This is a genomic window from Treponema pallidum subsp. pallidum str. Nichols, assembly GCF_000410535.2.
GTDB classification, from domain to species: Bacteria; Spirochaetota; Spirochaetia; order Treponematales; family Treponemataceae; genus Treponema; species Treponema pallidum.
In genome coordinates this window covers 397,843-455,513 of sequence record NC_021490.2, presented here as the reverse complement: position 1 = coordinate 455,513, position 57,671 = coordinate 397,843, and the positions used below count along the sequence as shown (strand labels likewise).

Sequence of the window (57,671 nt, the reverse complement as noted above, 5' to 3'; positions counted from 1 at the left end):
CGCGTCAAGCACACTTGGATACTTAGACCATGAATCAAGCGGATGCACCGCAGGATACCTGCGCGCGTCAGAGCGCTCTCGAGAAAGTCCGTGAAACGCCCCAACCACTTTCAATGTAGCCTGCGTTACCGGTTCTTCGAAATTACCACCTGCCGGAGAAACCGTCCCTCCAATAGTTACCGATCCTTTCTCTCCACTCCTCAGCCGGACCACACCAGCCCGCTCATAAAAGGCTGCGATACAAGACTCCAGGTACGCAGGAAAGGCCTCCTCCCCCGGAATCTCTTCCAAACGCCCAGACATTTCACGCAGGGCCTGTGCCCAACGGCTCGTAGAGTCCGCCAGCAAAAGAACATCCAACCCCATCTGACGGTAATATTCTGCAAGCGTCACTCCCGTGTACACTGAAGCCTCACGAGAGGCAACGGGCATAGAAGAAGTGTTGCACACTATAACCGTCCGCTCCATAAGCGACCGACCAGTGCGAGGATCCGTAAGATCAGGAAACTCCCGCAGGGTCTCAACCACCTCCCCTGCACGCTCCCCACACGCAGCAATCACTACCACGTCCACATCCGCATTGCGACTGGTAGAATGCTGCAGCACCGTCTTTCCCGCACCAAAGGGACCGGGAATACAGTACGTCCCCCCCTTGGCCACCGGGAAAAAGGTATCTATCGTCCTAATGCTCGTTACCAATGGCTCAGTCGGTTTCAAACGCTCTGCGTAACAATGGACGGGTCGCTTCACTGGCCAACGAAATGCCATGGTCAGTTCGTGCTCATGTCCCTGCGCGTCACGGACCCGCGCAATCACATCGTGCACGCGGTACGTCCCTGCAGTCTGAATGAAGACAACCTCATAGGAATCCCCCATATGAAAGGGAACCATAATGCGGTGTTTGAGCGCACCCTCTGGGGTATACCCGAGCACGTCCCCACGCACCACGCGCTCACCCACTGAAACATGCGGGGTAAACATCCATTCACTTGTCCGAGAGAGGGCGGGCAAATACACCCCGCGCTCCAAGAAATACCCAACCTTTTCTGCAAGCAGCGGCAACGGATTCTGTAAACCGTCGTACACCTGACCGAGCAAACCAGGACCTAGCTCAACAGACAGCAAATCGCCTGTAAACTCAACACGGTCCCCAACGGAAACCCCTCTTGTGATCTCAAACACTTGCAACTGTGCCTCACGACCACGAACACGAATAATCTCCGCTTTCAAACGCGCATTTCCAACATGCACGTATCCGACCTCGTTGAGCGAAACGACACCCTCGAACGTAACGCTCACCATATTGCCGTTGACCGCAGACACGATACCCTTCGTTTGCGTCATGTATATGCTCCAAGAATTGTATAATAAAGAGCTGCGTATGCTTTGGACCCCGCCTGCATTGTGAAACGCGACCGATGCGTAAGCAACATCAGCTGCAGCCCGTACAAAAACACTGCCTCTGAGGAAAACGGGTCAAGCGGCCTACACCCCTCGACAAAGGAAAAGCGCGCGTCGTTCAAAAAATACTCCGCTTCGAGCGGATCGTCCAAAGAGACCGCAACACGAGCCGCACGAGCCACCGACTCCTGCGCCACAGGACACTGCCTTACTTCAACAGGAGTATCCCACCGCAGACGGTCCGCGCGCTCACGCGCAAGCGCACAGCGTAACGCGTACTCAAACTCGCCCCATCTATCTAAAACACGCGATCCCGTGGAGTCACGCGCCGGCACGGGACACAACGAGATATTTCCAAGCACCGCAGCATCCTGCCGACCCAAGAAACGTAGCGCACAATCCAAAAAATCCTGATAACGCAAAGGAGGCACCGCGCCGCATAGAAGAGATGGTAGCTGCGTTATAAGGTAGCAATAGGAAGACATCACAGCTCCTGCGCAGCAGACCTGAGCACCTCGGCAACACGCGCAGAAACATACGAAGAGAACAACTGAGCAACCGCGGCGGCGGAAAAATCATAGTACGACCCGCCCTCGGCAGGGACTATCCTAAACCCTGCCGTAAGGCAATCGTCAGACCTCAACTCTACCCCTGCCGAAAGCTGCTCCTGCAACGCAGCACAAAACACCCCCTCAAGCGTCCGAAGATCAGCAGGAGAGAGGATGAGCTCTAGCTTATCACCCTCCGCTTGAACCCAGGCAGAAACGACACGAGGAATAAGCTCACGCAAAACACCCGCATCGTAGGCTTGCGCCGTCTCCATCGAAATAATAGCCCGAAGAGAGCGAGTCACCGAATCTTGAAAGGATAATAAAACGTTGCGACTCGCCTGCGACAGCGCCGCAAGAGACGACGACTCGATCCGCTCTGCCTCCTCACGCGCAGCGCGGACAATCCGCTCTGCCTCCTCACGCGCAGCGCGGACAATCCGCTCTGCCTCCTCACGCGACTCACCAAGCAAACGAGACGCCTGCTCCTCGGAAGAGGCAACCGCTTCGCGCTTAATTCGGTCAATCAGATCTTGCAGTTGAATCTCCACTATACGTTCTCCTCGCAGCCCTCCGAGTATACTAAAAAGTCCCCACCGGGACAAGCATAACACACTTCGACCATCCGGCTCCACACGCTACGGGACAAACTACTGCCTCTCCTGTCATCGCTCTCCTACTGCTGGAGAGCGAGCTCCTCGTGAGGCGGCACCACAACAGGCGACGCATCCTGTGTGCCCTCTGTCGCCGCCACCACGCGCAGATTGCATGAGAAAGGTGGACGCACTATTGATTTTTCAAATACATGCGCGTGCGCGCCGCTGCACGCACGCTTGAGCCCCTCATGCCATATGGCGTGCGCCCACCGTCCTATTCGTTCCGCACCTGCCTCTCTACGCAGCAAGAGTTTTATCCTTTCATAAAAGATCTTAGGATAGCTCTTGCGTACCTCCCCAGAGGGAACTGGAATGACGTGCGTGCCCTCCACGTGCCGTGTGCGCAGCGCGCAGGCAATTTCTTCGCTCGAGGCAATATCCTCAATGCGGATGATATGCCCAGGTTCAGGAAGCCCCACACGAAGGGCTATTCTGCGCACCATCCTCTCTGAAGTCCCCAGAATGAGCACCTTTTTGTTCTGTGACCCACACAGAAAATACGTCAACACACGGGCAACTACGCGACGGTGCATCGTGTTCTCGAAGAGCGCAACCCGTATGGCCGCAAGCAGCGTCCTTTCCTGCTTTGCCGAGCGACCTGCAATAATCTTATCCTCACGAATAAGCAATCCATCGTCTATAACGAACGCTATATCAAAACGCCGCATCACTATCTGCGCACGAAAACTCTTTCCGCTGCCACTTCTTCCTACCAGCGCAAAAACCTGGCGGTGCTCAGGCGTACCTATGCACGCTCCCTGCAGCGCACCTGCGCGTTCGCGCTCCCCCTTATCCTTTTGCTTATGCCAAGACACGAATACGCGCATATAAATTCGCTTTCCCCATGACAGCTAAAAGTCCGGAACCAACAGCGGGGCACGCGGCGCCCTTTTGCGCGCATTGTGCGCATCAATGAACGCTGTCACATCGTGCACCGCACTCTTGCGTAAAAAAGGCTCGCCAATCGCCAGAAACTGTCCATCAACACGCAATGCCAGCGCAGACTCATCCAAAAAACCCTGTCGGGGATACACCGCACCCACCGCGTACGAGCCCGGTCCTGCACCGCGCCGCCTGAGCATGAGCCTTTTGCTGCCGTCAGAGGACGTGCGAACTTCATAGGTGCCCGTTTGGAAATTACGTACCACACGTGAACGACCGGTGGTGCAGCTGTAAACTGCAGCACCACGCTGTACGTACTGAGGGATTTCGTACGTCACACCGTCATCAGCGGTAAAATACGCACGCTGCGCTGCAAATGCCAGCGCGTCATCACGCCAGTACCGAAAGCGGTAAAAATTCGCCTCGGTGAAGAAAAAGGCATTCAGTTCTCCAGGCGCCTGGCTAGAATACGCACGCAACGCCTCAGCAGACCCTTCCTCAATCCAAAAACCAAAAAGAGGATCGTCTGTTCTCACGGGAATCTGCTCGGACGAGACGGACCCGGAACGGGTACCATACGATACCCGCTGAAAAAAAGAGCAGAACAGCGCGTCCCCCCAGCGACACAGAACGAGCGGCTGCACACGCACACGCCCCTCAAACGACAAGACAAGATCCACCCGTTCTGCCTTTTGCGCCGCAGGGGGCGGCAGCACATCAGCACGAGCATCAGACAAAGATGAAAGGGAAAAGACAGCCACGCGTTCATACACGTACGCATAATACGGCTTGTGCACAAGCATGAGCGAAAAACGCATCGCATCAGCAGTAGGAGCGATAGCAACGATACGCGTGGCGTTCTCCCACACCCCTGCCAAACGCGCCAGAGCAGGCTCAGCTGCCAACCCCACCTGAGTACTGAGCACGCACAGACGCACCCACGCGCTCCACCCTTTTCCTGTCATACCGCGTAACCGGTCACTCAAGCGGCGCAAAATACCCTGTCTCGTCCCGCCCCGAACGGCTCAAGACGCGCACTTCTGCCTCCACCGGCATATATGCACGACCAAAATCCGTCGGCAACCGCGATCGATACGACAATGCATAGGTGCCCGCTGCGCCTGAGCGCACGTGCGCCACAAGAGCCCCTAACCCTTCTTGCGCATACACTGAATACACCGCACCCCTTGTCTTTTGAACCAGATATCCAAGCTCCACGGGCAATACCGTACGCTGAAGCTGTATTACGTAAAAGCTCGTTTCATTATTCGTCAAATATGCAGCCAAGTCCGTCACCCCATATTGTGCAAAATCCTGTGTCTGCAATTCACCAAGAGACAAGAATACCACTGCGCGCTTGTAATCTGCGTTCACCAGCGTGCCTGCCGCAAGACGCAGACCCAGATCAAAACGCCACTGCGAAGAACTCTTTGCTCTTAGGCGAAGCGGTTGCGCCTGCAGCTGCGCCGCAGTGAAGGTGCCTTCCAGCACTGGTGACTGTGCCGCAGAAACTACCGACAGCGTCCCCTGTTCCCCCACCGCTTGTGCAAGCTCACCAATCACCCGTGTAACCAAGCGCATCTCCTGCTCCGTCGCAGGAGAGCGGTCCACCAGTATACTGAGCGAACACGTATCGTTCAAATACGCTGCCCCCTGCAGACGCATCTCACTTACCGGCCGGTGTTCTTCGGTAAGAAAAAAGTTGGAAACGTCCAATCCCACTACCGGCGTCCCCTCACGCGTGTGTACCGACACATTCACAGTAACGGAGGGAAACCGGTCGGCGTGCACCCGCTCAAAATGCACAAACAGACCGCCGGCAAGCTCAGAGATACGCGAAACAATCTCAATCCTTTCGTTTTTATAATCGGCAAGGAGCACATTGCCATTTGCATCCGGAACTGCCGCCGTTAAGCGAATAGGCGCATTTCCCAAACGGGCAATCGTGTGCAAGGACGCGAGTCCTACATCCACCACCATGACCTCATTCGGGAGAGACACCAACAAGCGTCCATTCCACGCCCGCACAGATTCAACGTGCTTGAGCGTCCCTTCCGCAACGAGGGTACGCACATAATTTCCTGCCGTATCAAACACGTAAATGGCGCCCTTCAGAGCATCTGCCACGTACACTAGCTCATCGAGAATGGCAATGCCGCCCGGAGCAGAAAACCCAAAGAAGCGCGCAGACTTCTGCCCAAAATGGAAGAGAGGAGCACCATCAGGTGCAAACACCGCCACACGCGCATTCCCAAAATCTGTCACGTAAATGTTATCGTAGCGATCAGTGGCCAAAAACTGGGGGCCGATGAGTTGTCCGACGCCTCTCCCCTTTCCCCCAAATGACTTGAGGAACCTGCCTTCCTTCGTAAGACGACAAATGCGATCAGAGGCAAATTCAGAAACGAGCAGATCGCCTGAGCGCGTCTGAATAACATCAAAAGGACGGTCAAAACCCTCAACGGGCCCACGCGTACGCGCAATAACACGTCCGTTCACGTCAAAGCGAAGCAGCTCGTTAGAACCGTATGCGCTCATCCAAAACGTACCGTCAGCTAACGCACACAAAGATAGTGGTCTGCGGAAAAGAACCGTTCCCCGGCGTACAGCATGAAACGATTCACTTTCGCTAAAGTGCAGCGCGTCTGCTGAATCAGGCGCAAAGTCACGCCGCTGCTGAACCACTTCTATCTTGTTCCGAAGCAACGCGCCGCCGTAGCCTAGATCCCGCGCCGCGCCCCACTGGTGCAGCGCTGCGCCTTCAATCCCACTGCGGTAGTACGCATTCCCCAACCACTCAAGAATGAGCGGATTACGGGGAGCAGCAGAAAGCGCACGCTCAAACAGCTGGATAGCATCATTGAACGCACCCCGGTAATAGGCCAAAACTCCGCGGCGAAACTCCCCTGCTGCAAGTGCTGTATCACGCACAACCGGTGGCGCATGCTCCTGCGCCCCCACTGCAAAAAGCAACAGCAGCGCGCCTGCGCACCCCACAGATCGTCTACTCAAACACCAACCCCCTCTCACTGCCTTTCAGCGCAGTCTCTTCTTTCTCCAGAAAGCTCACAAAAGGTGCACAAACAAAAAGCAGAGAGAAAAAAGGAGCACGCAGGCCAAGACAAAGAGACTACCTCGAACAGACGCACACCACGCCCTATCCTCAGTACGAGCAACAAGCCTGGAACGCAAAATCCGGCAACGGCAACACAGGAGGCATTGAAACCGGCTGCGCATACACAAGCGTAATCGCAATGTCACCACGCATTACAACCGCCCAATCGCTGTCCTGCACCGCGCCTGTATGCGCCGCTCCACCCTGGTACTCAAACACGTGAGCAAGGCCCGCCTGGCGCACCGCCCCACGTTCCTCATATATCCGACGCGCAACGCGCGCGTAACAAGCACGCGCATACGCCTGTGCCGATCGCGCGTTTATGTTCACCAACACGTCCTCGGAGGAAAGTGCAGCCAACGCCCGCACGTGACGCGCCACAAAGCGGGCAAGCGCCTGGAAACGGCAGCCTGTTCCAAAATCAGAAACGGGCAACAGGCTCGCTGCAATCCCCGCAATCCCATACATCACCGCCTGCCGTGCTGCGGCAACCGTTCCCGAGAACACAATATCAGTCCCCAGATTCTCCCCTTCGTTAATTCCTGACACCACCACATCCGGCGGTGTACCCACGCACACCTGGCGTAACGCGCGATTCACACAATCCACCGGCGTCCCTGAGCACGACCAAATACCTGGCTCCACTTCCTTTACGGTCACCGGCTCGAGCGTAGTAATCCCATGCGAAACTGCAGAACGATCTCTGTCCGGCGCAACTACCGTCACCTCATACCCCTCAGGCGCTGCTTTCAGCGCCGCATGCAGCGCGCGAATGCCTGCTGCCTGATACCCATCATCGTTTGTCAGTAGTATCCTCATAACACCCGGGCCCCTTCAGAGCACTGTACCTCATACGCCGCTGCTTTGAAACCGAAGATGCGCTCGTACTCGTCGAGCCTTTCTAGGTACGGCTCAAAGTCTTGATCGCGCAAAATCGCATAGGTGCACCCACCAAAGCCCCGACCCGTGAGGCGCGAGCAGACCACATCCGGCGCATCAGGATCTACAAACTCAAGCGCACGCTTCACCAACCAATCGAGTTCTGGACAAGAAATTTCAAAGCGGTCCCGCAGGCGCTCATGAGAGCGGTTCACTACTCTTGAGAACGCAGCAAAATCCCGCTTACGCAGGGCTTCAATCGCCTCATCAACGCCCAGCGACTCGCGCACCAAACTGATCACTCGCCTCCGTATTCCCTCAGGCACATCTATTTCCTCCAACGCTGCTGCCATGAGCTTAGACATAGCGCGAGGCATATCGGGATTGCGCTTCACCAATTCATAAGCATCCACGCAACGCTTCAAACGCGCGGTGAACTCCTCACGCGCGATGAAACGGGGAACACGCGAGTCAGTAAGCACAATACGCTTCCCCTCCGAGGGAAATTGACACAGTTCCGCCTGCTTCTTGCGGTGATCAGTGCGCACGCAGCTACCCTGCTTTGCAAACAACACGCACAGAATATCCGCGCGATGTGCGTGGGTCTTGAGATAGCGCTCATTTGCGTGTTCCACGATCGAAACAACACTTTCCTTTGGCAGCGTAGCGGCAAACAACCTTCCAAGCACAAGGGCCATGGCAACCTTCAGCGCATTGGGAGTACCCAGCCCCGCATCAGGAGGAATCTGAGAAAGGATAGTGCAGTTCAACCCCGTCAGGTGATACCCACCATCCATGAAGGAGAGAATGACCGCCTTTACCGAATTAGCCCAGCGATCCTCCTTACGATAGCGTAAATTAGCGGTGGAAATCTTCCTCCGCTCCCCAAGCGTTAAGGAGAAAAGGCGAAAGGTGCTATCCTTTCGGCGCGAGACACACAGCGTAAGGGTTTGATCGATAGCCATCGACAGGGTGTTGCCCTGAGCAAACCACAGATACTCCCCCAACAGGTGAAAACGACCCGGAACGACTGCAATCGCCTCAGGCTCGTCGCCGTACTCCTCTGTGTGGCAGGACTCTACCCGCTGCATGCGCAGCATCATAGCCAGTGTATTGAAATAATACAACAAAAATGCTTTTCTGGCAGGGGAAAGTTATGCTTTGCACAGCGCCTCTTGTTTCAAGCGCCGCCTCGGCGGTGCTCTTGGCATTTGCGATTCCCAACGAGTTTTGGCTCGCCGGTTCCTCCGTGCTAGGGTTGGGGGCGCTTGTTCCCTTGTACGTTGGATTCCTCCTCTCCCCTGCAAAAAAACACGTTGCCTGTTCTTATGGGCTGTTCGTCGCACTCGTGCACGCGTGTTCTAGCTTTTGGCTCAAAAACTTTCAGGGCTTCGCGCTCTTCACCCTCGGCGCATCAACTGTCGGTTACTTCTTCTATGCGCTTCCTTTCGGCGTAGCGTTCGCATGCATCCTGCGCAAGCAGGCGCCCGCGCGTGCCTGCGCTTTTGCGCTCGTGTGGACCCTCTGGGAATGGGTAAAGTCAACCGGTATACTCGCCTACCCGTGGGGTACGGTCCCTATGACCGCGCACAGCCTCTCGCACCTCATACAGATAGCTGATATCACCGGCGTCTGGGGGCTTTCCTTCCTCATCCCGCTCGCAAACGCGTGCGTTGCAGAAAGTCTCCACTTCTTCATAAAAAAGAGAGACAGCGTCCCTGTGTTCCGTCTCTGGCTCCTCACCGGCTGCTTGTACTGCCTGTGCAGTCTCTACGGTGCCTACCGCATCGCCACCCTTGGGGCTCCACGTACCACGCTCGCGTTGGCAATCGTACAGCAAAATGCAGATCCGTGGGATACAACTTCCTTCGAAAAAAACCTCACCACCGCTATACATCTGACTGAGACAGCCCTTCGTACGCAAACAGCTCCCCCCCTGCCGACTACTCCCTACAGAAAAGAAAAAACACTCACACACGCTTCTGCGCGCGCACCTGTCGACATGGTGGTTTGGAGCGAGTCTAGTCTGCGCTATCCGTACGAACAGTACCGTCACGTGTATAACGCATTGCCAGCGGCACGACCTTTCTCGGCGTTCTTGCGCACGCTCGGCGCGCCCCTTCTGGTGGGAACCCCCTTGAGACTGTCTGGTAACTCCACTAAAGGTGGATACGCCAATGCAGTGGCCTTGCTCCGCCCAGACGGGCACGTGGCGCAGGTATATGGCAAAATGCAGATGGTGCCATTTGCAGAATTCATTCCCTGGGGACACATGACATCTGTACAAAGACTGGCGCAGATGCTCGCCGGCTTTTCCGAAAGCTGGACGCCAGGGCCAGGGCCGCGCTTGTTTCATGTGCCGTGCGCCGCAGGAGGCAGCGTGCGCTTCGCAACTCCCATCTGTTACGAAGATGCCTTTCCTTCCCTCTGCGCCGCTTTGCACACACAGGGGAGTGAGCTCCTTATTAATCTTACGAACGACTCTTGGTCAAAAACTGCCAGCGCAGAGTGGCAGCACTATGTTGTCTCTCTTTTTCGGGCCATAGAGCTGCGTACCACCCTCGTGCGCTCTACAAACTCTGGCTATACCGTCGTCATCGGCCCAGAGGGAAAAACGCGCGCCGCGTTTCCGTTGTTTCAGGCCACCAGCGCGGTGCTCCACGTTCCAGTGTACCCGGTAGTGCGCACGTACTATGCGCGCATGAGAGATTGGGTGATCGTGCTGTGCGCGCTCATCTTTTTTGCAGAAGGAGTGCGCATGGCCGTGCACACCCGCCGGCACAGCACCACGCAGGCGGAAAGCTCACTGCAGCAGATAAGGGGGGAGCATGTTTGAGCAACTGAGCGCGAGCTTTAAACGTATCGTAGGAGCGCTGGGAGGACGCGCAACTATCAGCGAACGGAATATTCAAGAAGCAGTAGAATCAATTAAGCGCGCACTGTTAGACGCCGACGTGCACGTTCGCGTAGTGCGTCGCTTTGTGAATCAGACCATACAACACGCGCAGGGACAGACGGTGCTTGCGTCGGTTAGCCCTGCGCAGCAATTCATAAAAATTGTACACGAAAGACTAACTGCCTTCCTCGGTGAACATACGCGGTCGCTGCATCTTAAGGGGCCCGATACGCAGTCGATTATTCTCTTGCTTGGGCTCCAAGGATCGGGGAAAACTACCAGCGCAGCAAAGCTTGCTGCGTACCTGAAGGATGCAGGTCGCTCCCCTCTCCTGGCCGCTTGCGATCACGTTCGTGCCGCAGCGAGTGCTCAGCTGGCCGTTCTCGGCACGCACATTGGCGTTCCCGTGTACCAGCATGCGCTGCCGCACGAACAGCAGCCGTGTGCTCTTGATACGGCGCGCGGTGCGCTTCAGTACGCGCGCTCACACGGCAATGACGTACTTATCATTGACACTGCTGGCCGTCTCCACGTGGATGCCGCGCTCATGCAGGAGTTAATCCTTCTCAAAGAAACACTGGTTCCTGTGGAAACACTCCTTGTTGCAGACGCTCTAACCGGTCAGACTGTGGTGCGCATTGCAGAAGAGTTCCATGCCGCGGTGGGTATTTCAGGCGTTGTGCTCAGTAAGTTTGATTCAGACACCCGCGGCGGAGCTGCACTGTCTTTGAAAAGTATTACCGGTCAGCCACTGCTGTTTGTTGGAACCGGTGAACGACCGCAGGACTTTGAACCGTTCCATCCCGAGCGAGCCGCCGGAAGAATTCTGGGTATGGGGGACATCGTTTCTCTCGTGGAAAAGGCGCAAAAAGCCTTTGATGCACAGGAACATGCGCGTGCGCAGAAGAAAACGCAATCGCACGAGCGTTTCACGCTCAGCGATATGCTCGACCACCTGCAAACTATAGAAAAAATGGGACCGCTGCACTCGTTGGTGGAGATGATTCCCGGTTTAGCGGTAGCCGTTTCTGCCGATGCTCTTGACGCGCGCGCGTTCAAGCGTCAAAAGGCGATTATTCAATCGATGACCGTGCAAGAGCGTGACAATTTTCTCATTATCGGCCCCTCAAGGAGGCGGCGCATCGCGGCAGGGTCAGGCACTTCGGTGGCTGATGTTAACCGTTTAATTAAGAATTTCGAGAGGATGCGCACGCTCATGCGCAAGACTGCATGGCAGTCACGCCGGGCACACCCTAAAGGAGATACACCCTATGGATGGCCACATCGCTAGATACGCCGCCTGCGCCCTTTTCGCACTCAGTGCGCTGTGCGCCCCCGCTTCGCGCGCAGAAGACGCGGACCACTCCTGGTCCCCCGTACATACCCCACCCTACGATCCTACACTTTTCCAGTCGGACGCGCAGCGTGCCGCCTTCCACACCTTGGCGGCGGAACACCTTTCCTTCCTTACCGGTCACATGTGCTTCTTCCGTCCTATCCCTACCCGCGATCCTTTCCTCACCCGTGCCTACGAAATCTCCCCACATCCCCGCACACAGAAACCCACCGTGCTGCTCGCCTTTGACTCGGATATCATCTACCTTCTTTTCTACGATCACCGACCAACAGATTTCCCCGCCCTCCGCTTCTTTCAAAACGCACCTACTTTCCAAGAACTTCCGAGCACCTTCTACCCCTACATTGCCATGCACAGCGACGCCGTTCTCGTGCGACATCCAACGCCGCGCCCCCCTACCCTTCCTGCTGCGCAAAAAACTCCTCGCGTAGACGCATCCCCTGACGAGCCAAAAATAACAGCCCCACCAGGTTCGGCAACGCCATCAGTCCATTGAACGCATCCGAGATATTCCACACGCTACTCAAACTCCCCACGGCACCCACGTACACAAACGGTAACCACACGGCCCGGTACAGCGGACATACGCGCGGTCCACACAAAAATTCCGCACACCGCTCCCCATAGTACAACCAACCTAGCATCGTCGTGAACGCAAACAACGGCACGCTCACACCCACCACGTACTGTCCAATCCCAAACGGAAGCCCACGCTCAAACGACTGCACCGTCAACGCCGCTCCAGACGCACCCCCTTGCCAGACACCAGTTAGCAGTATCGCAAATGCCGTCACCGAAGATACCACCATTGTCCCCACAAATACTTCAAAGATACCCCACAAGCCCTGTCGCACTGGATGGTCTGTAATAGCCGCCGCATGCGCAATAGGAGCAGTCCCAAGCCCTGCCTCGTTCACCGCTACCCCCCGGCTAATACCTACCGCTATCGCTTGACGCACCACACTCCCTGCAAACCCCCCAACTGCTGCAGTCCCGGCAAACGCCCCGGACACGATATCCCAGCACACTGGCACCAGCTGTCGCGTATTGCAACACACCAGCACTACGCCCACACATACATACAAAATCGCCATCCCAGGCACCATTACCCCAGTCACCCAACTGATACTTTTTAACCCACCCACGCTCACTAAGCCTACCAAGACCATCAGCACTGCCCCGGTCACCCGCACGTCCACACAAAACACATCTTCGAACACTAGAGCCACCGAGTTCGACTGCGTCATATTTCCTATCCCAAAGGACGCGATAACACTGAATATGCAGAACAAACTCGCAAGTACCCCAGCCCCTGGAACTCCCACTCCGTCTTTCAGATAATACATCGGCCCCCCCACAAAACGCCCATCACCAGTCTGACGCCGATAGTACACCGCCAACACCACTTCCACGAACTTCGTTCCCATCCCGAATATCCCCGTCACCCATATCCAAAATATCGCCCCAGGCCCCCCAATCGCAATCGCCGTCGCAACCCCTACAATATTTCCAGACCCCAACGTCGCTGCAAGCGCAGTGGACACCGCACGGAACGCACTCACCTCACCACTGCCGCCCTTCTTACCTCCGCGACCCCCAATAGTTTGTCTTAATACATACCACAGCCGCACCACAGGAAAAAACTTCATACACACCGTCACGTAGCACCCCGTCCCCAGCAACAGCACCACCATCGGAAAGCTCCACACCACCGCGTGCATCCACTCACCTACCCATTCCACTACTCCCATTCCTACCTCTCCCCCGCCCCTACACCCGACCACACCTGATTTCATCCTGTCAAGACCACCACCTCCCTTGCACTTCCTTCACCCGCGCCCTATCCTCCGCGCATGTCCCTGCTCAACTCACTCATCACCTCCCTCACCTTGCCGCAGCCTGCGCAGCCGCTTCATCTATCACTCACCCGGTCACCCTCAGGGTGGCGCAAGGTTTTCCCCTACGCTTTTACCCCTGAGCGCACCGTCACCCTCACGCAAAAGGCTGACGCTGTACTCAGCGCACAGGTAGCACTCAGCTACGCCCGATTCTTGAAAAAAAAGGTCCCAAAACCACGTGTTGTCATCGCGCGCGACTCGCGCCCTACTGGAGAGATTATCAGTTCTATCTGCACCGCTATCCTCCATCTGGAAGGCTGTTCGCTGCGTTGTGTCGGAGTCGGACCAATACCCGAAATTGCAAGCTACGCGAGGAACTACGACGCTTTCCTCTACATCTCCGCAAGTCACAATCCTATCGAATACAATGGCTTTAAATTTGGCCTAAATGACGGCGGCGTGCTCAGTCCTACTCAGGCACAACAGCTGAGCGAAGACTTCGTCGCACAGTGTTTACAGCCCGCCTCTTTCCAGAAAATACGAGAGCATTGTGCCACGCTCAACGCCTCTATACTCGAACCGCTGCTGTACAACAAAACACACAAACAAGAAAGCCTGCACAGCTATGATCTCTTCATAAGGGAAGTGATCGCAAATTCCCCTAAAGAAACTGAGCACCGTGCCTTTTTCCATCGCTTTACCCAGCAGCGTGCCGCCTACAGCGAACAGGGAACACCCCTGTCTATCCTCATTGATTTCAATGGAAGTGCGCGTGCAGCTTCCATAGATAGGCGCCTCCTAGAATCACTCGGTGTCGCCCTTTTTAGTATCGCCGAAACGCCAGGGGATATTCGCCATCGCATAGTTCCTGAAGGGTCCTCTCTTACCGCGTGCGCGCAGGCACTGACCGAGGCAGCCACGCGAGGTTCATCCCCAGAAGAACGCTCCATTGCCTTCGGCTTTGTGCCAGATTGTGACGGAGATCGGGGAAATATTGTCTATTACGACCAAACCCTTAATCGCGCTGTCATTCCGCACGAACAGGCAGTCTTTGCTCTTTCGGTTGTGTCGGAGATCTGTGAACTCAGTCGCAACCTCCGTATGCAGCCACACCGCGCGCCGCCTATCGCGCTGGTTACCAATGGTCCCACCTCGCTGCGTGTAGAAGCTATCGCGCAGCTCTTAGACGTGCACGTTTTTCGCACGGAGGTAGGAGAGGCGCACCTCATTGAGAAGGCACACCTTCTACGGAAAGAAGGCTACTGCGTGCGCATTCTAGGGGAAGGATCAAACGGGGGCAGCATTCTCCATCCGGCGGCAGTACGTGATCCTTTGCATACTGTTTTTGCACTCTTAAAGCTCTTGCTCCTGCGGGGGGATGGGAAACAGCCAGGACTCTTTGCCTGGTGGTGCGCGCACTCACACCAAACAGAACGCGCGCAGCATGCCTTCACGATATCGGATCTATTTGCCAGCCTACCTGCGTACACGACTACACCAACGCACGATACGCGCGCGCTCTTGCAGATACGAACGACTGACCATGCACTCCTCAAGAGCGCATATCAGCGGGTATTTGAACGCAGGTGGGCGCAGGAGAAAGACACGTTAAAAAAACGCTTCGGCATTTGTTCGTACCGCCCGATATTGTACCGCGGGAGGGAGCAGCAGGACGCGGCGGGGGATTTTAGCCGGTCGGCTGACGGAGGATTGAAAATCCAATTTTACAACGAGCACCAAGAAGCGGTGGCGTTCGTGTGGATGCGCGGTTCAAAGACAGAACCAATATTTAGAATTTCTGCGGATCTGAAAGGTAATGACGAGGCGGGGGAAGCTGCGCTTTTGCAGCTGCACGCGGACATGGTGCGCGAGGCAGATCGCTGTGCGCTTTCGTGTGCGGATACGACTTCATAAGCAGAAGGAAGGTACAGCATGGGGATACGCGGTGAGCTGTTTACTACAGAGGTGCAAGCGGAAAATCGGACCTACTTTTTCAATGTGAAGGAAAATAGGGTCGGAGATGTATTTCTGCAGGTAGTAGAAAGCAAAAACGTCGACGGTGCCGGGTTTGACCGGCACGCGGTTGTGGTGTTTGAAGAAGAGATGCAGAAATTTCTGCAAGGTTTTAACAGGTCACTTGACTTTCTGGAAAAGAACAAAAAAGAACGGCTCCACCTTAGGCAAGCGCGCAGCCTGCACACCCGCGGGGAAAGAAAAACGATTGTAAGGAAGAAATAGCAAAGTCGGCAGCGCCGAGTCCCCTCTCTTCCCTCTCTCCTTTCCTTTCCTACACACAGCCGCGCGTGCGGGGTTTCAGAGTCCGAGCAGCTGACCTCCGCTCTTCCCCCGGCTGATCAGGGCGATACAGCCACCGGCGATGTAAATGGTCGAGTACACGCCGCTGACCATCCCCACCATTAGCGCGAGTGAGAAATCCCGACTGCCTCCCTCGGTAAACACATACAACATCAGCGCTGCAAGCAGCGTCGTCACCGTTGTCACTACAGTGCGCGTGAGCATGTCTGTTTGCGATCGGTCAAGTACTGTCGTCACTGACGCGATAGGATCCAGGAGAATGGTCTGTCTCACCCGATCAAAAACTACCACCGTGTCGTTGATCGAGTACCCGATAATCGTCAGAATCGCCGCGATACTCGCAGAGTTAAACTCCAAACCAAACCACACCATGAATGACACCATAATGCACGCATCATGCACGAGCGCGACTATCGCTCCAAGCGCAAAGAACCACCGAAAACGAAGCGCCACATATAAAAAAATCAACACCAAGGCACCCAAAACCAACAACAACGCCTGACGCACCAACAGATGAGAAAAACGAGATCCGACAAAATCCATCGCTAAACGGACCACATGATCTGCTCCATACGCGCGCACGAGCGCCGCGTACACCACGCTTTCCACCGCACCTTGAGGGGTAACAAGATCGGGAGCATCGGACTGTGCCAGAGCAGTTCCTCCCTGCTCTGGCAAAAGGGAGGACGGGAAGGCAGTTTCAGCTGCAACGCGAACTTGAAAGGTATGCTCAGCGCGCACCCCTACCTGCTGTACCACCGCAGACGGTACATCCTTCAGCACACGGCGCAACTCCTCCACCCCTGGCGCACGAACGTCCTCCGAGAAGTAATGCACAAAACACGAAGCACTCGACAACGTGGAGCCCTCCGCCCCGGAGAATGTATCACGCATGTACACAGTCTCAGGGGCATGGAGCGTAACACTGAGGTGCTCCACCTTCTTTGCTCCCTCGGAGAAGGCACGAAGGGTTGGATACTCCGTATACAAAAATTCATAACGCTCACCGAGCACCCCAGGCGAAGAGACAGTAAACACAACCTTCTGTTCATCCTGAAAAAACTGCATCGACTGCGTTCCGGTGTACACGAGAGAGAAAGCAGGAGGTGCTATCCTCAGCCGTTCAATCAAACCAGACTGAAAGTCGATACCAAAGCTCATCCCCCACAATGCCCAACGGAGCACTCCCGCACCAATGAGAACTACACTGAGTATCGCGCATGGCAGGAACAGCAAACTGAAACGCACCACCTGTCTCATACGCGAGCAATCCTCCATCCAATGCGCACGGTCTTTTTGTGTAAAACCTCCGTCCCGTAGTCAAACATCAGACGGGAAACGAACAATGCCGTAAATACGGAGGACACCACCCCGATAGCCAAACTGTATGCGAAACCCTTAATAGGACCGGTACCGAGCACCGAAAGGAAAAGCGCTGCTATAAACGTCGTCACGTTTGAATCCATAATTGCCCAAAACGCACGCTCAAAGCCGCTACACACAGCAGCCCCGCGGCTTTTGCCCAGCGCAAGTTCTTCCCGTATACGCTCAAAGACAACGACATTCGCATCCACTGCCATACCAATAGTGAGAATCATCCCCGCGATACTCGAAAGCGTAAGCGTCAAATTAAACGCTGAAAGCACACCGAACATGATATACAGATTCAAAAGCTGCGCGACACAAGCGTTTACGCCCGCTTCTTGATACCACACCAGCATAAATAAGAGCACCGCGCACAGCCCCCACACCAGCGCGCGCGTACCCTGCCGAATACTCTCTTCCCCCATACTCGCCCCGACAACCTGCTGATTTTCTATTTCAAGCGCAACGTTTAACCAGGCGCTGCGCAGCGCGGTTTTCAGATTTTGCGCCTCTTCTGCACTGAATCCACTGATACTCCCTGAGCCCGCTGTTATCGGCTCCCGGATAGCAGGGGCAGACCTAATTTTACCGTCAGAGACAATTGCAAGGCGACGCCCTATCTCCTTAGTGGTAAGTTCCGAAAAAATACGCGCTCCTTCATGGTCCAGGTCAAACAGCACCAACGGCTCGTTCGCGCGACCTGAGCTCACCGTTGCATCACGAATATGTCTTCCTTCAAGCGCAGGCTCCTTCTTAACAACCAGAAACCCGTCGCGCACATCAAGTCCGTAGGAATCCTTGCGATATACTCCGAGCACACTGGTGTGCTCAGGAACCAGAGACAGATCGTGCAACTGATGCGCAGCGTCGAAGGTACCCTGCGGGTTATTGCGATAGTGATCGAGAAGCTTTTGAGTCGCATCATCATCCACGAGATGAAACGCCAGGACACCACGACCCATGACGATAGAATGAACACGGTCACGGTCAGTAAGACCAGGAATCTCCACATACACGCGATCTTCCCCTTGCCTCCGAATAACGGGCTCAGAAAGACCAAAGCGATTAATACGATTCTCAAGGGTACTAAGCACCAGCGCCATCGCTTCGCTGCGTATTGCGGCGCGCTCTGCATCCGGAACTCCCTTGGTAACTTCGCTCAAATCAGCTTTAATCACCACGCTAGTGCCGCCGGAAAGATCAAGCCCGAGCTTGACAGCTTGGGCCTGTCTCCTTTTCATCTTCAGGACGGCTTCCCGGTACGTCTGCTCCATCAACGGTCGCGCGTAAAGAACAAAACCCTGCTCGCTTTTTACGGGGAATGCAGAAACGAGTGCCGCAGCGGTCCAGCGAGAAGGGGCCGGTCTGCCCGAATAAGAAAGATTCTGGCGCGCAGCGGCAACAAGCGGTGCATAACGCGCTGAGATATCCTCATCCGACCCCGCACGCGCAAGACGGGTTAAATCCGCAAGATCACGCTCAGCACTCTGCACAGCGTACTCTTTTATCTGCTCGCGCGAGCTGAGCGCACGCTGCCGCGTTTGTGCGTCGGTCAGAAAATACCACTGGAGTGTAGGGAACAAAAACCCAGAGCACGCAGCAAGAACAACAAGCACGACCCCAAACCGAGCCTTCTTACTCACCTGGCGATCTCCTTGTCCACACCTGTCAGGGGCACGCCGGGCTTCGAATCGCAATCTGTCTTAGGATTCGAAACACCTCTCCTGTCGTTTATGCGCGCAATCGCACTGCGGCTGACTTCGAGCGTGCCATGCTCATTCACCTTTATGACAAGGCTGTGCTCCCGCACCACGCTTACCACCCCGTGGATACCGCCGATAGTAACGACAGGATCACCCTTTTTTATGTTCTTAATAAGAGCCTGCGTCCTTTTCTGTTCCCGCAGATTAGGCGCAAAAACAAAAAGGTAAAAGATCAGACATACGACGCCGATAGCGAGCGGTGGGATCCAGCCACCGTTCGCCGTAGTGATTTGCAAAAGAGTTCGATGGGGCATTGTTTTCATCCTTGAGCGCGCAGGACACACGAGCGCGCCCCCAGGCTAGCGCAAAAAAGACAATCCAGTCAATCACATCTCTTCTTTACCAACGCGCGCGTGCGCGCTGCATTAATCTCAAAACGAATCCATATCGGGCAACTCTAAAATCAGCTGGACTTCACCCTTAGAAATCTTCAGTGCGTGCGCAATAGCGTCGTCAGACCAGCCACTTTTGTGCAGCTTCACCACATTCTGACGTGTAGCCAGGGGCGGCGCTCCCGCACCGGGTATTTTGTTTGCTGGATCCTGACGCATCAAATCACCCAGCAAGCGCAACTGCCCCTCAGACACCTTAGAAATTTCTTGCAGACGAGTTTCAGTACCCGCAAGCCACTCACGCGCATGCTGTATCTTTTCAATACGACTTTCCATTTCTCCCAGCAGCGCATCTGCGCACTCTATGCGCGAGCGCACACGCTCTGCCTTTTCCTGGTTATCCAACAATACGGCAATTTCTGCACGCACACGCTGCAATTGAGGATCTACTGTCTCCAATTCTCCCCTAAAATTTTTAAGCGTCTTTTCAAGTTCCTTCAAGTTTTCAAACGCTCTATCCACGTCCTGCACCGTCTGATCCAACACCGCACCTTTCTTATCCAAACGCTCATAACGCGTACTGATATCGCCAAGCCCTTCTTTGACCTTTCGAATTTGCACCTGATAGCGCTGCAGATCGTCATTCGCTAACGTGAGCTCAACAATCTTCTTGTCCATAGCATCAGAAAGAGCAGCAAGCTTTGAAAACTCTCCCTCCAAAAGATCAATATTCTTTCGCTCCTGCATAAACTTCTCAACACGCTGCTCCGCCTCCTCTCCAAAGTGTTTCACTTTTTCATACTGGAGACTAAGCTTATCCATCGCCTCTCGATACACTTCGAAACGGGTCACCGTCTCAGTCAGCCGCTCGATATCCTTTTCAAGATTCTCCCGCAACTCGTCCGCCCGATCAAAAATACGAGTCTGGCCGATAAACTCATGCTGTTTACGTTCAATCTCCTGCAGCACTTGCGAAAAGCGGTCACTTTCTCCCTGTAATTTAGTGAGAAGACCTACCTGCGCCTCCCCAAACTCCGCGCGCAAATCCTGCACAAGGTCTCGTGTCTCCTGCAAGGTGCGGTCCACCTGAGCACGTGCTTCTTTTACTGTCTTGTGCAGTGCCTCACTTTCGCGCCGACCATCTGCATGGAGCTGTCCTGTCACAGTATTTACATAGCCACCCAGTTCCTCTTTGACCGTCCGCATCGTGTCACACATCTTGCCTATTTCATCACGCAGACTTTGCAAAGACTCACCATTCTTCTGAGAAAAATCTTCATACTGCATATCATAGCGCGCACTCAGGTTTTCAATCGCCCGCTCAGAAAGATTCACCAAATGCGCAATTTTTCCTTCAAACAACTGCTTTGCATCCGCAAACTGCTTGTCGGTGTGTGCCTTCCATGCCTCGATATCCCGTTTGACCGACCCACAGCCCCCCTGCGCCTCCTGCTTTATCTCCTGCACGAGCACATTCATATCCCGAACTTCGGTTTCAATCATACTTGAGTGAACATGCAAAGAGTCACGCAGGCGTTGCCGCACTGCTTCCAATTCTCTCTCAATGAGATTATGCGCCTTATCGTGCAAGGCCGCGACATCTATGGTAAATTTCTCCGTGTGCCGTTGAAACAGGTCATCGTTTGCGCGCATGTGCTGCTTCACGTTTGATTCAATCGCGAGGATTTGCTCTCCCAGTTTTGTACACTGCCCCTTGTATTCTTCCACAAAATCCTTGAGCCGCGTGTGCAACTCTTTGCGGTACGTATCCTCAAGATCCTTTCGCGCAGACTCACTCTCTAGAGCAAGTTGCGTCAAACGACCCTCAATCCCTTCACTCCACTCGGAAAAGCGCGCGTGCAACGAGTCGCTGCGCTTGGTAAGTACCTCAAAAAAGTTATCCTCCACCGACTGCAGTTTCTCGGATGCATTTGCATACGCACTTGCCTTCAGCTCACGCAGCTCGTCATTCAGCTGCTTCATACGGTGCTCAACCGTATCCATACTGTGCTGCAACTGTGCCTCAAACGCTAACTGCTTCCGCTCACGATCCTGCGCATACGCTTCAAATTCTTCGCGCACCTTCTGTTCTGTACGCTCACGCGCAAGCTGCAACTGAGACTCAAGGACATCAATACCCTCAAGCTCTCTGTCAAACTTGCTACAGCGTCCATCCATCTCCTTCCTGTACTGCTGTAACTGCGCATCAGAAGCCTCTGCAATCTTATTTAAGTTTTCGTGAAAACTTGTCACACTCTTGTGCACGCGCTCGCGTAAACCGGATTCTGCTCCTGAAAGCGACTGTTCGATCCCTTCCAGGTGCGCACGCACCTCACGCTCCTGTGTAGTAATCTGTTCCTTCAGTTGCGCCACGCTTTCATCCACACACGCCGTAACGTCCGCAAGACGTATACTCAAATCAGACTCACATGTCTGCGCCCGAACAGACCACTGGGATGCACAATCCTGGATGTGCTGGTCCGTTTGTTCGACACGCTGCATAACGTGCTGCTGCAAAGAAAGGAGGCTCCCTTCAAACTCCTCCTGCAACTGGAGAAGGCGATTTTCCGCCTGTACTTTCAACTGACCGAATCCATTTTCTTCCAGCACCTGTGCACGCACAGTTGCTTCAGAAAATGCCCCTTCATACAACTCACGCAATTTAACTGCAGAAACTTCAAAAAGAGACTGGCTTTCCCCCTGCGCTTTTTCCAGCCTTGTTTGCAACACCGCTAATTCCTTATGTACGTCTGCAAGTACTCCATCTCGCACCCGGTGGAGAAGCGCGGTATTCTCGCGCGTAAATGCATTTTGCATATCAGGAATCGCAGCGGACACTTGCTGCAGCTGCGTCTTTGCAGCCGCAACGCGTTTACTCAGCGAGTCGACGAAAGAAGACTCCTTATTAACCTCAGCAATCAGACCCTGCGCCACGGCAACCTGTTCCCTGAGTGTACAGACGTCCTTCTCTGATGCCTGAACCTCCCTGTGGATTTTCTCCACCGCCATGTTTGCAGCCGCAAGCGCAGTAGACTTCTTCATAAACTGGTCGTAGAGGTGATCCATTTTTTTCACTGAGGCAATCGCCTGCTCTTGCTTTACATTTAACTCGATGGCCGCATCCTTGAGCATCGCAATCTTCTCTGCGCTGAATGACTCAAGATCTTCCTTTATGTAGTCCGCGTAGCGCTTGACCTTTTCAAGAGAACGGTTACCCTTGTCCAGCTGGCGGGAGAACGCAACCATCACGAGGGAAATCGCGCAGGCAATGACAACCGTCAGAAAGTACTCCATGCTCCACTCACCTTCGTCTTCACGCGACGCACAGCGGGTACCCGCGGGCGCCACGCTGGACGTGTGGGGTTCGGCAGACTACCCTGCGCCGGCGCTCATGCTATCACATATGCGCACAATGTGCGATAGTCGGAAAAGAGCCAGTCCGCGCTGCGCCGAACGCGAAGACTCGTAAAGGGCCTGCGCACACAGGCAATCCTCATACCTGCTGCGTGCGCGCCTTCCACGTCATGAACACTGTTCCCCACGTAAAGAATTTCTTCACAGCGCAGATTCAGTCTCTGCGCCAGCGCGTAAAAGGCCCGGGGAGAAGGCTTGAGGGACCCAATCTCCTCTGTGCCCAACGTTACATCGCACAACGCGCGCACCCCCCATAGACAGCCTTTCTGACTCGGAGGAAAATCCGACAAAAGCGCTATCTTCAGCCCATGCCGCCTCAGCTCCAACACCGAGGAAAGCACGTGAGGAAATGGCTTTATATGTAAAAAGTGACGCCTCCACCCCCGATACAGCGCTGTGTCGAGGAAGGCTCGCACTTCTTCTGCAGATAAACCCACGCGCGGCGCGATGCGCGTAGCTTGCGCAAAAAAAAAGTCTTCAAAAGGAATAAGTGCCGTACGTTGCTCACGACGTAGCTCCTGACGCACCGCACGGAACGCACGCATCAAGCGCGCATTGCGAATCATAAAGGGCATAACACGCAGTGCAAGGCGCCATCCAGGGTACAGTGTCCCATCAATGTCAAAGGCCACTGCACGAAACCTCGGCTTCCCCATGGCCCATTGTACGCACGCAGCACCGCGCTGTCTATCAGCCTCTCTTATCTACCGCCTCCACACAAACACACACAGTGCACGCACCCGATATCCAGTGCCGTGTTCATACGTCCAAAAAACCCGCCCAGCGCAATCCAAAGTGCTGCGCATACCGTGCGTATCGTGCCGCGCACACTGCATCGCGCGCACCAGTTACGTAACAGGCGGCGTTCCCACGCAATTGAGATTGCGGTGGACACAGACGTAACGTCCTGCGTACCACACCTTCTAGCGAATCTACCACCGTACACGAGGTACCAACACAGTCCTGAAAAAGATGACGCACGTGCACAAAATGGGTGCACGCGAGCACGAGCACATCCACCCCCGCTTCCTGGAAGGGCATAACTGAGCGCGCCACTGCCTCCCGCTGCATGTCTTCGACTTCAAAAATTAACCCGCGCTCAAGACACTCAATAAGGCGTGCATCCGCACGCATCTGAAACACACACCCTGCACCAAACTGTGCTCTCAAACACGCTGTGTACGGATGCGTAATCGTGCATTGTGTAGCTAAGACACCAATGTGCTTTTTATGACTGCACGCCACCGCCTGCTTAATTGCAGGCACCACCCCCACCACTGGAACCGAAACCTGCGCACGCAAAAACTCAAGTGCATTGACAGACATGCTGTTACACGCGAGTACCACTATGTGTGGTGAAAAATTCGTCTGCACTTTCTGCAAAACTGCAGACGCACGCGCAATAATCTGTGCAGAACTTTTATTCCCATAAGGAAAGTATACACGGTCCGCCACGTACACCAGTGAGGCCTCAGGCACACGCACGCGTAAGGCGTGTGCGTAGGGCAATCCTCCTATACCTGAATCCAAAAATGCGTATTGAAATTGCTCACGTCGGTCCGACATAGACATCATCCTAGCCTGTTCTTTGAAAAATTTCACAGGAACCGTGTTATCCCCAGGTCCTGCACACCGCATACATTGACACCACACCCGTCCAGCCCGTATAAGCTTTGCGCGCATGTTCGAACCCACACCGTATTGCTCTACGTCGGACTTTGCTAAGCTCATGCATACGTCAACACACATACACGGCGTGTACGCTCCACGCATGCGCCTGAACCGCGTAGACTTTTCGGGTTTTCATTTCGTCGGCTGCAATTTTTTTAATACCGTATTTAATGCATGTGTGTTCGCGAATGTAGTGATGCGTATGTGTTTTTTTGAGCGTTGCTACCTGGTCAATAGCTCTTTCACTGAAGCTGACATTCAGTTCTCCTCTTTTGAGGGGAGCATCCTGCACACGGTGAGCTTCGCACATGCAGTACTCTTATCTGACAACTTCAACCGTATCCACGCGCAGGATGTTTCTTTTCAGGAGAGCGATCTTTCTCACACCCGTTTCTTACACGCTACGCTTGCAACAGTGCGTTTTGAAAATTGCACCGTGCAACACACGCACTTTATGCCCTCGCACACTACGCACTGCACATTCAAAGGATCTAGTACCGAACACGCCCGCATATACCTGAGCGACCTGCCATGAAAGTTTACATACACCCTGCAGAGCAGCATACCCAGCGCACGAGTTATCTGCTGTGCAACCTGTCCTTAAACGAAGCGCTCCTAATCGATGCCGGGCACGTGAGCACTCACTTGATCCACACCATTGAAAAGAATTCCTGCACCCTGACGGCTGTTTTTCTTACCCGCACAGATGACGCAACCCAAGCGGGCGTGCGCACGCTTTTGCGCGTATACTCCCCGCACATCTTTTGCGGGGAAAAGTGCTGGAATGCCCACGAGAGCACCCTGTTACAGGGAGACTGTTCCCTCAATTGCGCAGGTTTTACCGTTACCTGTTTTGCATCCCCTGCGTATGGCTGTTACCTATACCGTATTGCACACCTTGCGTTCACGGGGGATCTGTGTTCTGCAGGGTACGAAGAAGCGGGAAATGAGGCAGACACCATCTTGGAACGAGCGTGCACGGCACACGAAACGCTCATACTCTTCCACGGACATGGACCGCCTTCCTCATACACCCGAGCGCGCACGCAGCGCGCCAGCCATTAATGCTTGCTGGGTGCACCAGGTACGCGTGCGCTGACCAGGTCGTCACACGCTCGGTCCTCAGCGCGCAGTCGCTGCTCTCGCCAGCGTGTTTTCTCCTTTTCTTCAAGCATGAGCAAAGCCTCGTGTGCACGGCGCGCGTGCGCGTATCGTTCTCGCAATTGCTCAAGAGTAAAAGAAAGGTGCGCCTGCTTATGGAGCAGCTGTTCTCGGCGTAATTGCAACACGTCAATTTGATCCTGCACAGCGCTCACCGACGCAGCAGAAAAAACTGCTCCACGCTTTGGCGCTACGTCCTGCATCCGCGCACGATACTCGCCAGCAATCGATCGAATCTGTGTATCTATGCTTCCGTATTCTGCAAGAACTTTGCTTAACTCAACTTCCAGCTCGCGTACACGAAACGCTCTCAAGCGTCGCACACGCTCAAGAGAAAAACAAAACCTTTTCACACGCGCTATCTCCTCTGCTCTTGCAGATTCACACACCCGAAGGCGGCTGTGCTATACTGAGCCCTGTCAGCATGGACAGCGACGTTACAGTATCCTGAAAACGCACGCGCTCCTGGGCTCCTTGCGTTAGGAACCGTTCAAGCTCTGCGCGCATCGCAATAGCTCGATCAAGTTCTGCATCACTCCCCTGCTGGTACGCACCAACTCGTACCAAATCCTCTACTTCTGCGTACACTGCAAGCGCACGACGCACTATGCGCACTGCCTCTTTCATGTCTGCACCCAGCACGCGGTGCGCCAAGCGAGAAACGCTTTGCAACACGTCTATTGCAGGATAGTGATTGCGCTGCGCAAGCGCGCGACTGAGTACAATGTGCCCGTCTACAATTCCACGCACGGCGTCTGATATCGGCTCATCGAGATCGTCCCCATCTACCAAAACAGTATAAAAAGCGGTGACGCTCCCCATGGAAAAAGAACCTGCACGCTCAAGCAGTTTCGGTAACGTTTCGAATACCCCCGGGGTATATCCACGCGTTGCAGGGAGCTCCCCCGACGCTAACCCAATCTCACGCTGAGCTTTTGCAAAGCGCGTCAGAGAATCAAACAGCAGCAGCACCTGTTTGCCTTGATCCCGAAAGTACTCTGCAATCGCTGTCGCCGTGTACGCACCTCGTACCCGCGCAAGCGGACTTTCATCAGACGTCGCACTAACTATTACCGAGCGCTTCAAACCCTCAGGACCCAAATCATGCGCAACAAAATCCATCACTTCACGGCCACGCTCCCCGATAAGGGCAATGACCGACACATCTGCGTCTGTATTGCGCGCGATCATCCCCATCAGCGTCGACTTCCCAACCCCCGAACCGGAAAAAATACCCAGACGTTGTCCGCAACCAACTGCCAGCAACGAATCAAGCACCCGCACTCCTGTTACCATTTGACGCGTAATCGGAAGACGCTCCATAGGATTAGAAGACGCGCGCAACACCTCGGAGCGGAGCGGCGCATATATCTCCCCCTTCCCGTCAATTGCCTTCCCAAACGCGTTCAAAACGCGTCCGAGTAAAGCATCTCCTACGGGGACTGAAAGTGCCGCCCCTTCTGCTACCACCGCACAGCCAACTTCAACCCCGTGCGTATCGGTGTAGCTCATCAGTTTTACCGTCGATCCTGCAAGTCCTACTACCTCTGCTATCAACGGTCGCCCCTGGCGGCGCAACACAATCCGACACAATTCACCAACTACCGCGTGAGGGCCACGACTTTCAATCAATAAACCCCTCACTGCTGTCACATGCCCAACGTACTTTACCGGCTCACTCTCGCGGAGCGCCACCTCATACTTGCACAACAGGTCTGCTTCCATACACGCACACCCACGCCTCTTTCTCTATCAAGAACCCTTAGATGCTGACATTGATGACACTACAATGGGGGCAACTTCCAAAACACGCTGCTCAAGCTCATGGAGCTGACTTGCAACCCGCGCGTCAATCTCTCCAAAATCCGTTTCCACCACGCAACCGCCCCTACCCACTGACGTGTCCTCCACTACCGTTAGATCATCCACACGCTCCACTGCAGCGATAAACTCCTGCTTGTGCTGGGTAACAAGCTCCACATCCGCAAGGTTTACCCGCAGCGTCACCGCTCCGCGCGTTCGCACCTTACGCAACGCATGCACCACATTTGCGCTGATAACAGCGCGTTGGTTTTCAGAAATGACCTTGACCACCTTCCTTGTCATCAACAACACCAGATCAACAATCTGTCTTTCGGTTTCCCGCAAAATACCCTGACGCCGCCCCATCACTTCTTCGATCATCTTATGCAAACGCTCAGTTAAATACCGCACCTCTTCCTGTCCCGCACGAAACCCTTCTTCCTTGCCAAGACGAATACCTTCTGCCTTACTGTGATCACATATTTTCTGACGAGACGTCTCTGCCTCAGCAATCATGCGTTCAGCTTGCTGTTGCGCCTCGCTAATTTGTAGCTCAGACTGTTCCTTTGCCTGAGCAAGGATACGATCCGCCTCCTGCGTACACTGTTCGCGATATGCTGTGATTTCCTCCTCTACACGCTCCTTTAGATCTTGTGCCTCACGCTCTGCACGCGCGCGCAGCTGCACCTGCTCTTCTTCCCAACTTTTTCGAAACAGCTCAACTTCCTCTTGCACTTCACGCATATCAGGAACTGGACACACAGGTTCGCTTTGCACCTCCTCAATCTGAGGCTCGACACCAAAAGACCTGCTCAGATCAAGCAGCAAGAACTGATCAAGATTCTTCACTTCATGGTTCCGAAATATCATCTTTGGCATACTGTCTGCTTCCTTTCGAACCCCATATCGCTTATCAGGAACAACATTTACACAATCATCTCGTCTTCTTCTGAACGCGCGATGACAATGTCACCACTATCTTCAAGGTGTCTGATGATAGAAACAACCTTCTGCTGGGCTTCCTCCACATCTTTCAAGCGGGTCGGCCCCATGTATTCCATTTCTTCCTTCAGCATACTCCCTGCCCGCTTCGACATATTCCTAAAAATTTTATCTTGTACTTCAGTGTCGACAACCTTGAGTGCCTTTGCGAGTTCTTCCATATTCACCTCCCGCAGCACCTTTTGAATGGCCCGATCGTCGAGCATTACAATATCCTCAAACACGAACATACGTTTTTTAATTTCCTCTGCAAGATCTGGATCTTCATCTTCCAATGCTTCAACAATAGATTTTTCAGAAGAACGATCGACCAAATTCAAGATGTCCACGATGTTCTGGACACCTCCTGCGGCCGTATAATCCTCGCTAGAAAGCGTTGACAATTTTTTCTCAAGTACTCGTTCAACCTCGCGCAACACATCAGGGGACGTCCGATCCATCGTGGCTATGCGCCGAGCCACATCACTCTGAATCTCATCAGGGAGGTTCTGCAAAATAACAGAAGCTTTATTCGGCTCAAGGTACGCCAAAATAAGCGCAATTGTCTGCGGATGCTCTTGCTGAATAAAATTTAACAGGTGTGTGGGATCAGTTCTGCGAATAAAGTCAAAGGGACGCACCTGCAAGGAGCTTGTCAGCCGATTTATGATCTCGATTGCTTTTTGACTTCCCAACGACTTCTCCAACAATCCCCGCGCGTAATCGATACCTCCTGAGGTGATAAAGTTTTGTGCGGTCATCAGTTCCTGGAATTCTTCTAAAACTGCATCCTTGAGTTCTGCATCAACTGACTCTGTACGCGCTATTTCAAACACCAACTTTTCAATCTCGTCTTCCTTAAGTTCTCCCATGACCTTAGCGGATATTTCCTCCCCAATAGAAACTAGAAATATCGCTGCCTTTTGCCGACCATTGAGAGACTTGATATCCCGTTGCTTTTTTTCTCCCGTGGCGAGCTTATCCTTCACGGATGTAACGGCCATAGTACTACTCCTCCATCAACCACGTTCTCACAAGCAACGCAACATCTTCCGGATGCTCCCGCGCCATATTCAACACATTCTCTTGCAATTCAAGCCGCTTACGCTCTTCCACCGACATGGAAACATTCATCCCCGCCTGTTCAGCCTCCCACAGGGCACGCTCCCTCATCAGTTGCTGCTGCCTTAAAAGCTCCTCTTCCCGCAGACGACGGCGACGCTCCACCTCTTTGCTGATAACCTTGTATACCATGAAGATAAATAAAACGATTGCCACACTGGCAAGGGAGTATAAGATGATCATGTTCCTCTGCTGGACGCGCAGGTAATGCTCATCTTCTCTATCAAATTCTGACGTCCGGTCAAATTTGATATTTAAAACACTTACCGAATCCTTACGCCCCGCATCAAAGCCGATTGCATCCTGCACTGCCTTCGTTGCCTCCCGCAGCTCCTCAGCAGAGATGGGGATATACTCACGTTCAATGTGTCCTTCCTTCACAATGAATCTTCCGTGCTCGTCTCTCTTTTTGCGCCATTCTCCATCGATATTGACCGACACCGTCCTGCGGCCGAGCACCGGGCTCACTACTTCGTTGATCTCACTCTTGCTAATCGCCTCTTGCTTCTTAACGACCGACTGGTTAGAAAGTCCCACCTGGTTGCTCATGTCTTTGTATGCAGGAGGTGTTTGACCCTCAACTCCCGGCGGTCCTTCAGGGTTAAGCCCCGTACCCTGCCACGTAGTGGTTGCCGTTTCAGATATCGAAGTGACAGAGGGCACAACCTGAGAATCATCCCACGGGGTATCCGGATTGTCCTGACGGATTTCTATAGGCAGATACTTGGTAGTCTGCGACGTCTTTTCAGAAAGATCCATTTCAATTTTGATATTTAAGTCGCGCACCCGGTCTTTACCGTACGTCTTTTGCAAGAGAGCCAGCACTTTTGCCTCATACTGGGATTCCAGCTTCGCAATCATTTTCTGTTGCTTTTCAATGAGACTCAGCCGATCAGCGTCCTTGAACCCTTCAAAATCATTTAGGACGGTAGCATCACTATCTACAATCGTGATGTTTTCATCCTTCAGTCCAGGAACTGCAAGCTTTAATAGTTTCTGAATGCCTTCTATTTTTTTTCTTTCTGAGGCGATCGTGCTCGACGGTTTAGGGAAAATGACAACGCTCGCAGTAATAGGTTTCTGGTCTGCCTGAAAAAGCGCATCCTCAGGCACGTTTATTACTACATGGGCATCATCGATGTCGTCGAGCGCTTTGATATGATTGGTAACGGTATTATTAATTGCACGCCGCACGTCCACCCTGCGCTCAAAGTCAGTACGCGTCCATCGCTCGACGTCGAATATGGCCCATGGGTCCACATTTTTTGGGATCAAATCTTCGCGAATTAAGATGCTGCGCATACGACGCGCTGTCTTCTCATCCGAGACAGAAATCAACCCAACGCTTGAGACGGTTGCACGCACATTCTCTTCGTTAAGGCGCAGGATAATCTTTTCCCGCACCGTCTCATCAGTGATAGGAGTGTCGATAAGTGGCACGAGCGTCGGCTTCGCCGACCACGTGAGCAAGACAACAACCCCCATGACAGACACGAGCGCCGCGCCGGCAAGCACAGACTTCTGCACGAGCGTCCACTTCTTCCACTGTGTTTTGAGTTTGACTCCGAGCTGCCCCAACCATTCGCCCACGCGTGTCCCCTCCCCTCACTATAGAACGAGCCAATGCGCACTAAGCGCGTCCCACCCTCTTTTCACCTGATATACCGTCGGTACTCTTTTTGCAGAACAGCCCGGCCTTGTAAACCTTACCGAGCAGTGGTGACATCGTTCCAGCTCTTAAGGACTTTATCAATGACAGTCTGCGCGATTTTCAAGGACATACTAGCCTCCGCCATCGCCACTGTTACATCATGCACGTCAACAGACTCAGGATCTACTATCATTTGCTCGGTCAACTCAGCAGTCTTCTGCTGCTTTTGATTTACCTGATCAAAAGCGCGCAGCAACGTTTGCTCAAAACTCATCGCCTTTTTGTTCACTGCCTGATCCACCGCGTCAGTATTCCCTCGCATGCGCTGCCTTACGCTTTCTACCGACACTGGACCGATTTCAGGCACCTTCCTCAGAGATGGAACTTTATATACATTCGCACTATTCGTAATGGTACCAACTGGCGTCATTGTATCCTCCCCTCACACAGCACAGACATCTTCACAGACTGTACGCGCAACACACCTAGCGCGCAATCTCCAACGCACGCTGAAACATTTCTTTTGATCCTGAAATAACTGATATGTTTGCCTCATACGCGCGAGAGGCAGAAATAAGATCCACCATCTCTGTCACAATATCCACGTTAGGATACTCCACGTACCCAGCCTTCGGCCCTGATAGAATCGCATCAGGGTGCGTTGGGTCGTACACAAGACGAGAAGGAGCGTTGTCCTTTTCTATGCTTACCACACGAACCCCTGTGCCTACCCCCCGATCCAACTGCTCGGGCACAAAAGGTATACGCCAGTCAATGCCAGGATTCTTCTGCGCCAAAACTACCCTGCTCCTCCGAAACACTCCACCTTCTTGAGTCCTCGTGGAGGAAGCATTAGCAATGTTGTCAGAGATCACATCGGCCCGCAAGCGCTGCGCGCTCATACCCGTCGCGGCAATATTGATACCACTAAACAAACCCATCACGCTTCTCCATACGCTTAACGTAACACGGACTCAACCTGACGATACTGGAACCCTACCATCTGACTCAACATCTGATAGTGCATCTGAATCTTGAGAACATGCATGGCTTCTTGCTCAGCATCCACATTGTTTCCGTTCGCCTTCACATCCGTCAAATAGTCTAACACGCGGCGCGGACGCACCGAGCGGTAGTCGATAACATCACTGGACAACATATTCGTCCCCGCAGTTGCCTGCTTGAAAAAACTTGTCTCATTTCTTTGAGAATCCAGAGCACGCTTGAGCTCTGCTTCAAAGTTTACGTCCGTCCGCTTGAACCCTGGAACCTCTGCGTTCGCAAGATTATTCGCCGTCACTTCATAGCGCAACGCGTTGACATCCAAAGCACGATGCAAAAGATCCACCGTTCTGGTAAAACTATTCATCCGACTACCCCCGACCCATTGTCGACCAAAAAAAAGCGAGCTTAAGAAAGTCTTCTTCAAAAAAGTCTCAGAAAAAAGCACTTCGCACTGGTGTACATTCTCTGCAGCTCGCTTCCCCGCATCGTTTGGACGCTCCGTTCCTACCCCCTATCCACGCGGATGCGCACGGTGATACAAGTCCTGCAGTTGCTCTGAAGTCACATGCACATATCGCTGGGTGGTAGACACACTCGCATGTCCTAATAACTCTTGCGCAACGCGCACATCAGCCCCCCGACGGATCAACGTCGAAGCAAAACTGTGCCGAAACGCGTGGGGAGACAGCGCGTGCACGTCCTGGGCCAAAAGCACGTACCGACTAACAAGGTACTGTATTCCGCGCACAGAAAGCGACCGACCCCGCTGATTCACAAACAGCGCGGGTGTGCAAGAGGCGTAGCGCGCACATCGCTGCGCACGCGCCTGCATATACACGTGCAAAAAATTCTGCGCAAACGGAGCAATAAACACGGTCCGCTCCCGATCACCCTTTCCCCGCACAATCGCAGAACTAAGATGCGGATGCACATCTTTCAATGAGAGCGCCGCTATCTCTGAAACGCGACATCCTGTTGAATACAACATCGCAAAAAGTGCCGCATCCCGTTCCTGCCACAAAATATCCGTACGACTTGGTAAGGTGTAAAACGCCTTTGCTTGCGGTGGAAACATAAAACGAGGCAACTTTGAAGGACCTTTTATATTCCTCACTAAGCGTGCAGGATTGTCCGCGCACCAATGTTTTTTTTTAGCAAACACATAAAAACCTCGCACCACGGACAAAACTCGGTTAATACTCGCTGCGGAAAGTCCCCGTCTTCCTAACTCACACACAAACAGACGCATATCAGAAACTGTTACGCGCGCGCACGCTCTCTGCGCGTGTTGCAACCAGCGTTCAAAAAGATTCAAGTCGCGCGCATAGGCAGAAACCGTATGCGCAGACAGCCTGCGTACCCGAAAAAGATATTCAAGATACTGGGTAAACTGCTCATTACTCATAATGTTGCACTGCTCCTTTATCCTGTGCCCCCCTGTGGCTACCATCCAAGACAGCTTCCTTTCCCAGAGAAAGATTTTTTCGAGTAGGAGATACATACCGACACTCAGGGTTTACACACGCAGTATATGTGCCGACTCTGCGATTTGATTTTTCAACCAAAAAGCATCGACACTGAGGACACACTGCAAAGGTCGGTTTAAAGTGAGTGACAAAATCGCAGACAGGGAAACGCGTGCAGCCATAGAATTCCTTTCTTCCCCTTGTTTTTTTCCCCACGATATTCCCATCGCACGCAGGACGCGGACACTTTGCAAGAGGGACAGGCTGAGTATTTCTACACTCAGGAAACTTTCCGCATGCAAGGAAAAATCCAAACCTGCCCAGTTTTTTCACCATCGTATCACCACACTGACTACACACCACATCTGTTTTCTCATCGAACACACCGCGCATGCTGTTAAGATCTTTCATCACCGTTGAAACCTTTTCGCTGAAAGCAGGATAGAAATCCGCAATGACACAATTCCACTTGATTTTATCTTCCTCCACCTCATCGAGTTTACTTTCCATGCGCGCGGTAAAACTTACATCAACAACATCATGAAAATAGGTGGTGAGAAGATCACTAATGACCTTTCCCAATGGGGTCGGCATTAGCTGTTTTTGAATACGAGTTACATAATAGCGATCCAGCAGTACTGAAATAGTCGGTGCATACGTTGAAGGGCGCCCAATTCCCTTTTCCTCCAACATTTTTACGATACTTGCATCCGTGTACCGAACAGGACCCTGCGTAAAGTGCTGTACGGACTGCACGTTATGTAGTGCAACTACCTCACCTTCCTTCGTAGGGGGAAGTACAGCTTTAGAGAGATCTTTGGGGGATAACATTTTCAGTACACGGTAGAATCCCTGTTCAATAACCTGCGTTTCAGTTGCACTGAAAACCGCCGGGCCAGCGGTAATTTCAAACGTCAAACTGCGCACTCTTGCATCTGTCATCTGACTTGCAACAAAACGCTCCCAAATCAACGTGTACAGACGTATTTGATCACGCGTAAGGTGCGCTTTAATCCGCTCAGGAGTGTGGGCAACATATGTTGGTCGAATCGCCTCATGTGCGTCCTGAGACTTTCCCTTTGCAGCGTACCGATTGGGAGTACCCGGCAGTGCGTCAGAAAAATGCGTTGCTATCCACGCGCGCACTTCCTTTACAGCAGCTTCAGAAACGCGCACCGAATCTGTACGCATATATGTAATGAGCCCCACGCGGTGGGTACCAAGAGATACGCCTTCATAGAGCTGCTGCGCAACCTGCATCGTTTTACGCGAGGTAAACCCGAGCCTATTGGCAGCGCATTGCTGCAACGTAGAGGTAGTAAAGGGCTGCTTCGGTCGAACATTTTTTTCAAAACTGCGTATTTGAGAAACTCGTGCCTCACTCTGAGAAAAAAGACCGATAGCGCTTGTAGCCTCCTGTTTGCTTTTGAATACAGCCTTTTTCCCTTGAATCAGTATCAGTAGTGCAGAAAATGACTTTTTATCCTTTTCAAACGTTCCTTCAACCGTCCAGTATTCTTCTGGAACAAAGCGCTTTACTTCAACTTCTCGTTCACAGATAAGACGAAGTGCAACCGACTGCACACGTCCTGCAGACAACCCGTTTTTCACCTTATGCCACAGGAGCGGACATAGGTGGTATCCTACCAAACGGTCCAGTACGCGCCGCGCCTTTTGTGCATTGACCTTTGCGGTATCTATTGGAACCGGATGGCCAATTGCCGCCCTAATCGCGTGCGGTGTAATTTCATTAAACACGATCCTTTTGATCGGCGTATCACAATACGCCTGGATAGACTGTGCAAGGTGGTACGCAATCGCCTCCCCCTCTCGGTCACGATCGCTGGCAAGAAACACTTGCAGTGACTGCTTAGATAGGGTGCGCAACTCTTTTAAACACTGCGCACGACCACGAACTGTAATGTACTCAGGCTGGAAATCGTGCTCAATATCAATAGCTAAACGAGACTTTGGCAAGTCAATAACGTGGCCCATGGACGCTCGCACCACGTACTGCGTTCCCAGATATTTTTCGATGGTCTGCGCCTTCGCAGGAGATTCCACAATAACCAAATGCTTCCGCGCAAATGTCTTCTGCCTTTTCGGTTGTAGCCCACGCACTTCCATGTTTTCCGCCCCCTATGCTTACCGAAACTGTCCTACGTCCGACCCGTACATGCGTATTCCCAATCGTCAAACATATCCTGCACGCACGTCAGCGCGCGTGCACCTTCTGCATGCAGAAGTCTTCCTCCCTCATTTTGAAGACTTTCAAGCAAGGGTTCATACACGTACACATCACGTCCCTGTTCCAAGGCACACAATGCGGTAATCAACGCGCCTGACTTCTTTGGTGCTTCCATAACAACGAGCGATCGTGCCAAACCTGAAATGAGCCTATTGCGTTCAGGAAAACGATAGCGCATCACATGCTCAGATGGCGCATATTCACTCAGAATGCATCCTCCGGTTTCTATAATCCGTGCAGCAAGCGCGCTATTTGAGCGTGGATATAACTGGTCTACACCACAGGCAAGTACTGCGAGGGTGTACCCACCACCTGCTAATGCTCCTTTGTGACAGAATCCGTCTATTCCACGTGCAAGTCCTGAAACAATGGCAATGCCCGATTCAGCACACGCCTTGGAAAAGGCCAAACTGTTCCGAACTCCTTCACCGGTTGGAGTACGTGTGCCAACCATCCCCACAATAGGTTGGGTTGCACACGGCAAAGTGCCCCGATAGAACAGCACAAACGGTACATCACTTATTTCTCTTAACCAGGAGGGAAACGCATCATCGTCTTTGAACACCATTTTTATCTGATAACACCGCATGGTTTGTATACCGTGCCGAACGAGGTGAGGCAACGCAGAAAGTTGCGCACCCGCAGTGCGTATGTGCCTTTCTACAACACGCTCAAAATCACGCACCTTCCATGCAGTAAGCTCCTGAAAAGAACCTACAGCTTTTGAAACGCGCAACCGCTCCCCACCTTTTAAAAAGTGACAGTAAGAGAGCGCAAGAGCAATCTTGTGCGTTTCAGTGAGTACAGTATCCGTGTTCATCCACGGTCCCCACGCGTAGCACGCTGCGATACATTCGTGACTAATTCTTTATTCTGTCGCGCACGATCTCTCTGATGGGAGTCACTGCTTTGGACAAGGATGCGATCGTAACACTCTATTGCCTGAGCATATCGTCCAAGTGTGTAGTATGCGCGCGCAAGAACGAACAAAGCTGCTTCTGTATTTTCTTTCAATTCGAGGAGCTTTTGCAAATGAGGAACCGCGTTCTGTGGCTGATTCAGTTCAAATACATACAATACAGAAAGACCGTACAACGCGTGGGAATACTGCGCGTCCAACGAGAGCGCACGCACATACGCAGAGACTGCTAACGCGCGATAAGCAGCTTGCTGCTGCATTTTCTTCTCAGGATCAATAGGAGCGACGTACTTAGCCGCATATGCGGCACACAACGCCTGGTAAAAAAAAAGATGCTTATTTTCGGGAGCAAAGGTAATGGCCTGGGTAAACGCATCAAGCGCGTGCGTATACATCTTACGATCGAAGTAGCGCAACGCGAGCATCTTGTACCAAACACCCACCTGATCCTGCACTGCGTGCAAACGCTCGAGGCGCTGTTCGTGCAGCTTTACTGCCCTCCGCAGTTCTTCAATAGAGGTTGGATGGGGCACTCCTTTCTCTAAATCCTGAACACGTTGCACGGTGCGACGCTCCTTACAGGAATGAAAAAAAAAGAACGCCGCGCACAGTGCACCGCCCACATATGACGCACACCGCCTAGTTTTCATCACGAAGACCTTCTGAAGAAAAACACGCGCGGTGACACGCTTCGAGCTGTCCATTTTCCACGTGTGTGTACACCTGGGTAGTTGCAATATCTGCATGGCCGAGCAGACACTGAACCGAATGTAAATCGACACCGCCTGCAAGCAAATGCGTCGCATATGAATGGCGAAACGTATGAACGTGCGTCTCCACCCCTGAGCGGATTTCAATATCCTGCAGGCGCTTCCATATACCTTTACGACTCAGACGACCCCCCTGCCTGTTTAAAAAGACAGCTCCTTTTTTTTCACTATTCTCCGGATGCTTCGCGCTCGTAAAACGAACACGCGCCTCACGTATATACTGCATGAGAAAGTAACACGCCTGTTCTCCAAAGGGAGCCATACGCTCTTTGTTCCCCTTACCTGTCACTTTTAGCAGACGTTCTGCAAAAAAAATGTCAGAAAGGGAAAGAGAAACTGCCTCACTGACCCGCAAACCTGCAGCATAAATAAGTTCAAAGAGCGCGCGATCACGCACGCCACCTGGTGTGCACAGTGGAATGGATTGCAGAAAAGTGTTGACCTGTTCGGGAGACAGCACGCGCGGCAGTGAATACGCACGACGCGGTGCATCAACGTCTTGCATTGGGTTATCAGGACGCACCTGCTCCAAAATGAGAAACTGATAGAACGCGTGCAGCGCCGCCATGTCCTTCGCAATCGTTTTGCCTGAGACACCCGCAGCACTCCGCTTTTCGATAAAACGTACACAATCGTGCGCATTGGCGCTTTCAATGTTACACGGCGGATCAAGGTTTTTCTGAAAAAGCATCAACGTAGTCACGTACGTCCGTGCGGTCAAAAGCGCGTGCGCCTCTGCCGAAATTAAGTACGCGTAAAAGGATTGCACACGGATATCGACGTCTTTCACAGACCCTTGTTCCTATTTCTCAAAAAGGTCGGTTCATCCAAATCTTCATTTACCGAGGGGAGCGGAACGCCAAACGTGTGGCCCTTCACTCCGTTCTTTTCCATACGCGTTTCTTGAACAGCGCTATTACGCGTAGCCAGACCAGGTAAGTTTGGCTGTTTAGAGCTTTTAGCTCTGTTCCATTCGTCAGAACTAATATACACACCGGTACTCACCGCACCGTACGATGATGTTTTTATCTTTTGAGAACTGTGTGTATCTCCCGCTATCGAAATACTCGCTTGCGGTACACCCGTTGCGATAACCGTAACCCTCACCCTATCCTGCATACTCGCGTCGATGGACGTGCCATGGATGATAATCGCATCCGGATCAATGGTCTTTGCAACCACAGACATCACGCCATCGACTTCTCCCATGCTCAAGTTCTCTGAGCCACGTACCGCAACCAGCAGTCTGGTAGCACCTTCTATCCGCGTCTCTTCCAAAAGCGGATTATTAATTGCAGCGGTTGCCGCATCTACTGCGCGGTTTTCCCCTTCTCCCTCTCCCACACCGATAAGCGCGTACCCCTGCCCTTCCATGGTGTTTTTTACATCCATGAAATCTAAATTCACTTCTCCAGGAAGGGTAATTAAATCAGAAATACTTTGCACCGACTTGCGCAGCAGATCATCTGCAACCAGATACGTCTCTTTAATCGGGCAGCGCTTATCTACCACACTGAGTAAATTCTGATTAGGGATCACAATCACGGTGTCCGAGTGCGTGCGCAATTTTTCGATCCCTCGCTCAGCGAGCATCATCTTTGCTCTGCCTTCAAAGCGAAACGGCTTCGTGACTACGGCAACTGTCAAAGCACCAAGTTCCCGTGCAATCTTTGCAATAACTGGGGCAGCACCTGTTCCCGTACCTCCTCCCATCCCTGCGGTGATGAACACCATGTTCGCGCCCTGCAACGCACTTGCAATGGCTTCAGCATCTTCCATTGCAGCCTTCTCGCCAATCTCAGGATCACCGCCTGCACCCAACCCCCTTGTCACCTTGGTGCCAATGGCAAGCTTTTTAGGCGCGGTAGAATAGCTCAACGCCTGCACATCTGTATTTGCTGCAATAAACTCGACGCACTGCAAACCGCAGCTCATCATCCTATTTACCGCGTTTGACCCACCACCACCGGCACCGATGACCTTTATGACCGTTGGACTTAGGGTAAACTCTTCGCCTGAAGGTGCAAGCTCTATATTCATCATTCCCCTCCCATTCCCCTACACCGCGTGCCGCATGCTGTGCGCGGTTTAAAACAAGTTCCTCCAAATATCCTTCACTTTAGTAAACACTCCCGCACGCTCCATCTCAGCACGGCCCTGATAAGCGCGCTGTCCCTGCTTATGGGTATATTCTAAAATCAGTCCTAACACCACTGCAAACTCAGGACTGCGATATTCCCCTGCCAATCCTCCCAAAGTACCTGGTATTCCAAGGTGCACGCGCGGTGTATCAAAAATTGCTGACGCAAGCTCTACCGCACCGGTAAGCTGCGCGCCACCGCCGCAGAGAATAATATTTTCAATGATACCACGACCGCTTTGCGTCTCCACCGTCGAAAGACGATCGCGCACTATCGTAAAAACCTCACACATGCGCGCTTCAATTATTTCGGCGATTTCTCGTTTAGAAATTTCTACAGGAATCCGATTTCCCTGGCTGGAGATGAGAACACTCCCTTCTCCCTCAAGCAGGGGGATCCAGCAACATCCATCTTTAATTTTAATGCGCTCTGCAGTTTCAAGCGGGAGGTTTTTTACCTTTGCAAGATCAGAAGTTACCTGACTGCCCCCAACAGGAATCGAAGTGATAAGCACCGGGGAACCCTTGTACATTGCAATAACATCCGTAGTTCCCCCACCAATATTAATGAGCACACACCCTACATTTCGCTCGTCATCGTTTAACACAGAACGAACAGCAGCGAGCCCGTTATGCATTAAAAAATCGATGTGCAAGTTCGCCCGTTTCACGCAATCGATTACACTGCGCATACACGTTGCAGAACCGGTGATCATATGCACCTCGCCTTCCAGGCGAACCCCAATGATATTGCGCGGATCGGTGATGCCGTGCTGATCATCCACCGAATAAACTTTGGGAATAACATGAAGAATTTTACGATCGGGAGGAAGAGAAACTGCACAGGCAACTTCAAGCACCCGATCAATATCGCTTTGATCAACTTCGCGATGCCCCTTCCCCTTATCTGCAACCGCCACAACACCTTTTAAATTTCTACCCTCGATGTGGGTACCTCCAAGCCCCACAACGCAGTGCGCAACTTCGATACCGGACATCATCTCCGCAGCTTCAACCGCGTGGTGGATACCCACAACTGTATTCTCAATATTGACTACTACACCCCGCCTCAAACCCTTTGAATGACCGACGCCTACACCTACAACCTGTAACGCACCACCTTCCAACCGCTCGGCCACTACCGCCCTGATCGATTCGGTACCGATATCTAAGCCGACAATAACCTCACCCATAACTTTCCTCTTCTAGCGATACACCGCCGTCCCACCTCTCACGTCAAGCTCCTTAATGCGCCTCTGCGTTTGCCACTCCCGCAGCGCATCAACGAGCAATATGACATACCGCAACTTTTCTTCGCTAAGGTTTTTGTCCATGCGTACTCTGATAGGTGCACGCACCAGGTAAAGCGCTAAATCATATCCCCCGTGTCTTTTTTGTTCAATGCTTATCTCAGAAATTTCACCGAGCAAAAGAGGGTTCCGCTTGCTCAAATTATCTAACTGCACAAAAAGAGGAACAAGCTGATCGTGCACGCGTAGCCCCACGCGCGGATTACGAAATTCAAGACCACTTACTACCGGCAATACTGTATCAAGAGGTGCCGTCCCAACACTAAAAACTGTTCCTGTCTTGTCAATCTGCACCGGCATCGCACGGCCTTGAACGTGCACAAAACCAAGTGCAATAGCAACACGCTCTACCACATGAACATGCATCGTATCTGGAAATTTCTTTAACACCTCTACCTGAGCAAGTAACGGAACAGATGCCAGTCGTTCCGAAATTGTAAAACCGTCCAAACTCATCCATTTTTCTTTACCAGTGAGCCCTGCAGCCTTCATCAAATATTCCGGGGATATCGTCACATTTCCTGAAAATTCTACCTTTGCAAAAGAAGTTGCCGGAACAACAAAAAGATAAAATACAAACTCCACACACAACACGAGCAGCAATATAACAATTACCACCTTCAGTACTGCAACTCTCACCCGCATAGACATATACCCTACCAGAGGGTACTTGCACGCTTCAGTATTTCTACACAAAAACTGTTTCTTCACGCTCCCTCCTTATCTTCTCATCCCCTGAAACATTGATGATCAATCCACATAAAGAAAGCGTTACCACAATAGATGAACCTCCTGAAGAAAAAAAGGGAAGAGGAATACCAGTGGCTGGAACTAGACGTACCACCACTGCAACATTCAAAATTGACTGTAAAACAATTGCCGCCGACGCGCCGAAAGCCAAAAAAGTATTAAAGCGATTAGCACATCTGAGTGCGATAGAAATGCCAGTGAGGGTAAACGCAAACAACAACATTAAATATAAACACACACCAATGAATCCCATCTCTTCTCCAATAACGACAAAAATAAAATCCGAATATACTTCGGGCACGCTCGCAATTTTCCTCACCCCATTTCCAATACCACGCCCCCACAACCCTCCATCCATCAGTGCCTCGAGCGCCGCGTTTACTTGGTATCCTGCGCCAAGCGGGTCTCTATCTGGATACAAAAATGAAAGCACTCGACGCAAACGATTGGTGGACGTGACGATCATAAGCACTGCTATCGGCGCAAGAACCATTATGCCTCTTAAAAACCACCACAGAGGCGCACCTGCAATGAAGAACATAACCACTGTGATAAAAAGCAAAAACATAGCGGTAGAAAAATCGTTTTGAAAAAAAACTACTGACACAAAAATCACGCTCACAACAAAGGGAGGAAAAATTGATCGTATAGGTGTATCGAAATGCTCCCGGTGCTTATCAAAAAAGTTTGCAAGAAAAACAATGAGTACCAGCTTCACAAATTCAGATGGCTGAAAATTAATATCAAACACCTTAATCCAACGCGTCGCTCCATTGCGCGTTGAACCAATACCAGGGAAAAACGTGCACACACAGAGCGCAAATGCAACGAGAATCAAAGGAGACAATGCTTTTCTTAAAGAAGCTAAACGAACAAAGGTAAAAAACAATAAACACACAAGACCGATGCCTATACTCACTCCCTGTCTTACCAAAAAATAACCAGGATAACGAAAAAAGCGCTGCGCATAATGCACCGACCCTGAATAAAGCGTTACAAAACCTACTCCTACCATAAGGGCGACAAGCAGTATGAATACAAAACTGTAACGCTCTTGATGTACATTTTTCTCGATGGAAATCATCGGTCTCATCGCTCTTTCCTCAAAAGAGGTTCAAGCCGCTCGAGCGCAACACTGCGTGAACCTTTCACCAGAACAAAATCACCCCGCCGTAATTGCGCGTCTAACGTTTCTTGCAGCGCAGACAGTTCCTCTAGTGCAAAGGCGTACACGCGCTTCCTCCCCCAGGAAACTTTTCTTACCGCACGACAAAATTCGGGACCAAACACATACACTGCACGCGCGTCAGAAGCGGCTGCCAAAACACACACCCGATAGTGAGCTTCGGCAGCGGTAACTCCTAGCTCTCCCATGTCACCGAGCACATATACTTTTGATACTGCAGAAATATGCGCACACAAATGAAGCGCCGCAGCCATTGAATCAGGATTCGCATTGTAACAATCGAGCAAAAAGGTCAGCGACGCACACACCACATGAGAGCGGCCAAAGGGCGGTTTTACCCGCTCCATCCCCCGCTGAATTTCCTCAGCAGGAAGTCCTACCTGTGCGGCAAGCGCAATCACTGCAAGCGCATTCTTTGCGTTATGCACCCCAGGTAGTGGCACGCGAATCCATCGTCCTTGATATAACACGCGAGAACCACGTAAACCCTCATCTATCACCTCAGTTGCTAGACCACGCCCCCCCTGATCGTAAACTACAACCCTACCGTACGGGATATTAGACAGGAATACACGATATGCATCGTCGGGGACAAAACCCACGCTGTGTTCAGTAAATTGAGAAAAAATCTCTTTTTTCTCTTCCGCAATTGCCTGCTGCGTGCCCAGAATGCCTACGTGCGCACAACCTACGTTGGTAATGATCGCGTAATGAGGAACAAGTATCTGAGCGAGCGTACGCATCTCCCCCCGACGATTCATCCCCAGCTCAAAGATTCCTACCTCATGTTCTGCACGCACAAAAAACAGCGACTGCGGTAAACCTATCTCTGAATTTAAATTTCCTGGCGTCGCAACCACCCGATACCGTTCACTGAACACCGCGCGAGCCATTTCTTTTACGGTTGTCTTTCCGCTTGATCCGGTAATGCCAATCCTAATAAGCGCAGGAAACTTTTTGCAGTAAAAGGAGGCAAGATCTTGCAGCGCCCTGAGCGTGTCGTGCACCGCAATACAGGCAGCTCCAAAGCGAGTGCACCAAGCAACATATTCCCCAGCATGGGGGTACCTTTGATCTATAAGCGTTGCAACTGCGCCCTTCTGCAGCGCTTCTTCAACAAACGTATGTCCATCTACGTGCGCACCACGGAGCGGAATAAACAAATCACGCGGCACAACCGCACGACTGTCAAAGGAAACCCCGTCAAAACCGCGCGCCCCTCGTGCATCGCACACGCGAGCCCCTTGCACTGCCGCACATACCTCATCAAAACTCAGAAGCATGAGGGGAGGAGTCCTTGTGCGCAGGACGCAGCTTAATGCGCACAATTTCGGCGTGCGACGCCCGGTGTAAGTGCAGTTTCTCTACCGCGAGCTTTTCAATACGATCCGGCTTAGACAGGATCGCGATCCCAGAAATCTTACGCTTATTTTCTGCGATAATACGGTGTTGCTCTGCGTCGTACTCACGCACCACACGCTCAACCGCCTGATAGCGCGAAGCCTGCCACACCCCCGCACACAGCAACACGGGGATACTCACCGTAAAGAACAACGCGCTCACCTTTTGCACCGTCATCCCTCTTTGCCGGCGAGGTATTCCCCTTCGCTGCTTTTCTCTCATCGCCCCTTTCTCACGCATCAGCCCAGTCTCCTACCGTTTCTCAATGACGCGTAACGTAGCACTCCGCGAAGCGGCATTCGCAGCACGCTCCACACACGAAGGTACAAGCGGCTTCTTGGTAATCAGCGATGCACGCGCCACACCGCCGCAGCTGCATATCGGCACACGAGCCGGACAGCTGCAGCGTTTCGCCCAGTGCCGAAAATGTACCTTAACAATCCTATCCTCACGCGAGTGAAAACTAATAACCGCAAGTCGACCCCCAGGCGCAAGCGCCGTAAACGCTGCCGTAAGAAGGCGTGGCAAACGCTCAAGCTCCCTGTTCACCGCAATGCGCAATGCTTGAAACGCCTTGGTTGCCGGATGGAGCTTCGGCAAAACCCCAAGAACACCGCGCCGCTTCCCAAACCGCGCCGTCCGCATCGGCGGCACCACGCGCGCAACGACTTCTGCAAATGCGCGCGCAGAGCAAAAGGGCGCCTGCCGACGCTGCGCGCACACCGCCTGCGCAATCCGACGCGCGTAACGTTCCTCTCCCCCTTCAAAAAACAATTGTGCCAAACGTGCCTGCGGCAGCCGATTCAGGAGGTCTGCAGCGGTCTGGGAGGCTTGAGGATCCAGGCGCATGTCCAACATATGTTCTTCTGCGAAGGAAAAGCCCCGCATCGCCCCCCTGTAATGGAAAAAAGAAATACCAAGGTCTAACAATACTGCCTGCGGCGCCGGATACGCACCCGGCACACCTGCGGCGCCAGCTGCAGTCCTTCCCGTTGCAGGAGAGGCAGGAGCTGATGCATATGCGGAGGCAAAAAAGACATCAGACCACCCCAGGACATAGCGAAGCCGCTTGCCAAACGGCGTCAAGCGCGCTCGCGCCCGTGCGAGCATTGACGGATCTATTTCAACACCGAGCGCACGGAGCGCAGGGTACGCGTGCAAAAACGCCTGTGTGTGTCCCCCATCCCCCAGTGTCCCGTCAATAAAAAACGCCCCCGCCCCATCTCTCGTGCTGTCTGCACCTCGCGAGATACCCACAATTGCAGGTTCCAACAACGTCAGGCATTCCTGCACGAGTACCGGCTGATGGCAAAGCGCTGGGCACTGAACCTCTCCTGCCTCCACCTCAGCCTGCACCTCCTCTTTTGTGTGCGTATGCCCGGAAAGACTCACAGACAAAGGTCCTGCAGTGTTTCGGTTCCTGCACGGAAGTCCGCCTCACTTTCTGCAAGATAGGCGCGGTAGCGCGCGCGGTCCCAAATCTCAAGGCAGTGGCTGAGCCCCAGAATAAGACAATCCTTTTCCAAGGCGGCATACTCGCGCAAGGAAGGGGGAATAAAGAGGCGCCACGCGCGATCAAGCTCAACCTCCTGGGCAGGAGCAATAAGGCGACGCAGCACTGCACGAGACGGCGCGTGGAACAGCGAAGCACGCGCACTAATCTGGGAAGAAAAGCGGTCCCACTGCGCACGGGGAAACACCCACAGGCAGGACTCAATCGCGCAAGTGAGCACCAAGCGGGTATCACTCAGCGCAACACGCAAGCGCGCAGGAAGCATGAGACGCCCCTTTTCATCGAGATTGTACGAGTACGCTCCAGTAAAGGCGTTATCCTCCACGATTTCCTACCTTCCCCTATATTTTTCCTAAATCCTCCCACAAACTCCCCCGGATTCTAGCACATCCGCCTGCATTGTCAACCTGTGCCGGACCAGCTCACATACATCCCCTCCCTGACACTGTGCTCCTTCTTTCCCCGCAGCCCCCACCCTATCGCAAAAATTTACTGGACAACCGGCAACGGTATGGGTGACAATGTTCTTTTTCTCGTCGGGGGGGGGGGGTGGACGTATGCTGGGTGCAGAGCTGGCGGATACGGGTCTTTTTGTGCGGTTTGGTGCGTTGCACTTTGCAATTGCGTCGGTCGCCGTTCTTCTCAGTGCCTTGTTCGTGCTGCTTCCGTTTGCGCTGCCGCGGCTGCTTGCGCACAAGAACCTAGCGCGCGCGGGGGTTGCAATCCTTTTTTTGCGTCTGGGCCTCATGCTGTGTGGTACGCTCTTAGACGGGCGTTCGTGGCGTAACGAGCTTCCCTTTCACCTGTGCCCCGCAGCGCTCATTTCAGGGTCGCTGTATTTCATCACCCGCCGACCTATCTTTTTCAATCTGCTGTACTTTTGGCATTTTGGCTCTTTCGTTGCGGTACTCTATCCGGATCTCACTCGGGCGCACACCATCTTGTACGCGTACTTGTTCATGCTCACCCATTGCCTTGAGCCTGCGATGGTCGTGTTCAGCCTGCTCCACTTGCGCGAGCGCATTAGCAAGCGTGGCCTGCAATGCGCAGTGCTTGGCTTTCTTCTGCTTGCAGCAAACGCACTCTTTTGGAATCGGAGACTCGGCGCCAATTACCTTTTCATTAGCAAATACCCGCTTGAGATCCTTCGGGTAATCCGTCCTTTTTTTGTGTATCAGCTGCTGTTTGTCAGTGCACTGTGCCTGTTAATGCTGGTACTCTACCTACCCTTCCGGCCAAGCCAACACGGAAGAAACCAGCTCTTCGTCATTTAGCTGCTCGCTGTGCGTTCCATCGGACCCTTCTGCCAAGGCAGAGGGCACGCGTGCCCGTTGGGACATCGTGGTGGAGTTGCAGCGCGCTTGCGTCACACGGCCTTACTCCGCGGTCAACGCGAACGTATAATGGTGCGCTGTGACTTCTGTACCAAAACCGCTTATCATCCAAGCAGACCGCTCCATTTTACTTGATGTGCACGCTCCTGAGGCGGTAGCAGCACGCAAGGCGCTCGTTTCCTTTGCAGAACTGGAAAAATCTCCAGAGCATCTACACAGCTACCGACTCACTCCTCTTTCTCTGTGGAACGCCGCGAGCGCAGGATTCAGCCCCCAGATGATTGCACAAACACTGACGCGTTTCTCACGCTTCACTCCCCCGCAAACAGTACTCGACTGGGTAGTGGATATCATGAGCCGCTATGGCAAAATTCGCCTTCGCGAGGATACGACGCACAGCACCCTACTGCGCCTTCAGGTACGCGACGCACACATCGCAAGAGAAATTGCCGCCTCAAAAAGTCTTGCATCGCACCTTTCCCCCACAACCGCTTGCCTGCAGGACGGTCCGCTGCCCACACCGGACACTGCGCGCATTGCCCAGCCGGATACGACACCTCAGGTGCAGGGTGCACAGACTGGATGCAGTTACGACTTTCTATTGCCACGCCTCCACCGAGGCACCGTTAAACAATTACTCTTGCGCCACGGATGGCCGGTGCATGATGAAGTGCCTCTCCGCGAGGGAACTCCCCTATCCTTGCGCTTACGCATCTCTCCGGCTTCGTGTCCTCCTCCTTCTACTGCGTATCCGTGTTGTCACACGCCAGGGACACCCTCGTTTGTGCCACGTGACTACCAGTGGGAAGCAGCCGATGCCTTCGTCGGGAATCGCACACAAGGGAGCGGATTTGGTGTGGTAGTTTTGCCGTGTGGCGCGGGAAAAACGGTTGTCGGTTTACTCGTTATGGGTCTGTTGCAAACGGATACCCTGATTCTGACTCCTAATAGCGCAGCTGCACAGCAATGGAAACGTGAATTGTGTGAAAAAACCGACCTGGACGGGACATCCATCGGTATCTATTCAGGAGAATGCAAGGAAATCAGACCAGTGACTATCGCAACCTACCAGATACTCACCTGGCGTGCGCATGCAGACGCTCCCTTTTCCCATTTCCGTCTCTTTATGGAACGCAGTTGGGGTTTGATTATTTACGATGAGGTGCACTTGCTCCCTGCACCGCTTTTCCGTATCACCGCAGAACTTCAGGTGGTACGACGCTTGGGATTAACTGCAACGCTCGTGCGAGAAGATGGCTGTGCGCAGGATGTGTTCAGCCTCGTAGGACCGAAGCGGTATGACGTGCCGTGGAAGGATTTAGAAGCACGCGGCTGGATCGCACGGGTGCGGTGCGTAGAAGTTCGGGTAACGATGGACCGGTCACTCCAGTACCAGTACATGACAGCTCCTGTGCGCCTGCGACATCGCCTTGCCAGCGAGAACGAAGCAAAAGTAGCGGTGGTACAGCGTCTATTGCGCGCACATGCAGGTGCGCCTACACTGATTATTGGGCAATACGTGCAGCAGTTATTACATCTCGCACACGTACTGCAGGTGCCACTGGTGAGCGGAAGACAAACTTATGCGGCGCGTGAAGCCATCTATCAGCGTTTTCGCGAGGGCACGCTCCAGGTGCTCGTTGTATCAAAGGTGGCAAATTGTGCGCTTGATCTTCCTGACGCGTCGGTTGCAATTCAAGTTTCCGGGACATTTGGCAGCCGTCAGGAGGAGGCGCAACGCCTCGGACGCCTCTTACGGCCAAAGATATGCGACGCCCATTTTTACTCGTTAGTTACAGAACAAACGGTGGAAGAAGACTGTGCACTGCGTCGCCAGCGGTTTTTGGTAGAGCAGGGTTACACGTACGAAACCCTTCGCGTAAGCGAAGTACACGAATAAAGGATACTCCGTGCAGAGTCCTCCCTGTGTGTGTGAGGGGGGGGGGAGGAGGGGGTGACCGTGCGGTCTCCCTTGTTTTTTTGGTTCAAGACCGCTACAGTACTCCATGCTCGTACGCACTGCACTCAGGCTCATCTTTGGCTCCCAGCACGAGCGCGATCTGAAAAATCTCCTGCCTCTTTTGAATGCCGTCAACGCCCAGGAGTCCTGGGTACTTCCTCTCCAGGAGTCTGAGTTCAAACAAAAAACAGCTGAGTTTAAGGCGCGTGCCGCTGCAGGAGAAGCGCTTGACGCTTTTTTACCTCAGGCATTTGCGCTTGCGCGCGAGGCAGCTCGTCGTGTTTTAGGCGAGCGTCCCTATGACGTGCAGATCCTCGGTTCCCTCGTCCTCCACCACGGCAAAATCGTGGAAATGAAAACGGGCGAAGGCAAAACGCTCATGAGCGTGGCAGCGGCGTATCTGAACAGTCTTTCGGGGAGGGGTGTGCATATTGTCACGGTCAACGACTATCTTGCTGAGCGCGACGCGCGATGGATGCGTCCAGTATATGATTATTTAGGCGTTTCCGTCGGCGTCATCCTCTCTTCCATGGGCAGTCAGGAGCGGCGGTGTGCGTACGCGTGCGATATTACCTACGGTACCAACAATGAACTGGGCTTTGATTATCTGCGCGACAACATGCAATTTTTAACGGAAGAAAAAACGCAGCGTGATTTTTACTTTGCCATTATTGACGAGATTGACTCCATTCTCATCGACGAGGCGCGCACACCGCTTATTATCTCAGGGCCTGCAGAAAATGATACCCAGCATTACGCCGAGGTTGACAGACTCGTCGGGCAGTTACAGGAAGTGGAGCGAAATCCTGCCACAGGTGACTACCCCAACGAAGTGGACGGAGAGGAGGTTCGCGGCGATTATATCGTTGATGAAAAGAATCGCAAGGTTTCCTTCAGTGGTCCGGGGATGCTGCACATTCAGGATGTGCTCACGCACGCTGGGCTTATCCAAGGGAGTCTATTTGATGAAGAGAACTTCAAGTATATCCACTACTTTACGCAGGCACTCCGTGCGCACTTACTTTACCGCGCAGACGTTGATTACGTAGTAAAAGACGGACAAGTACAGATCGTAGACGAGTTTACCGGTCGCATCTTGGAAGGTCGGCGGTATTCTGACGGATTACATCAGGCAATTGAGGCAAAAGAACACATCCGCATTGCGCAACGTAATCGCACTATGGCAACTATCACGTTTCAGAACTTTTTTAGAATGTATAAAAAGCTTTCTGGAATGACGGGAACTGCGGATACCGAGGCGTTGGAGCTCAATAAAATTTATAAACTTGAGGTGGTAGTTTTGCCGACGAATCTTCCCGTAGCGCGGGTGGATGAGCATGACGTGGTATACCTGAGTGAAGAAGAAAAGTGGAGTGCCATTTGTGATGAAATAAAGGAGGCACACACACGGGGACAGCCGGTACTCGTGGGCACTATTTCTATAGAAAAGTCCGAAAAACTCTCTGCTCTGCTGAGAACACGCGGTGTAAAACACGAAGTTCTCAACGCTAAAAATCACGCGCGCGAGGCACTGATTATCGCCGAAGCGGGGGCGAAGGGTTCGGTGACCATCGCAACCAACATGGCCGGACGCGGCACGGATATCAAGCTAGGGGGTAATCCTGAATTTCGTGCACGACAGAGCGCAACTGCCATAGCATCGAAGCACGGTTCCTCCTCTGTCACTGTGCAGGAACATATGCAAGCGTGCTATGAGGCGGAATACACACGGTGGCGCGCAGATTACGAAGAGGTTAAGCAGCTCGGTGGTTTGTACGTCATTGGCACAGAGCGGCATGAAAGCAGGCGCATTGATAACCAACTTCGGGGGCGTTCGGGGCGTCAAGGGGATCCAGGCCGCTCAAAATTTTTTCTCTCTCTGGATGATGATCTTATGCGCATTTTTGGGGGGGAGCGGCTGAAGCGTTTTATGAGCCGTGTGGGTATGGAACCAGGAGAACCTATCACGCATTCCTGGTTGAATAAGAGTATTGAGCGCGCGCAGACGAAGGTCGAAGCACGCAACTTTGATGTCCGTAAGCACTTGCTTGAATACGATGATGTGCTCAACGAACAGCGCTCCTTCATATACGCGCAGCGAGCACAAATTTTGATAGACGAGCATGTGGTAGAGCGCGTGTATACCACAATCGAGGAGTATCTTAACCGAGAAATAACCGCACTTCGGCAAGAATTGAAGCGGCGTGGGCGGCTTTCCCTCGGGGCGTTTCAACAAAACCTGAGCACCCTGTTCGATTACGCACTGGGAGGTGAGGACGCATCTGGCTGGAACGAAACGCGTCTTGGAACGCTGAAGCAAGAAATCCTGGCGCATTTAAAAAAGAATATTGAATCAAAGTATCTGCTTGCAGGGGCGCAGAACATGGATACGTTCATCCGCTACCAGTATGTGCAGGCGATCGATAAAAAATGGCTGGACCATTTGGAACTTCTTGAATCCCTCCGGGAATCGGTGTACTTGCGTTCATATGGGCAAAAGAACCCGCTTACCGAATACAAGCTTGAAGGGTTCGACCTATTTTACACCATGTTAGACGACATTCGCCTTTCGATCGCCTCGCAGGTTGTGCGCGTAACGGTTCACATGGAAGAGCAGCGCGTCCCGAGGCCACCACACGTTGCACAGGCGGCACACGAATTTCAAGCACTGGGGCAGCCTGGCAGAGGGCACGGATCGCTATCTGCTCTCCCGATTCAAGCCGGCGCAAAAGTGGGGCGCAACACCCCCTGCCCCTGTGGAAGTGGCAAAAAGTACAAACACTGTTGTGGCCGCTGAAGAGCAATCTCATTATTTTGCTTGATGGGCAGGACCATCCAGATGTCTATCCTGTTCCAGGTAAAGACCGCCGCTCAGAACAGAATGATAAATTCTTCAAGAAAGACATGGGTAACTCTCCCGAGACTCAGCTGTGTGTTGAGCGCATCGCGCAAGGCAATTTTTAGCTGCTCGGGGCCAAGCATATGCAATTCTTGCGCGGTGTGCTGTGCACACCACGCAAGAGACGCACGTCTCAGTTGTTCTTTTTTCTGAACGAGCTCCTCATACAGGGCGTGATCTGCGGCAGGATATTGCAAAAGTGGGGTAATGATGACACTCACAGGCTGCTTATCCGCACTCAGCGCGCGCAAGCGTCCAAGTTCTGCATAGACTGCATGGGCAGATTCCCGCTGGGCAATCCCCCGGGTTGTACGCCTAGTCTGCGTTTCCCTTGGAGCACTGTGTGTCCTCACACGGAACGCCCCGCAGGTGCCGAGAAGTAACACACAGACGATGAGCGCTGCGACAGTTCTCAATGCACGGATAACACGTTGTGCAGTCTCCTCAGTCATGGGGCATTGTAGCACGCACAACACTCACTGCACAGCGATAAAGACTTGCTTGACAGCACCCTTGTACCCTCGTACACTGGGGGCGGGCATGGGTGTTCTTTCGTGAAGACAAGTCTGTTGCTTTCCGTTTGCGCAGCGGCTGCGCTGTCCGGTTGTGCCACGGGTCAGAGTGATGCGGTCACAGACCCGCTCTCGGTTCTGGAGGTTTCTCAGACAGAGACGAGAGAGGCGCTGATGCTATTTGTCTCTTACAACGAGACGGGTGCATCTGTCACCATCTTTACCCCTGAATTGGTTGCGCGTCTTTCCAAATCGTATCGCTTTCTTCGCGTCGAGGCTCCTCACAGCGCATACACCCTTTCCCCTGAGGCGCGCGAACGTAATCGCTTGTTGTTTTCGGAGTATGAGGTTGATGGCCTTCCGTTCCTTGTTCTCCAAAGCGCACAAGGGGACGCTTACTTTGCGCAGCGCATACATTCGACGCTGTCGAGCGAGCAGGAGCTGTGGGCGCTAATACGGTCTGCGGACGCTTCGAGAAAAAAAGTGCTGGCGGCGCGTGACCGTATCGCTCAGACCGAAGCTGCTGAAAAAGCAATTGCCATCGATGCATTTCTTAAGACGGTGCGTTACCCACGCTCTGCGCGGTACGACGCCCTCCGAAAAGAAGCACTCCAGGCTGATCACGAAAATGTCTCAGGTCTCCACGGGGATTACATGTTTCACCTGGCACGGCGGCGCGCAGAGAAATTTATCAAGCAAGAAAACCTTGTAGCAGCGGGGAATGCTTACAAGGATTTAGCGCAGTCACCGTTTCTGAGTGCATCTCAAAAACAGGAAGCGTGGTACCTGACCGCATACACCTATGCTCTTTCAGAAAAGGTATCTACAGAGGACGTAGTCGCGTGCTTGCGAAAAGCTGTTGCAGCCCATCCGCATGCTGCGCGGGTTGCACAGATCAAGCAAACCATAAAGAAACTACTTACCGAGAGAGGCATATGAACGAGGTCGATGCAGTAAAAAAGGGATAGACAGTGCAAATCCTGCAGCAAGTTGCTCAGGGGATCGCGTCTCATTTCGGGCATGACTGTGAGGTGGCTGTGTACGGCGTCAGTAGCGATGGTAAAAACTGCGCGGTTGATTTTATCACAAATGGACGCGTTACCAGTAGCAGGGTTGGAGACAGACCCCGCCTGTCGCTCTTCAAGAATTACGGAATAGAAACAGGCAAGGGCGGCTCAACTACCTCATTCGCACGGAGAACTGCCGCTCCCTTAAGTCGAGCATGTTGTATATTCGTGACGAACATAGCACGGCTCAGGCGATTCTAGCGATAAACTTTGATATTACTGCTTTGTAGGTTACGCAGTTTGCGCTTGGCCGGCTCACCGGCACTGCTGCGGAGACCGCCTCGCATATCCACCTTAAGAGCGTCAGTGCGTTCCTCGACGACCTGATAGAAGAGTCTGTAGAAAGAGTAGGAAAACCTGCAGCGCTCATGAGTAAAAAGGAAAAAACGGATGCCATCCACTTTCTCAGCCAGATAGGGGCGTTTCTCATTACACGCGCGGAAGACAGGGTCTCCCACTACTTCGGCATTTCAAAGTACACCCCTACAGTTATATCGAAACTGGCAAATCGTGATCGCACCGGACTGAGTCCCCAGCAGAGGGATCGCCGGGCCCTACTCCTTCCCTGGTTCAAGCTCCTCGGCGAAGACAACTCCTCCGGAGCGGACCGCTCGCACCACGCTCCCACCCGTCCTGAAATACTCGGACACCACCGGTGAGGTCGCCGCGCGGAAAGATTCAACTATTCTTTGTCCCACTTCGTCCCCGTTCCGCGGGATCCGCCGCACCCAATATAACGCAGCGTTACGCGGGTCTTTGGTAAGCGCGTGCACCTCCCCATCCACTAGCAGCCTTTTAGGCACCCCCTGCACAAAATCTACTGTCACGTGCCTACCTGTCACCGGGTGCAACCACTCAGTACGCGCATGACCGGTAGGTAGTTCTGTGTGCGAAATCGTCACACGTCCACGGCCATACCATTTTTGCACCTTCTGTCCCTTCGCTCCATACTCTTCTTGATAGGCAAAACTTCGATCCTTGTGCACGTCAACTGACAACGCACGTACCGCCCCTTGAGCATTGTAGTATTCCCGCGTTTCAAAAAATCCATCATCATCCCGATCGCTATCCCGTCGCGTTGCGCGTCCATCCACATAGTGCGTACGCGCACGAAAACGCGATCCAACATGAGTTTCAGAAAATAAAGGCAGCCCTTCATCAAGGTACGTCCTTACGCGGGCACGCTCAAACAGGGAATCAGGCTTTTCGTAATAAAGGGAAGAAACTGTGATCTGCTGCTCAGTAGGGAGCGGCTCATTTGTCAATACCATTGTGAAAAAATCGTGCGACCGCACACCTTCTAAATCTCGCGCAAGATCTAAGGACTGCATGCGTACCGGCTGCCACCGAAGTGCACGAGGACGCAATACGTACGTTTTATCCTCCCACCCCACCTGGTGTACTTCAGGGTAGCGATCGTAACACACTCTGTAGCCTTGCTGCGTCAAAGGAACACGCGCCTGAGTTTCTCCCTCCACCCCATTATCTGCAGGAAGCGACACGCGCGGGGCAATCCAGCGCTCAGCAGCACGCTCATGGTCGTGCGCGGCAATATTCTGGGGTATGGGGAACACAGAAGCGCGCGACAATTCCGTCTTTTGCGTACTGTGCATCGTGTGCACGCACGTTGGCGCACCGTCATTCGCATAGACTTCATACTCGAGGATGCCATCCTGGTTTGTATCGAACTGTGCCCGGCTCGGCCTTCCTGCTTTAAAAAACACACGCGCAGAAACAATGCCGTCCCGATTTTCATCGGTATACAACACACCTTCGAACTCCGCAAGAAACCGCGCAAAACGTGCGCGAATCGGCCGACTTGCAAGCAAACGACTGAACTCATGCAGCAGATCCGCATACAAAACCACCACGCGCTGCAAGGGAGTGGATGAAGACACAGACGACGCATGCACACCGAAGCTTGAAACATCATCGGTCGGGTCAACCGCAGGAACTGCCAGAGGGGAATTCAGCGTACAGAACATCTCCATCGCGCGTTGTTCATCCAGCACTCCATACTGCAATCCCAACACAATTGACTGGGCACGCGCGTACAGCTCCTGCTCAGGAGCAGAATCCCCTGCGCGCGTGCTTTGCTCATATGAGGATTGAGCAGAACTCTCTCCAGGAGCATCTAACGGACGCAAGGTAAAATACGTTTGCAGATATCGAAATGCCATGTTCGTTCGAGGTTCAAATAGAGCCGCCTCTACAAGCAGCGATGGGTCCTGCTCCTGCCATACAGAAAGACGTGACAGGATGGAATCTGCTATCTTTTTTGACCGCGACGAGGGACGTCGTGAACGCTCTTGCGCAAAAAACAACTTTGCAAAGCGCGCGTCAAGCGCCCAACGTTCCAACGCTTTTTCGATCAGCTCCTGCGCGTGCTCAACTTGTCCGAGCCCGTAACGTGCCCGGGCACGCAACCAATCTGCATCTGCAGACACCTGCTCAGCCGTTGCAAGAAGTTCCAGTGCACGGGCGTGCTGCAACGTATCCACACACAGACGAGCATAAAAAAGCCGCACCTCTTCTATATCGTACACACACCATTGCATATCCTTTGCCACGGCACGGGCCATCCACTGTAACGCACGTGCGCGCGGCTGCTGCAGCGCGTAAGAAGCCCGTGCAGCAATAAATAAAAAGTCTGCTATTTGCGGAGCAGAAGCGACTCCCTGCTCTGCCTGGGACAAAGCTTCCTGCCATCGCCCTTCCTGCAGATACCGAGCCGCAACACCTGGATGATTACGTTCTAAATCCTGTGGAGGTGCAGGTTCAGACACGCACGAGGCATCTTGGATGCCAGAAAATGCACAAAAGATACTCACTGCACAGAGTCTTCCCATACGTGGGCACATTCCCTTACTCATGAGGAGTCCTCTCCGCGTAACGATTTTGGTAACCAAGTGCTGCGCCATAGAGCGCACGCAACACACCATCCTGCTCTATCATCGGTAACACCGTGCGGTCCGATAAAGGTACGTGCCACTCTGAGAACATCTTTCGGATCCCCTTATGACCACCGCGGATGGAGATGGTGTCTCCCGTGCGATGGGTTCTGATATAAAAGGGAAAAGAAAACGGACCTACACCCACGTGGTCCTGTGCGCAACAGACAAACACGCCGGCAGGACGTACTTCCACAAGAAGCGTTCCGCACGCACAGGGGTAGGCACCAGGACGCGCCACGTAGATTGCACTCACTCCTTGCTTTTCAGAGGAAGGAGGTGATCCTGCATCCTGTTTCTTTGTCTCACGTGCTGTGTCCGACGCATGTATGCAGGAAAAAAGCACATATGCACCGGCACGCTCTAACTGCAGCCCTGAAACGTGTATCCGACGCACACCATCAAAACGCGCACACCGTTCAAGCGCCCCGCGTGGCACCCGGTGCGAAACTCCCAAACGAACGCAAGCCTCCTGCAAAAGAAAGAAGCGCAATATAAATTCAGCGGCGAGAAAGTCCGACCGAGGCATCCGCAGACGCGTGCCCAACGCACGTGGTACTGGTTCCCACGCATGCGAACAACCTTCACGCCACCGCGTCAAGGCAGCAACACAAAAGCTGTGTTCTGCACTAATCCCCGCAAACGTTTTGTCTAAGCCAGAGCGCCACCCTGCAAGCACTGCATCAAGTGCAGGGATAAGTTCATGACGGATACGGTTACGCACATATTTCCTGCACGTATTTGATGCGTCTTCGCGCCAACGCACACCACGCGTCTGCAAGAAATCTTCAACACACGTGCGGCTCACCTTTAGCAGCGGACGCACGTACCGTCCACGCGCAGCTCGTATACCTTGCAACGCGGACGCGGCCGCTCCCTGGAATAAGCGCATGAGCAGTGTTTCGTACTGATCATCACGGGTGTGCGCGGTTAGAACCACCTGTGCTCCGCAGCGAGCAGCCACGTGGTCAAAGACCTTATAGCGCAGTGCACGCGCCGCGTCCTGCACACCGCGGCCACGAATTTTAGCACACGCGTGCACCGCACCGGCAGAAATCTGCTGCACGAAACACGGAAGGGGAGGAGAAA

General features: G+C 53.0%; 51 protein-coding genes and 1 pseudogene (2 of these 52 only partly in view). 12 read left to right on the top strand and 40 right to left on the bottom strand.

The window, feature by feature from the left end:
* The 8 genes from TPANIC_RS02080 to TPANIC_RS02045 all read right to left on the bottom strand — a co-directional run.
* Positions 1 to 1,344: the 5' portion of a V-type ATP synthase subunit A gene (locus tag TPANIC_RS02080; RefSeq protein ID WP_010881874.1), read on the bottom strand. It extends 426 nt beyond the left edge of the window; only the first 1,344 of its 1,770 coding nucleotides appear in the window; it begins with the start codon at positions 1,342 to 1,344; its stop codon lies off the left edge, out of view.
* A complete protein-coding gene (locus tag TPANIC_RS05595) occupies positions 1,341 to 1,886 on the bottom strand; it encodes a hypothetical protein (protein WP_014342420.1) in 546 nt (181 codons plus the stop codon). Before TPANIC_RS05595 ends, TPANIC_RS02080 begins: the two co-directional genes overlap by 4 nt.
* Positions 1,886 to 2,500 (bottom strand): V-type ATP synthase subunit E, encoded by a 615-nt coding sequence (locus TPANIC_RS02070; RefSeq protein WP_014342419.1) that lies wholly within the window; start codon positions 2,498 to 2,500, stop codon positions 1,886 to 1,888. Before TPANIC_RS02070 ends, TPANIC_RS05595 begins: the two co-directional genes overlap by 1 nt.
* Before the next feature lie 125 nt (positions 2,501 to 2,625).
* The gene (locus tag TPANIC_RS02065; protein WP_010881871.1) at positions 2,626 to 3,432 is read right to left on the bottom strand and encodes a hypothetical protein; all 807 of its coding nucleotides are present in this window, start codon (positions 3,430 to 3,432) and stop codon (positions 2,626 to 2,628) included.
* A 24-nt stretch (positions 3,433 to 3,456) separates the two neighbouring features.
* The gene (locus TPANIC_RS02060) at positions 3,457 to 4,482 is read right to left on the bottom strand and encodes a hypothetical protein (RefSeq protein WP_010881870.1); all 1,026 of its coding nucleotides are present in this window, start codon (positions 4,480 to 4,482) and stop codon (positions 3,457 to 3,459) included.
* On the bottom strand, positions 4,466 to 6,517 hold the full coding sequence (locus tag TPANIC_RS02055; RefSeq protein ID WP_010881869.1) for a tetratricopeptide repeat protein: 2,052 nt from the start codon (positions 6,515 to 6,517) through the stop codon (positions 4,466 to 4,468). Before TPANIC_RS02055 ends, TPANIC_RS02060 begins: the two co-directional genes overlap by 17 nt.
* Before the next feature lie 133 nt (positions 6,518 to 6,650).
* Positions 6,651 to 7,421 (bottom strand): 5'/3'-nucleotidase SurE, encoded by a 771-nt coding sequence (surE, locus tag TPANIC_RS02050; RefSeq protein WP_014342417.1) that lies wholly within the window; start codon positions 7,419 to 7,421, stop codon positions 6,651 to 6,653.
* Complete coding sequence (locus TPANIC_RS02045) at positions 7,418 to 8,611, bottom strand: galactokinase (RefSeq protein ID WP_010881866.1); 1,194 nt, start codon at positions 8,609 to 8,611, stop codon at positions 7,418 to 7,420. The genes surE and TPANIC_RS02045 overlap by 4 nt, the downstream gene beginning before the upstream one ends.
* Positions 8,612 to 8,637: 26 nt before the next feature.
* On the opposite strand from TPANIC_RS02045, the gene lnt reads away from it, so the two are divergent.
* Positions 8,638 to 10,317, top strand: a complete 1,680-nt coding sequence (lnt, locus tag TPANIC_RS02040) for an apolipoprotein N-acyltransferase (protein ID WP_014342416.1) — start codon at positions 8,638 to 8,640, stop codon at positions 10,315 to 10,317.
* Entirely contained in the window at positions 10,310 to 11,668 is a 1,359-nt protein-coding gene (gene ffh / locus TPANIC_RS02035; RefSeq protein ID WP_010881864.1) for a signal recognition particle protein, read from the top strand. The genes lnt and ffh overlap by 8 nt, the downstream gene beginning before the upstream one ends.
* Before the next feature lie 461 nt (positions 11,669 to 12,129).
* On the opposite strand, the gene TPANIC_RS02025 is transcribed toward ffh, so the two are convergent.
* Positions 12,130 to 13,530, bottom strand: a complete 1,401-nt coding sequence (locus tag TPANIC_RS02025) for an alanine/glycine:cation symporter family protein (protein WP_235214099.1) — start codon at positions 13,528 to 13,530, stop codon at positions 12,130 to 12,132.
* Positions 13,531 to 13,587: 57 nt separating this feature from the next.
* Here TPANIC_RS02025 and TPANIC_RS02020 point away from each other — a divergent pair, with 57 nt between their 5' ends.
* Together TPANIC_RS02020 and TPANIC_RS02015 are read left to right on the top strand one after the other, a co-directional pair.
* Positions 13,588 to 15,486, top strand: a complete 1,899-nt coding sequence (locus TPANIC_RS02020; RefSeq protein WP_010881861.1) for a phosphoglucomutase — start codon at positions 13,588 to 13,590, stop codon at positions 15,484 to 15,486.
* 18 nt (positions 15,487 to 15,504) lie between these two features.
* Positions 15,505 to 15,810 (top strand): PUR family DNA/RNA-binding protein, encoded by a 306-nt coding sequence (locus TPANIC_RS02015; RefSeq protein WP_010881860.1) that lies wholly within the window; start codon positions 15,505 to 15,507, stop codon positions 15,808 to 15,810.
* Positions 15,811 to 15,885: 75 nt separating this feature from the next.
* Here TPANIC_RS02015 and secF read toward each other — a convergent pair whose 3' ends face one another.
* The 6 genes from secF to murI form a co-directional block, all read right to left on the bottom strand.
* Positions 15,886 to 17,148 (bottom strand): protein translocase subunit SecF, encoded by a 1,263-nt coding sequence (gene secF, locus TPANIC_RS02010; RefSeq protein WP_010881859.1) that lies wholly within the window; start codon positions 17,146 to 17,148, stop codon positions 15,886 to 15,888.
* The gene (gene secD, locus TPANIC_RS02005) at positions 17,145 to 18,896 is read right to left on the bottom strand and encodes a protein translocase subunit SecD (RefSeq protein WP_010881858.1); all 1,752 of its coding nucleotides are present in this window, start codon (positions 18,894 to 18,896) and stop codon (positions 17,145 to 17,147) included. The genes secF and secD overlap by 4 nt, the downstream gene beginning before the upstream one ends.
* Complete coding sequence (yajC, locus tag TPANIC_RS02000) at positions 18,893 to 19,279, bottom strand: preprotein translocase subunit YajC (protein WP_013945065.1); 387 nt, start codon at positions 19,277 to 19,279, stop codon at positions 18,893 to 18,895. The genes secD and yajC overlap by 4 nt, the downstream gene beginning before the upstream one ends.
* A 108-nt stretch (positions 19,280 to 19,387) precedes the next feature.
* On the bottom strand, positions 19,388 to 22,642 hold the full coding sequence (locus TPANIC_RS01995) for a SpiroCoCo family coiled-coil protein (protein WP_010881856.1): 3,255 nt from the start codon (positions 22,640 to 22,642) through the stop codon (positions 19,388 to 19,390).
* 95 nt (positions 22,643 to 22,737) lie between these two features.
* Positions 22,738 to 23,418, bottom strand: a complete 681-nt coding sequence (locus tag TPANIC_RS01990) for an HAD family hydrolase (RefSeq protein WP_013945063.1) — start codon at positions 23,416 to 23,418, stop codon at positions 22,738 to 22,740.
* 103 nt (positions 23,419 to 23,521) lie between these two features.
* A complete protein-coding gene (gene murI, locus TPANIC_RS01985; protein WP_235214098.1) occupies positions 23,522 to 24,511 on the bottom strand; it encodes a glutamate racemase in 990 nt (329 codons plus the stop codon).
* Between the two features lie 22 nt (positions 24,512 to 24,533).
* Here murI and TPANIC_RS01980 point away from each other — a divergent pair, with 22 nt between their 5' ends.
* Together TPANIC_RS01980 and TPANIC_RS01975 are read left to right on the top strand one after the other, a co-directional pair.
* Positions 24,534 to 24,968: a pentapeptide repeat-containing protein gene (locus tag TPANIC_RS01980; RefSeq protein WP_237249931.1), complete on the top strand. Its 435-nt coding sequence runs from the start codon at positions 24,534 to 24,536 to the stop codon at positions 24,966 to 24,968.
* A complete protein-coding gene (locus TPANIC_RS01975) occupies positions 24,965 to 25,498 on the top strand; it encodes an MBL fold metallo-hydrolase (protein ID WP_010881852.1) in 534 nt (177 codons plus the stop codon). Before TPANIC_RS01980 ends, TPANIC_RS01975 begins: the two co-directional genes overlap by 4 nt.
* Here the strand turns inward: TPANIC_RS01975 and fliJ are convergent.
* From fliJ to mraZ, 21 genes are all read right to left on the bottom strand, one after another.
* Complete coding sequence (gene fliJ / locus TPANIC_RS01970) at positions 25,495 to 25,947, bottom strand: flagellar export protein FliJ (RefSeq protein WP_010881851.1); 453 nt, start codon at positions 25,945 to 25,947, stop codon at positions 25,495 to 25,497. The two genes, TPANIC_RS01975 and fliJ, sit on opposite strands and share 4 nt — an antisense overlap.
* A 28-nt stretch (positions 25,948 to 25,975) precedes the next feature.
* Entirely contained in the window at positions 25,976 to 27,319 is a 1,344-nt protein-coding gene (fliI, locus tag TPANIC_RS01965) for a flagellar protein export ATPase FliI (RefSeq protein ID WP_010881850.1), read from the bottom strand.
* Positions 27,320 to 27,346: 27 nt separating this feature from the next.
* Complete coding sequence (gene fliH, locus TPANIC_RS01960) at positions 27,347 to 28,276, bottom strand: flagellar assembly protein FliH (protein ID WP_010881849.1); 930 nt, start codon at positions 28,274 to 28,276, stop codon at positions 27,347 to 27,349.
* Between the two features lie 47 nt (positions 28,277 to 28,323).
* Complete coding sequence (gene fliG / locus TPANIC_RS01955) at positions 28,324 to 29,382, bottom strand: flagellar motor switch protein FliG (protein ID WP_010881848.1); 1,059 nt, start codon at positions 29,380 to 29,382, stop codon at positions 28,324 to 28,326.
* Between the two features lie 4 nt (positions 29,383 to 29,386).
* Complete coding sequence (gene fliF, locus TPANIC_RS01950) at positions 29,387 to 31,090, bottom strand: flagellar basal-body MS-ring/collar protein FliF (RefSeq protein WP_010881847.1); 1,704 nt, start codon at positions 31,088 to 31,090, stop codon at positions 29,387 to 29,389.
* Between the two features lie 116 nt (positions 31,091 to 31,206).
* Positions 31,207 to 31,581, bottom strand: coding sequence for a flagellar hook-basal body complex protein FliE (gene fliE / locus TPANIC_RS01945; RefSeq protein WP_010881846.1), 375 nt, complete (start codon positions 31,579 to 31,581; stop codon positions 31,207 to 31,209).
* Positions 31,582 to 31,636: 55 nt separating this feature from the next.
* Positions 31,637 to 32,092 (bottom strand): flagellar basal body rod protein FlgC, encoded by a 456-nt coding sequence (gene flgC / locus TPANIC_RS01940; RefSeq protein ID WP_013945054.1) that lies wholly within the window; start codon positions 32,090 to 32,092, stop codon positions 31,637 to 31,639.
* Positions 32,093 to 32,109: 17 nt separating this feature from the next.
* Positions 32,110 to 32,520, bottom strand: coding sequence for a flagellar basal body rod protein FlgB (flgB, locus tag TPANIC_RS01935; protein WP_010881844.1), 411 nt, complete (start codon positions 32,518 to 32,520; stop codon positions 32,110 to 32,112).
* A 147-nt stretch (positions 32,521 to 32,667) separates the two neighbouring features.
* On the bottom strand, positions 32,668 to 33,561 hold the full coding sequence (locus TPANIC_RS01930) for a tyrosine recombinase XerC (RefSeq protein WP_010881843.1): 894 nt from the start codon (positions 33,559 to 33,561) through the stop codon (positions 32,668 to 32,670).
* Entirely contained in the window at positions 33,554 to 35,749 is a 2,196-nt protein-coding gene (gene topA / locus TPANIC_RS01925) for a type I DNA topoisomerase (protein WP_010881842.1), read from the bottom strand. Before topA ends, TPANIC_RS01930 begins: the two co-directional genes overlap by 8 nt.
* A gap of 32 nt (positions 35,750 to 35,781) precedes the next feature.
* A complete protein-coding gene (dprA, locus tag TPANIC_RS01920) occupies positions 35,782 to 36,690 on the bottom strand; it encodes a DNA-processing protein DprA (protein WP_010881841.1) in 909 nt (302 codons plus the stop codon).
* Complete coding sequence (locus TPANIC_RS01915; protein ID WP_014505485.1) at positions 36,687 to 37,412, bottom strand: tetratricopeptide repeat protein; 726 nt, start codon at positions 37,410 to 37,412, stop codon at positions 36,687 to 36,689. The genes dprA and TPANIC_RS01915 overlap by 4 nt, the downstream gene beginning before the upstream one ends.
* A gap of 16 nt (positions 37,413 to 37,428) precedes the next feature.
* The gene (locus TPANIC_RS01910) at positions 37,429 to 38,349 is read right to left on the bottom strand and encodes a site-specific tyrosine recombinase (RefSeq protein ID WP_010881839.1); all 921 of its coding nucleotides are present in this window, start codon (positions 38,347 to 38,349) and stop codon (positions 37,429 to 37,431) included.
* A complete protein-coding gene (gene ftsZ, locus TPANIC_RS01905) occupies positions 38,346 to 39,602 on the bottom strand; it encodes a cell division protein FtsZ (protein WP_010881838.1) in 1,257 nt (418 codons plus the stop codon). Before ftsZ ends, TPANIC_RS01910 begins: the two co-directional genes overlap by 4 nt.
* Before the next feature lie 45 nt (positions 39,603 to 39,647).
* Positions 39,648 to 40,892 carry a cell division protein FtsA gene (ftsA, locus tag TPANIC_RS01900; protein WP_010881837.1) on the bottom strand — a complete coding sequence of 415 codons (1,245 nt, stop codon included), beginning with the start codon at positions 40,890 to 40,892 and terminating at the stop codon, positions 39,648 to 39,650.
* A 12-nt stretch (positions 40,893 to 40,904) separates the two neighbouring features.
* A complete protein-coding gene (locus TPANIC_RS01895; RefSeq protein ID WP_010881836.1) occupies positions 40,905 to 41,720 on the bottom strand; it encodes a cell division protein FtsQ/DivIB in 816 nt (271 codons plus the stop codon).
* Complete coding sequence (gene ftsW, locus TPANIC_RS01890) at positions 41,698 to 42,852, bottom strand: putative lipid II flippase FtsW (RefSeq protein ID WP_010881835.1); 1,155 nt, start codon at positions 42,850 to 42,852, stop codon at positions 41,698 to 41,700. The genes TPANIC_RS01895 and ftsW overlap by 23 nt, the downstream gene beginning before the upstream one ends.
* A complete protein-coding gene (locus TPANIC_RS01885; RefSeq protein WP_010881834.1) occupies positions 42,849 to 44,228 on the bottom strand; it encodes a UDP-N-acetylmuramoyl-tripeptide--D-alanyl-D-alanine ligase in 1,380 nt (459 codons plus the stop codon). Before TPANIC_RS01885 ends, ftsW begins: the two co-directional genes overlap by 4 nt.
* Positions 44,212 to 44,523, bottom strand: a complete 312-nt coding sequence (locus TPANIC_RS01880; protein ID WP_014505483.1) for a cell division protein FtsL — start codon at positions 44,521 to 44,523, stop codon at positions 44,212 to 44,214. The genes TPANIC_RS01885 and TPANIC_RS01880 overlap by 17 nt, the downstream gene beginning before the upstream one ends.
* A 75-nt stretch (positions 44,524 to 44,598) precedes the next feature.
* Positions 44,599 to 45,738 carry a 16S rRNA (cytosine(1402)-N(4))-methyltransferase RsmH gene (gene rsmH, locus TPANIC_RS01875; protein WP_010881832.1) on the bottom strand — a complete coding sequence of 380 codons (1,140 nt, stop codon included), beginning with the start codon at positions 45,736 to 45,738 and terminating at the stop codon, positions 44,599 to 44,601.
* On the bottom strand, positions 45,735 to 46,184 hold the full coding sequence (mraZ, locus tag TPANIC_RS01870) for a division/cell wall cluster transcriptional repressor MraZ (protein ID WP_010881831.1): 450 nt from the start codon (positions 46,182 to 46,184) through the stop codon (positions 45,735 to 45,737). Before mraZ ends, rsmH begins: the two co-directional genes overlap by 4 nt.
* 232 nt (positions 46,185 to 46,416) lie before the next feature.
* Between mraZ and TPANIC_RS01865 the strand changes: the two genes are divergently transcribed.
* From TPANIC_RS01865 to secA, 3 genes are all read left to right on the top strand, one after another.
* On the top strand, positions 46,417 to 47,133 hold the full coding sequence (locus TPANIC_RS01865) for a YwaF family protein (protein WP_010881829.1): 717 nt from the start codon (positions 46,417 to 46,419) through the stop codon (positions 47,131 to 47,133).
* 139 nt (positions 47,134 to 47,272) lie between these two features.
* Entirely contained in the window at positions 47,273 to 49,093 is a 1,821-nt protein-coding gene (locus TPANIC_RS01860) for a DNA repair helicase XPB (RefSeq protein ID WP_010881828.1), read from the top strand.
* Between the two features lie 106 nt (positions 49,094 to 49,199).
* Positions 49,200 to 51,950, top strand: a complete 2,751-nt coding sequence (gene secA / locus TPANIC_RS01855) for a preprotein translocase subunit SecA (RefSeq protein ID WP_014342795.1) — start codon at positions 49,200 to 49,202, stop codon at positions 51,948 to 51,950.
* Positions 51,951 to 52,024: 74 nt separating this feature from the next.
* Here secA and TPANIC_RS01850 read toward each other — a convergent pair whose 3' ends face one another.
* The gene (locus TPANIC_RS01850; protein WP_014505481.1) at positions 52,025 to 52,504 is read right to left on the bottom strand and encodes a flagellar basal body-associated FliL family protein; all 480 of its coding nucleotides are present in this window, start codon (positions 52,502 to 52,504) and stop codon (positions 52,025 to 52,027) included.
* 102 nt (positions 52,505 to 52,606) lie between these two features.
* Between TPANIC_RS01850 and TPANIC_RS01845 the strand changes: the two genes are divergently transcribed.
* Entirely contained in the window at positions 52,607 to 53,503 is an 897-nt protein-coding gene (locus TPANIC_RS01845) for a hypothetical protein (RefSeq protein ID WP_235214094.1), read from the top strand.
* A gap of 32 nt (positions 53,504 to 53,535) precedes the next feature.
* A pseudogene (locus tag TPANIC_RS05280) lies at positions 53,536 to 53,861 on the top strand (PAS domain-containing protein).
* Here the strand turns inward: TPANIC_RS05280 and TPANIC_RS05585 are convergent.
* Positions 53,819 to 54,028 (bottom strand): hypothetical protein, encoded by a 210-nt coding sequence (locus TPANIC_RS05585; protein WP_010881823.1) that lies wholly within the window; start codon positions 54,026 to 54,028, stop codon positions 53,819 to 53,821. The pseudogene TPANIC_RS05280 and the gene TPANIC_RS05585 overlap by 43 nt on opposite strands.
* On the opposite strand from TPANIC_RS05585, the gene TPANIC_RS05670 reads away from it, so the two are divergent.
* Positions 54,000 to 54,290: a hypothetical protein gene (locus tag TPANIC_RS05670; protein ID WP_353418050.1), complete on the top strand. Its 291-nt coding sequence runs from the start codon at positions 54,000 to 54,002 to the stop codon at positions 54,288 to 54,290. The two genes, TPANIC_RS05585 and TPANIC_RS05670, sit on opposite strands and share 29 nt — an antisense overlap.
* Here the strand turns inward: TPANIC_RS05670 and TPANIC_RS01835 are convergent.
* The gene (locus tag TPANIC_RS01835) at positions 54,186 to 56,561 is read right to left on the bottom strand and encodes a tetratricopeptide repeat protein (RefSeq protein WP_010881822.1); all 2,376 of its coding nucleotides are present in this window, start codon (positions 56,559 to 56,561) and stop codon (positions 54,186 to 54,188) included. The genes TPANIC_RS05670 and TPANIC_RS01835 overlap by 105 nt on opposite strands.
* A protein-coding gene (gene tilS, locus TPANIC_RS01830) for a tRNA lysidine(34) synthetase TilS (RefSeq protein ID WP_010881821.1) crosses the window boundary here: on the bottom strand, positions 56,497 to 57,671 show its 3' portion. Its footprint extends 259 nt past the window's final position; 1,175 of the gene's 1,434 nt are visible here — the last part of the coding sequence; the start codon falls outside the window, past its right edge — the gene reads right to left on this strand; its stop codon occupies positions 56,497 to 56,499. The genes TPANIC_RS01835 and tilS overlap by 65 nt, the downstream gene beginning before the upstream one ends.

Excerpts from the sequence above, each read along its gene's own strand:
- TPANIC_RS05595 (WP_014342420.1), bottom strand. The coding sequence starts at position 1,886 with ATGTCTTCCTATTGCTACCTTATAACGCAGCTACCATCTCTTCTATGC.
- TPANIC_RS02065 (WP_010881871.1), bottom strand. The coding sequence starts at position 3,432 with ATGCGCGTATTCGTGTCTTGGCATAAGCAAAAGGATAAGGGGGAGCGC.
- surE (WP_014342417.1), bottom strand. The coding sequence starts at position 7,421 with ATGAGGATACTACTGACAAACGATGATGGGTATCAGGCAGCAGGCATT.
- lnt (WP_014342416.1), top strand. The coding sequence starts at position 8,638 with ATGCTTTGCACAGCGCCTCTTGTTTCAAGCGCCGCCTCGGCGGTGCTC.
- ffh (WP_010881864.1), top strand. The coding sequence starts at position 10,310 with ATGTTTGAGCAACTGAGCGCGAGCTTTAAACGTATCGTAGGAGCGCTG.
- TPANIC_RS02025 (WP_235214099.1), bottom strand. The coding sequence starts at position 13,530 with ATGAAATCAGGTGTGGTCGGGTGTAGGGGCGGGGGAGAGGTAGGAATG.
- TPANIC_RS02020 (WP_010881861.1), top strand. The coding sequence starts at position 13,588 with ATGTCCCTGCTCAACTCACTCATCACCTCCCTCACCTTGCCGCAGCCT.
- TPANIC_RS02015 (WP_010881860.1), top strand. The coding sequence starts at position 15,505 with ATGGGGATACGCGGTGAGCTGTTTACTACAGAGGTGCAAGCGGAAAAT.
- secF (WP_010881859.1), bottom strand. The coding sequence starts at position 17,148 with ATGAGACAGGTGGTGCGTTTCAGTTTGCTGTTCCTGCCATGCGCGATA.
- yajC (WP_013945065.1), bottom strand. The coding sequence starts at position 19,279 with ATGAAAACAATGCCCCATCGAACTCTTTTGCAAATCACTACGGCGAAC.
- TPANIC_RS01995 (WP_010881856.1), bottom strand. The coding sequence starts at position 22,642 with ATGGAGTACTTTCTGACGGTTGTCATTGCCTGCGCGATTTCCCTCGTG.
- TPANIC_RS01990 (WP_013945063.1), bottom strand. The coding sequence starts at position 23,418 with ATGGGGAAGCCGAGGTTTCGTGCAGTGGCCTTTGACATTGATGGGACA.
- murI (WP_235214098.1), bottom strand. The coding sequence starts at position 24,511 with ATGTGTGTTGACGTATGCATGAGCTTAGCAAAGTCCGACGTAGAGCAA.
- TPANIC_RS01980 (WP_237249931.1), top strand. The coding sequence starts at position 24,534 with ATGCGCCTGAACCGCGTAGACTTTTCGGGTTTTCATTTCGTCGGCTGC.
- TPANIC_RS01975 (WP_010881852.1), top strand. The coding sequence starts at position 24,965 with ATGAAAGTTTACATACACCCTGCAGAGCAGCATACCCAGCGCACGAGT.
- fliI (WP_010881850.1), bottom strand. The coding sequence starts at position 27,319 with ATGGAAGCAGACCTGTTGTGCAAGTATGAGGTGGCGCTCCGCGAGAGT.
- fliH (WP_010881849.1), bottom strand. The coding sequence starts at position 28,276 with ATGCCAAAGATGATATTTCGGAACCATGAAGTGAAGAATCTTGATCAG.
- fliG (WP_010881848.1), bottom strand. The coding sequence starts at position 29,382 with ATGGCCGTTACATCCGTGAAGGATAAGCTCGCCACGGGAGAAAAAAAG.
- fliE (WP_010881846.1), bottom strand. The coding sequence starts at position 31,581 with ATGACGCCAGTTGGTACCATTACGAATAGTGCGAATGTATATAAAGTT.
- flgC (WP_013945054.1), bottom strand. The coding sequence starts at position 32,092 with ATGGGTTTGTTTAGTGGTATCAATATTGCCGCGACGGGTATGAGCGCG.
- flgB (WP_010881844.1), bottom strand. The coding sequence starts at position 32,520 with ATGAATAGTTTTACCAGAACGGTGGATCTTTTGCATCGTGCTTTGGAT.
- TPANIC_RS01930 (WP_010881843.1), bottom strand. The coding sequence starts at position 33,561 with ATGAGTAATGAGCAGTTTACCCAGTATCTTGAATATCTTTTTCGGGTA.
- topA (WP_010881842.1), bottom strand. The coding sequence starts at position 35,749 with ATGGAAGTGCGTGGGCTACAACCGAAAAGGCAGAAGACATTTGCGCGG.
- dprA (WP_010881841.1), bottom strand. The coding sequence starts at position 36,690 with ATGAACACGGATACTGTACTCACTGAAACGCACAAGATTGCTCTTGCG.
- ftsZ (WP_010881838.1), bottom strand. The coding sequence starts at position 39,602 with ATGATGAATATAGAGCTTGCACCTTCAGGCGAAGAGTTTACCCTAAGT.
- ftsA (WP_010881837.1), bottom strand. The coding sequence starts at position 40,892 with ATGGGTGAGGTTATTGTCGGCTTAGATATCGGTACCGAATCGATCAGG.
- ftsW (WP_010881835.1), bottom strand. The coding sequence starts at position 42,852 with ATGAGACCGATGATTTCCATCGAGAAAAATGTACATCAAGAGCGTTAC.
- TPANIC_RS01885 (WP_010881834.1), bottom strand. The coding sequence starts at position 44,228 with ATGCTTCTGAGTTTTGATGAGGTATGTGCGGCAGTGCAAGGGGCTCGC.
- TPANIC_RS01880 (WP_014505483.1), bottom strand. The coding sequence starts at position 44,523 with ATGACGGTGCAAAAGGTGAGCGCGTTGTTCTTTACGGTGAGTATCCCC.
- TPANIC_RS01865 (WP_010881829.1), top strand. The coding sequence starts at position 46,417 with ATGCTGGGTGCAGAGCTGGCGGATACGGGTCTTTTTGTGCGGTTTGGT.
- secA (WP_014342795.1), top strand. The coding sequence starts at position 49,200 with ATGCTCGTACGCACTGCACTCAGGCTCATCTTTGGCTCCCAGCACGAG.
- TPANIC_RS01850 (WP_014505481.1), bottom strand. The coding sequence starts at position 52,504 with ATGACTGAGGAGACTGCACAACGTGTTATCCGTGCATTGAGAACTGTC.
- TPANIC_RS05670 (WP_353418050.1), top strand. The coding sequence starts at position 54,000 with ATGAGTAAAAAGGAAAAAACGGATGCCATCCACTTTCTCAGCCAGATA.
- TPANIC_RS05585 (WP_010881823.1), bottom strand. The coding sequence starts at position 54,028 with ATGGCATCCGTTTTTTCCTTTTTACTCATGAGCGCTGCAGGTTTTCCT.